This is a genomic window from Haloarcula sp. Atlit-47R (assembly GCF_003665985.1).
GTDB lineage: Archaea > Halobacteriota > Halobacteria > Halobacteriales > Haloarculaceae > Haloarcula > Haloarcula taiwanensis.
The window spans coordinates 497,499-552,685 of the sequence record NZ_QPLQ01000002.1 but is presented as its reverse complement, the minus strand read 5'-3'; the positions used below and the strand labels follow the sequence as shown (position 1 = coordinate 552,685).

Annotated in this window: 57 protein-coding genes (1 of these 57 only partly in view); 29 read left to right on the top strand and 28 right to left on the bottom strand. The window is 64.7% G+C overall.

Annotation, left to right across the window (positions count from 1 at the left end; translation table 11 throughout):
• The 3 genes in view from DVK00_RS10530 to btuC are tightly spaced (at most 40 nt apart) and all read right to left on the bottom strand, a layout consistent with a single transcriptional unit that may run on beyond the window.
• Positions 1–1,653, bottom strand: the 5' portion of a protein-coding gene (locus DVK00_RS10530; RefSeq protein WP_121577691.1) for a DEAD/DEAH box helicase. Its footprint begins 759 nt before the window's first position; only the first 1,653 of its 2,412 coding nucleotides appear in the window; the start codon lies at positions 1,651–1,653; its stop codon lies off the left edge, out of view.
• Between the two features lie 40 nt (positions 1,654–1,693).
• Positions 1,694–2,965: an ATP-binding cassette domain-containing protein gene (locus DVK00_RS10525; protein ID WP_121577690.1), complete on the bottom strand. Its 1,272-nt coding sequence runs from the start codon at positions 2,963–2,965 to the stop codon at positions 1,694–1,696.
• Positions 2,962–4,032: a vitamin B12 ABC transporter permease BtuC gene (gene btuC / locus DVK00_RS10520; protein WP_101349324.1), complete on the bottom strand. Its 1,071-nt coding sequence runs from the start codon at positions 4,030–4,032 to the stop codon at positions 2,962–2,964. Before btuC ends, DVK00_RS10525 begins: the two co-directional genes overlap by 4 nt.
• Before the next feature lie 58 nt (positions 4,033–4,090).
• Here btuC and DVK00_RS10515 point away from each other — a divergent pair, with 58 nt between their 5' ends.
• The 3 genes from DVK00_RS10515 to DVK00_RS10505 all read left to right on the top strand — a co-directional run bounded on the left by DVK00_RS10515 (position 4,091) and on the right by DVK00_RS10505 (position 7,929).
• Positions 4,091–5,185 (top strand): PGF-CTERM-anchored ABC transporter substrate-binding protein, encoded by a 1,095-nt coding sequence (locus DVK00_RS10515; RefSeq protein ID WP_101349325.1) that lies wholly within the window; start codon positions 4,091–4,093, stop codon positions 5,183–5,185.
• Between the two features lie 4 nt (positions 5,186–5,189).
• Positions 5,190–5,918 (top strand): 5-formyltetrahydrofolate cyclo-ligase, encoded by a 729-nt coding sequence (locus DVK00_RS10510; RefSeq protein WP_121577689.1) that lies wholly within the window; start codon positions 5,190–5,192, stop codon positions 5,916–5,918.
• 85 nt (positions 5,919–6,003) lie between these two features.
• Positions 6,004–7,929 (top strand): ATP-binding protein, encoded by a 1,926-nt coding sequence (locus DVK00_RS10505; protein WP_121577688.1) that lies wholly within the window; start codon positions 6,004–6,006, stop codon positions 7,927–7,929.
• Here DVK00_RS10505 and DVK00_RS10500 read toward each other — a convergent pair.
• The 3 genes from DVK00_RS10500 to DVK00_RS10490 all read right to left on the bottom strand — a co-directional run bounded on the left by DVK00_RS10500 (position 7,924) and on the right by DVK00_RS10490 (position 13,863).
• Positions 7,924–9,324, bottom strand: coding sequence for an NAD(P)/FAD-dependent oxidoreductase (locus DVK00_RS10500; RefSeq protein WP_101349328.1), 1,401 nt, complete (start codon positions 9,322–9,324; stop codon positions 7,924–7,926). The genes DVK00_RS10505 and DVK00_RS10500 overlap by 6 nt on opposite strands.
• Before the next feature lie 93 nt (positions 9,325–9,417).
• Positions 9,418–11,934: an RND family transporter gene (locus DVK00_RS10495; RefSeq protein ID WP_121577687.1), complete on the bottom strand. Its 2,517-nt coding sequence runs from the start codon at positions 11,932–11,934 to the stop codon at positions 9,418–9,420.
• Between the two features lie 3 nt (positions 11,935–11,937).
• On the bottom strand, positions 11,938–13,863 hold the full coding sequence (locus DVK00_RS10490) for a sialidase (protein WP_121577686.1): 1,926 nt from the start codon (positions 13,861–13,863) through the stop codon (positions 11,938–11,940).
• A gap of 204 nt (positions 13,864–14,067) precedes the next feature.
• On the opposite strand from DVK00_RS10490, the gene DVK00_RS10485 reads away from it, so the two are divergent.
• Entirely contained in the window at positions 14,068–14,688 is a 621-nt protein-coding gene (locus tag DVK00_RS10485; protein WP_101349331.1) for a TetR/AcrR family transcriptional regulator, read from the top strand.
• Here DVK00_RS10485 and DVK00_RS10480 read toward each other — a convergent pair.
• Positions 14,685–15,257, bottom strand: coding sequence for a response regulator (locus DVK00_RS10480; protein WP_101349332.1), 573 nt, complete (start codon positions 15,255–15,257; stop codon positions 14,685–14,687). The genes DVK00_RS10485 and DVK00_RS10480 overlap by 4 nt on opposite strands.
• Positions 15,258–15,351: 94 nt before the next feature.
• Here DVK00_RS10480 and DVK00_RS10475 point away from each other — a divergent pair, with 94 nt between their 5' ends.
• Positions 15,352–15,960: a hypothetical protein gene (locus DVK00_RS10475; protein WP_121577685.1), complete on the top strand. Its 609-nt coding sequence runs from the start codon at positions 15,352–15,354 to the stop codon at positions 15,958–15,960.
• Positions 15,961–16,036: 76 nt separating this feature from the next.
• Entirely contained in the window at positions 16,037–16,324 is a 288-nt protein-coding gene (locus DVK00_RS10470; RefSeq protein WP_053966276.1) for a hypothetical protein, read from the top strand.
• On the opposite strand, the gene DVK00_RS10465 is transcribed toward DVK00_RS10470, so the two are convergent.
• The gene (locus DVK00_RS10465) at positions 16,321–17,172 is read right to left on the bottom strand and encodes an NAD(+)/NADH kinase (protein WP_101349334.1); all 852 of its coding nucleotides are present in this window, start codon (positions 17,170–17,172) and stop codon (positions 16,321–16,323) included. The genes DVK00_RS10470 and DVK00_RS10465 overlap by 4 nt on opposite strands.
• 108 nt (positions 17,173–17,280) lie before the next feature.
• On the opposite strand from DVK00_RS10465, the gene DVK00_RS10460 reads away from it, so the two are divergent.
• Positions 17,281–18,390 (top strand): KaiC domain-containing protein, encoded by a 1,110-nt coding sequence (locus DVK00_RS10460; protein WP_101349335.1) that lies wholly within the window; start codon positions 17,281–17,283, stop codon positions 18,388–18,390.
• Here the strand turns inward: DVK00_RS10460 and DVK00_RS10455 are convergent.
• On the bottom strand, positions 18,387–19,100 hold the full coding sequence (locus tag DVK00_RS10455; RefSeq protein ID WP_101351400.1) for a DUF4013 domain-containing protein: 714 nt from the start codon (positions 19,098–19,100) through the stop codon (positions 18,387–18,389). The two genes, DVK00_RS10460 and DVK00_RS10455, sit on opposite strands and share 4 nt — an antisense overlap.
• Positions 19,101–19,257: 157 nt before the next feature.
• On the opposite strand from DVK00_RS10455, the gene DVK00_RS10450 reads away from it, so the two are divergent.
• Entirely contained in the window at positions 19,258–19,701 is a 444-nt protein-coding gene (locus DVK00_RS10450) for a universal stress protein (protein WP_101349336.1), read from the top strand.
• Positions 19,702–19,703: 2 nt separating this feature from the next.
• Here the strand turns inward: DVK00_RS10450 and DVK00_RS10445 are convergent, their stop codons facing one another.
• The gene (locus DVK00_RS10445) at positions 19,704–20,135 is read right to left on the bottom strand and encodes a universal stress protein (RefSeq protein ID WP_121536405.1); all 432 of its coding nucleotides are present in this window, start codon (positions 20,133–20,135) and stop codon (positions 19,704–19,706) included.
• A 69-nt stretch (positions 20,136–20,204) separates the two neighbouring features.
• Positions 20,205–22,100, bottom strand: a complete 1,896-nt coding sequence (locus DVK00_RS10440) for an ATP-binding protein (protein ID WP_121577684.1) — start codon at positions 22,098–22,100, stop codon at positions 20,205–20,207.
• Between the two features lie 87 nt (positions 22,101–22,187).
• Here DVK00_RS10440 and DVK00_RS10435 point away from each other — a divergent pair, with 87 nt between their 5' ends.
• From DVK00_RS10435 to DVK00_RS10420, 4 genes are all read left to right on the top strand, one after another.
• Positions 22,188–22,979 carry an endonuclease/exonuclease/phosphatase family protein gene (locus tag DVK00_RS10435; RefSeq protein WP_101349339.1) on the top strand — a complete coding sequence of 264 codons (792 nt, stop codon included), beginning with the start codon at positions 22,188–22,190 and terminating at the stop codon, positions 22,977–22,979.
• A gap of 43 nt (positions 22,980–23,022) precedes the next feature.
• Positions 23,023–23,358 (top strand): hypothetical protein, encoded by a 336-nt coding sequence (locus tag DVK00_RS10430; RefSeq protein ID WP_101349340.1) that lies wholly within the window; start codon positions 23,023–23,025, stop codon positions 23,356–23,358.
• 89 nt (positions 23,359–23,447) lie between these two features.
• Positions 23,448–23,798, top strand: a complete 351-nt coding sequence (locus tag DVK00_RS10425; RefSeq protein WP_101349341.1) for a winged helix-turn-helix domain-containing protein — start codon at positions 23,448–23,450, stop codon at positions 23,796–23,798.
• Positions 23,798–24,100: a hypothetical protein gene (locus DVK00_RS10420; protein WP_101349342.1), complete on the top strand. Its 303-nt coding sequence runs from the start codon at positions 23,798–23,800 to the stop codon at positions 24,098–24,100. The genes DVK00_RS10425 and DVK00_RS10420 overlap by 1 nt, the downstream gene beginning before the upstream one ends.
• A gap of 5 nt (positions 24,101–24,105) precedes the next feature.
• Here DVK00_RS10420 and DVK00_RS10415 read toward each other — a convergent pair whose 3' ends face one another.
• Complete coding sequence (locus DVK00_RS10415) at positions 24,106–25,356, bottom strand: DNA double-strand break repair nuclease NurA (protein ID WP_101349343.1); 1,251 nt, start codon at positions 25,354–25,356, stop codon at positions 24,106–24,108.
• 55 nt (positions 25,357–25,411) lie between these two features.
• Positions 25,412–25,804 (bottom strand): hypothetical protein, encoded by a 393-nt coding sequence (locus DVK00_RS10410; RefSeq protein ID WP_053966265.1) that lies wholly within the window; start codon positions 25,802–25,804, stop codon positions 25,412–25,414.
• 160 nt (positions 25,805–25,964) lie between these two features.
• On the opposite strand from DVK00_RS10410, the gene gpmI reads away from it, so the two are divergent.
• Positions 25,965–27,524, top strand: coding sequence for a 2,3-bisphosphoglycerate-independent phosphoglycerate mutase (gpmI, locus tag DVK00_RS10405; protein WP_101349344.1), 1,560 nt, complete (start codon positions 25,965–25,967; stop codon positions 27,522–27,524).
• Positions 27,525–27,541: 17 nt separating this feature from the next.
• Here the strand turns inward: gpmI and DVK00_RS10400 are convergent, their stop codons facing one another.
• Positions 27,542–28,210, bottom strand: coding sequence for an RNA 2'-phosphotransferase (locus tag DVK00_RS10400; RefSeq protein WP_121577683.1), 669 nt, complete (start codon positions 28,208–28,210; stop codon positions 27,542–27,544).
• A 117-nt stretch (positions 28,211–28,327) separates the two neighbouring features.
• Between DVK00_RS10400 and DVK00_RS10395 the strand changes: the two genes are divergently transcribed.
• Positions 28,328–28,819 carry a pyridoxamine 5'-phosphate oxidase family protein gene (locus tag DVK00_RS10395; RefSeq protein WP_101349346.1) on the top strand — a complete coding sequence of 164 codons (492 nt, stop codon included), beginning with the start codon at positions 28,328–28,330 and terminating at the stop codon, positions 28,817–28,819.
• Between the two features lie 5 nt (positions 28,820–28,824).
• Here the strand turns inward: DVK00_RS10395 and nadC are convergent, their stop codons facing one another.
• The 4 genes from nadC to DVK00_RS10375 form a co-directional block, all read right to left on the bottom strand.
• Positions 28,825–29,646: a carboxylating nicotinate-nucleotide diphosphorylase gene (gene nadC / locus DVK00_RS10390; RefSeq protein ID WP_121511143.1), complete on the bottom strand. Its 822-nt coding sequence runs from the start codon at positions 29,644–29,646 to the stop codon at positions 28,825–28,827.
• Positions 29,646–31,223 carry an L-aspartate oxidase gene (locus tag DVK00_RS10385; protein WP_121536415.1) on the bottom strand — a complete coding sequence of 526 codons (1,578 nt, stop codon included), beginning with the start codon at positions 31,221–31,223 and terminating at the stop codon, positions 29,646–29,648. The genes nadC and DVK00_RS10385 overlap by 1 nt, the downstream gene beginning before the upstream one ends.
• Positions 31,224–31,225: 2 nt before the next feature.
• Positions 31,226–32,353 carry a quinolinate synthase NadA gene (nadA, locus tag DVK00_RS10380; RefSeq protein ID WP_199722460.1) on the bottom strand — a complete coding sequence of 376 codons (1,128 nt, stop codon included), beginning with the start codon at positions 32,351–32,353 and terminating at the stop codon, positions 31,226–31,228.
• Positions 32,354–32,651: 298 nt separating this feature from the next.
• Positions 32,652–34,148 (bottom strand): amidohydrolase, encoded by a 1,497-nt coding sequence (locus DVK00_RS10375; protein ID WP_121577681.1) that lies wholly within the window; start codon positions 34,146–34,148, stop codon positions 32,652–32,654.
• Positions 34,149–34,229: 81 nt separating this feature from the next.
• Between DVK00_RS10375 and hmgA the strand changes: the two genes are divergently transcribed.
• Positions 34,230–35,447, top strand: coding sequence for a hydroxymethylglutaryl-CoA reductase (NADPH) (gene hmgA, locus DVK00_RS10370; RefSeq protein WP_101349351.1), 1,218 nt, complete (start codon positions 34,230–34,232; stop codon positions 35,445–35,447).
• Between the two features lie 24 nt (positions 35,448–35,471).
• On the opposite strand, the gene DVK00_RS10365 is transcribed toward hmgA, so the two are convergent.
• The gene (locus DVK00_RS10365) at positions 35,472–35,822 is read right to left on the bottom strand and encodes a hypothetical protein (protein WP_101349352.1); all 351 of its coding nucleotides are present in this window, start codon (positions 35,820–35,822) and stop codon (positions 35,472–35,474) included.
• Positions 35,819–36,343: a DUF5817 domain-containing protein gene (locus DVK00_RS10360; RefSeq protein WP_101349353.1), complete on the bottom strand. Its 525-nt coding sequence runs from the start codon at positions 36,341–36,343 to the stop codon at positions 35,819–35,821. The genes DVK00_RS10365 and DVK00_RS10360 overlap by 4 nt, the downstream gene beginning before the upstream one ends.
• Before the next feature lie 92 nt (positions 36,344–36,435).
• Between DVK00_RS10360 and DVK00_RS10355 the strand changes: the two genes are divergently transcribed.
• Positions 36,436–36,774, top strand: coding sequence for a cupin domain-containing protein (locus DVK00_RS10355; RefSeq protein ID WP_101349354.1), 339 nt, complete (start codon positions 36,436–36,438; stop codon positions 36,772–36,774).
• 37 nt (positions 36,775–36,811) lie between these two features.
• A complete protein-coding gene (locus DVK00_RS10350) occupies positions 36,812–37,609 on the top strand; it encodes a hypothetical protein (protein ID WP_121577680.1) in 798 nt (265 codons plus the stop codon).
• Positions 37,610–37,632: 23 nt separating this feature from the next.
• On the opposite strand, the gene DVK00_RS10345 is transcribed toward DVK00_RS10350, so the two are convergent.
• Positions 37,633–37,857, bottom strand: coding sequence for a hypothetical protein (locus DVK00_RS10345; RefSeq protein ID WP_101349356.1), 225 nt, complete (start codon positions 37,855–37,857; stop codon positions 37,633–37,635).
• A gap of 80 nt (positions 37,858–37,937) precedes the next feature.
• Here DVK00_RS10345 and DVK00_RS10340 point away from each other — a divergent pair, with 80 nt between their 5' ends.
• Positions 37,938–38,165 (top strand): hypothetical protein, encoded by a 228-nt coding sequence (locus tag DVK00_RS10340; protein ID WP_101349357.1) that lies wholly within the window; start codon positions 37,938–37,940, stop codon positions 38,163–38,165.
• Positions 38,166–38,359: 194 nt separating this feature from the next.
• Here DVK00_RS10340 and icd read toward each other — a convergent pair whose 3' ends face one another.
• On the bottom strand, positions 38,360–39,622 hold the full coding sequence (gene icd / locus DVK00_RS10335) for an isocitrate dehydrogenase (NADP(+)) (protein ID WP_121577679.1): 1,263 nt from the start codon (positions 39,620–39,622) through the stop codon (positions 38,360–38,362).
• A 152-nt stretch (positions 39,623–39,774) separates the two neighbouring features.
• On the opposite strand from icd, the gene DVK00_RS10330 reads away from it, so the two are divergent.
• Together DVK00_RS10330 and map are read left to right on the top strand one after the other, a co-directional pair.
• On the top strand, positions 39,775–40,617 hold the full coding sequence (locus DVK00_RS10330; protein ID WP_101349359.1) for an isoaspartyl peptidase/L-asparaginase: 843 nt from the start codon (positions 39,775–39,777) through the stop codon (positions 40,615–40,617).
• Between the two features lie 43 nt (positions 40,618–40,660).
• On the top strand, positions 40,661–41,557 hold the full coding sequence (map, locus tag DVK00_RS10325; RefSeq protein WP_101349360.1) for a type II methionyl aminopeptidase: 897 nt from the start codon (positions 40,661–40,663) through the stop codon (positions 41,555–41,557).
• 204 nt (positions 41,558–41,761) lie between these two features.
• Here map and DVK00_RS10320 read toward each other — a convergent pair whose 3' ends face one another.
• Positions 41,762–41,959: a hypothetical protein gene (locus DVK00_RS10320; protein ID WP_101349361.1), complete on the bottom strand. Its 198-nt coding sequence runs from the start codon at positions 41,957–41,959 to the stop codon at positions 41,762–41,764.
• Positions 41,960–42,202: 243 nt separating this feature from the next.
• On the opposite strand from DVK00_RS10320, the gene DVK00_RS10315 reads away from it, so the two are divergent.
• From DVK00_RS10315 to DVK00_RS10305, 3 genes are all read left to right on the top strand, one after another.
• The gene (locus DVK00_RS10315; RefSeq protein ID WP_121577678.1) at positions 42,203–42,739 is read left to right on the top strand and encodes an HIT domain-containing protein; all 537 of its coding nucleotides are present in this window, start codon (positions 42,203–42,205) and stop codon (positions 42,737–42,739) included.
• A 78-nt stretch (positions 42,740–42,817) separates the two neighbouring features.
• Positions 42,818–43,732, top strand: a complete 915-nt coding sequence (locus DVK00_RS10310) for a cation diffusion facilitator family transporter (protein ID WP_101349363.1) — start codon at positions 42,818–42,820, stop codon at positions 43,730–43,732.
• Positions 43,733–43,765: 33 nt separating this feature from the next.
• Positions 43,766–44,152 (top strand): DoxX family protein, encoded by a 387-nt coding sequence (locus DVK00_RS10305; protein WP_101349364.1) that lies wholly within the window; start codon positions 43,766–43,768, stop codon positions 44,150–44,152.
• Between the two features lie 42 nt (positions 44,153–44,194).
• Here the strand turns inward: DVK00_RS10305 and DVK00_RS10300 are convergent, their stop codons facing one another.
• Together DVK00_RS10300 and deoC are read right to left on the bottom strand one after the other, a co-directional pair.
• Entirely contained in the window at positions 44,195–45,478 is a 1,284-nt protein-coding gene (locus DVK00_RS10300; protein ID WP_121536425.1) for a tRNA (N(6)-L-threonylcarbamoyladenosine(37)-C(2))-methylthiotransferase, read from the bottom strand.
• Between the two features lie 50 nt (positions 45,479–45,528).
• A complete protein-coding gene (gene deoC, locus DVK00_RS10295; protein ID WP_101349366.1) occupies positions 45,529–46,224 on the bottom strand; it encodes a deoxyribose-phosphate aldolase in 696 nt (231 codons plus the stop codon).
• A gap of 159 nt (positions 46,225–46,383) precedes the next feature.
• Here deoC and DVK00_RS10290 point away from each other — a divergent pair, with 159 nt between their 5' ends.
• Positions 46,384–47,220, top strand: coding sequence for a DUF63 family protein (locus tag DVK00_RS10290; RefSeq protein ID WP_101349367.1), 837 nt, complete (start codon positions 46,384–46,386; stop codon positions 47,218–47,220).
• 6 nt (positions 47,221–47,226) lie between these two features.
• Here the strand turns inward: DVK00_RS10290 and DVK00_RS10285 are convergent, their stop codons facing one another.
• Positions 47,227–47,640, bottom strand: a complete 414-nt coding sequence (locus tag DVK00_RS10285; RefSeq protein WP_121536429.1) for a hypothetical protein — start codon at positions 47,638–47,640, stop codon at positions 47,227–47,229.
• Positions 47,641–47,792: 152 nt separating this feature from the next.
• On the opposite strand from DVK00_RS10285, the gene DVK00_RS10280 reads away from it, so the two are divergent.
• Positions 47,793–48,269, top strand: a complete 477-nt coding sequence (locus DVK00_RS10280) for a hypothetical protein (protein WP_101349369.1) — start codon at positions 47,793–47,795, stop codon at positions 48,267–48,269.
• 1 nt (position 48,270) lies between these two features.
• Here the strand turns inward: DVK00_RS10280 and DVK00_RS10275 are convergent, their stop codons facing one another.
• Complete coding sequence (locus DVK00_RS10275) at positions 48,271–48,492, bottom strand: hypothetical protein (RefSeq protein WP_101349370.1); 222 nt, start codon at positions 48,490–48,492, stop codon at positions 48,271–48,273.
• Between the two features lie 86 nt (positions 48,493–48,578).
• On the opposite strand from DVK00_RS10275, the gene DVK00_RS10270 reads away from it, so the two are divergent.
• On the top strand, positions 48,579–49,304 hold the full coding sequence (locus DVK00_RS10270; RefSeq protein WP_121511127.1) for a nucleoside phosphorylase: 726 nt from the start codon (positions 48,579–48,581) through the stop codon (positions 49,302–49,304).
• Positions 49,305–49,391: 87 nt separating this feature from the next.
• On the top strand, positions 49,392–50,906 hold the full coding sequence (locus DVK00_RS10265) for an HPP family protein (protein ID WP_101349372.1): 1,515 nt from the start codon (positions 49,392–49,394) through the stop codon (positions 50,904–50,906).
• On the opposite strand, the gene DVK00_RS10260 is transcribed toward DVK00_RS10265, so the two are convergent.
• Positions 50,903–52,111: an NAD-binding protein gene (locus DVK00_RS10260; protein WP_101349373.1), complete on the bottom strand. Its 1,209-nt coding sequence runs from the start codon at positions 52,109–52,111 to the stop codon at positions 50,903–50,905. The genes DVK00_RS10265 and DVK00_RS10260 overlap by 4 nt on opposite strands.
• 29 nt (positions 52,112–52,140) lie before the next feature.
• Here DVK00_RS10260 and DVK00_RS10255 point away from each other — a divergent pair, with 29 nt between their 5' ends.
• Both DVK00_RS10255 and DVK00_RS10250 read left to right on the top strand, forming a co-directional pair.
• Positions 52,141–53,421, top strand: coding sequence for a potassium channel family protein (locus tag DVK00_RS10255; protein ID WP_101349374.1), 1,281 nt, complete (start codon positions 52,141–52,143; stop codon positions 53,419–53,421).
• Positions 53,418–55,181 carry a TrkA C-terminal domain-containing protein gene (locus DVK00_RS10250; RefSeq protein WP_121577677.1) on the top strand — a complete coding sequence of 588 codons (1,764 nt, stop codon included), beginning with the start codon at positions 53,418–53,420 and terminating at the stop codon, positions 55,179–55,181. Before DVK00_RS10255 ends, DVK00_RS10250 begins: the two co-directional genes overlap by 4 nt.
• Positions 55,182–55,187: the final 6 nt, after the last annotated feature.

Below are 55,187 nucleotides of genomic sequence, written 5' to 3'. Positions count from 1 at the left end.
GTGATAAATCGCGCCGGGGTGGGCATCGCGTAGCGCGTCTTCCACGGAGAGTTTCGCTATCACGTCCCCGTTCGCCACGAGCTTCACCTCGCCGTCGTCGACGGTCCGCAGGCTCATCTCGTGGTGTGGGCTGCCGCTGCCGAGCCAGCGCATCCCCTGGTCGGTCTGGCGGCGGTCGAGCTTCCCGGCCGATTCGAGGCCGGAAACCACGTCGGGGAACGTCTCGCCGAAGTGGCGGTCGTCGTCGGGCGACAGCCAGTTCTCACAGGCGGCCGCGTGGACGTGAGACGGGAGCAGTTGCTCGTTTTCGGGATTGGTCACGGCCTGCTCGGCCCCCGTCTCGAACAGCGCGTCGGGGTTGCGAAGGACGTACTGGTCCAGCTGGTCCTCGCCGCCGACGAGCGCGACGAGCGCCGGGTCGGTCCCACGGCCGGCCCGTCCGGCCTGCTGGAAGGCTCGCATCCGCGTGCCGGGGTAGCCGTCGAGCAGGACGGCGTCGAGGCCGCCCACGTCGACGCCCAGTTCGAGCGCGCTGGTCGACCAGACGCCCCGGAGGTCGCCGGACTGGAGGCCCTGCTCCAGTTTGCGGCGGCGCTCGTCGGTCAGCGCGGCCTGGTACGCGCCGACGGCGTCCGCGAGGTCGTGTTCCCCGCGGTCGCGGAGTTCGTCGGCGCTGTCGCTGGCGTACCGTTCTGCGGTCTGGCGCGACCCGGCGAAGACGACCGTCTGGAGGCCACGCGCCACGAGGTCGACGAACAGCCGCTTGGTCTCGACGTGGTTCGACCGCCGCCGGCCGCTGCCCCAGCCCTCGCCCTCGTACTCGGGCGGGTTCCACAGCAGCCAGTGTCGCGGCCCGCTGGCGCTGGTGTCCTCGTCGACCAGCGCGAACGACGACTCGGGCTGGCCGGTGACCGCTGCCGCGTGCTCCACGGGATTCCCGATGGTCGCCGAGCAACAGACCCACTCCGGGCCGCCCGTGGTCCCGCCATCGCTTCCTGCGCCCCTGCTCCCGGCGTCGAAGCGCTCGGCGACCCGCTGGAGGCGGCGCATCACGAGCGAGACGTGGCTGCCGAACACGCCGCGGTAGCCGTGCACCTCGTCGATGACGACGGTTTCGAGCCGCTGGAAGAACCAGTCCCACAGCCGATGAGCGTGTGGGAGGATGCCGTAGTGGAGCATGTCCGGCGTCGTCAGCAAAACCGTCGGCTGGCGCTCCCTGATGGCCTCTTTCTCCGATTTCGACTGGCGGCCGGTGTACTGGGCGACAGCGACGCCAGAGGCGAAGCCGAGGCCCTGTGCCAAGTCCGACAGCGTCTCGGTCTGGTCGTTGATGAGCGCGACCTGTGGGGCGACGTATAGTGTCGTCGCCCGGCGGTCAAGCGCCCGCTCGAACGCCGGAACGGTGTAGGCGAGACTCTTGCCGCTGGCCGTCTCGGTCGCGAGCACGACGTTCTCGCCGCCGCGGACGGCCTCGATAGCGTCCACCTGATGGGTGTAGAGGTCCGTGATGCCCCGGTCTTCGAGAACGCCGGTGAGCCGGTCCGTCACGTCGCAGTCCGCGGTCCGCGCGTCCCGTCCGGGTACTGTCCGCTGGTCGACGATCTGTCCCTCGTAGTACGGACGGTTCCGGAGCCACGCAATCGTGTCGTCCACGGGCAGAATACGTGAACGAGCAGTATCGGTGTTGCTGTTCTCAGTCAGTGGTCGATTGCCTGAGCGTCGGTTTCGCATCGCGCTCCGGTGCGGCCGGCAAGGACGCGACCGCTGCGGGGAGCGCAGCCAGTGGGACGGTGTCGTGAGCGGCGCTTGTGCAGGTGCTCTCGTCCGGTTCGACAGCAAGACAGGTTCCGGCAGCCTCGACGACCGGGCTGTTGCCGTCACTGGTTTCGCCCGCCGTCACGACGGCGTCGGCGGCCCGGGCGAGTTCGACCGCACGCCCGCGGGTCGCGTCGTCAATGCCCGCGAAGGCCGGGACCGTGACCGTCTCACAGTCGAGGTCCTGCGCCCGCTCGGCGGCTATATCGCCGGCGGGCACAACGCCGACACTGACCTGACAGCCGGCACCAACGAGCGTCGAGACGGCGGACGCCGCCGGCTTACCGGTGCCGACGACGTGGACGCGGCGGTCGACCGCCTCTTGTTCGGGCAGCGGTGTCACGAGCGGCGCGTCGGTGCCGGGCTGGGTCGTCACCAGCGTCTCCGCGTCGAAGGCGTCACGGAGCGTGTCGCTCGTTAGCACGTCTGCGGGACGGCCCGCGGCGCGGATGCCGCCGCCGGCGAGCAACACCAGTTCGTCGCAGTACCGGGCGGCCAGATTGAGGTCGTGAATCGCGGCGACGGCCGTCTTTCCGTCCTCGACCAGCGTCCGGACGAGTTCGAGCGTGCGGACGGCGTGGTTGATGTCGAGGTTCGCCGTCGGTTCGTCCAGCAGGAGCACTGGGGTCTCCTGTGCAAGCGCCCGAGCGAGGAGGACCCGCTGGCGCTCGCCGCCCGAGAGCGAGGTGAACGGCCGGTCGGCGAACTGGGCGACGCTCGCGCGCTCCATCGCCCGCTCGACGGCTTGACGGTCGCCCTCGTCCATCCGGTCGAACCGGCCGAGATGCGGTGTCCGCCCCATTTCAACGGTCTGTCTGACGCTGAAATCGAATGACAGCGCGGTACCCTGTGGCGTGCTCGCGACGAGGCGGCTCACCGCCTTCGCCGAGCGGTCCGAAATCGGTTCGCCGTTGACGCGAACCGTGCCGCGGTCCGGGTCGAGCGTCCCCTTGACCGTTCGCAGGACGGTCGTCTTGCCCGCGCCGTTGGGGCCGACGAGACCGACAAGCGACCCGCGGTCGACGCTGAAATCGACGTCTGAGACGACCGATTGGTCGCCGAATGATACCGCGAGGCCAGACACGTCGAGTATCGGTCCGGAGCGACCCCGTTCCGGGTCGGCACTGTCGGACCCAGCTCCGCCGTTCATAGCTCGTGCACCTCCCGCTTCCGGAGCAAGTACAGGAAAAACGGCGCGCCGAGGACGGCGGTGACGATGCCGACCGGGACCTCGGCGCTGCCTGAGCGTGCCAGCGTGTCCGTCGCTACGAGGAACGACGCCCCGGCGAGGGCCGCCGTCGGGAGCAGTATCCGGTGGTCCGGCCCGACGAGCAACCGCATCACGTGGGGGACGATGAGGCCGACGAAGCCGACGATGCCGGCGACGGCGACGCCCGCCGCTGTGATGACCGCCGACAGCGCGAGCAGGACTCGCTTGGTTCGTTCGACCTCGATACCGAGGCTCTGTGCGTCCTCCTCGCCGAGCAGCATGACGTTCAGGTCGCGTGCGTACGCCAGTAACACGGCGAATGGGATAGCAACGAGCACGACGCTGGTGGTCACTTCCGGCCAGGACGCACCCTTGAGATGTCCCATCAGCCAGTACAGCGCCCGGCGGATACTCTCGCCGCTGTGGAGCAACAGGAAGGAAACGACCGCGCCGAGAAACGTCTGTATCGCCACGCCGGCCAGCAACAGCGTCGCGACCGGCGTACGCCCGTTCCGCGTCGCGATGAGATAGACGCCGAAGGCCGCGACCAGCGCCCCCGCGAAGGCTGCGCCGCGGAGCCCGAGCCCGAACGGGATGACGACCGGTGCGACGATGAAGCCCACCGCGCCGACGGCCGCGCCGGAGGACACACCGATGATAGAGGGGTCAGCCATCGGATTCCGGAAAATCCCTTGCATAATCGTCCCTGCGGCGGCAAGCGAGAAGCCGACGACCGCACCGAGCAGTATTCGGGGGAGCCGGACCTGCATCACAATCTGTGTCCGAAGGTCGCTTACGGCGTAGGAAAACATGTGGGCCGTGGTCACGTCGACCGTAGGGCCTGAGATAGAGATGCCCGTCGGGACGACAACGGCGTTGAGCAGCACCTTCCCGACGACGGCGGGCGGAATCCACACTGGACCGATGCCGGCGCTCGTCGTCACCACGGCACAGAGGACGGCGACGAGCCCAGCCGACCACCCGACGGTCCGACCCGCGAAACGCATGTATGAAAGCCCACTTGCAGTAGATAAGTATTTATTGCTCCTGACACCCGCATAGGGTATGCGACGACGTGCTCTCGTCTATGTCTTTGTCGTGCTCATCGGCTCCTTCGCGGGTATCACTCCGGCGTCAGCAGCAGCTGACACGCAGGCGGACGGCTGCTCGTTCCCGGTCACGGTGACCGACGCGACCGGGACTGAGGTCACGATCGAGGAGCGTCCGGAGCGGGTGACGACGACCAATCCCTCGGCCGCCCAGACGATGTGGGAGATCGGCGGCCGCTCCCAGGTGGTCGGGCTCACTCAGTATGCGAGCTATCTGGACGGCGCTGAGAGCCGAACGAACGTCTCCGCAAGCTTCGGTGTCAACGTCGAGCGTGTCGTCAGTACGAACCCGGACCTGGTGATTGCACCGAACGCCAGCGCCGGTGACGTGGCCCCGCTCCGGCAGGCTGGCCTCACCGTGTATCACCTCCCCGCCGCGACGACTATCGAGGACATACGGGCAAAGACAACGACCATCGGTCGACTGACCGGCAACTGCGAGGGCGCGACCGAAGCGAACGCCTGGATGGACGCGAACGTCGACGCCGTTCGGCAGGTCACCACGGGCGTTGCTGACCGACCGACGGCGCTGTACCCGCTAGGCGGAGGGTACGTGGCGGCGGGTAACACCTTCGTCACGTCGCTCATCGAACTCGCCGGCGCGGAGAACGTCGCCGCGCGCAACCACACGCAATACCCACAGCTCAACGACGAGGTCATCCTCAAGCTTGACCCGGATGTTCTATTCGTCACCGAGAACACGGCGACCATCGCGCAGACGGAACCATACGCCAGCACGACCGCGGGCGAGACCAACACGACGGTCTCCGTCCGGGTACGGAATATCAACCAGCCTGCGCCACGGAGTGTGGTCTCGTTCGCCCACAACGCTACCGCACAGCTCTATCCGGACCGCTACGACGCCGACAGCTACGTTCCCCGGTCGGCTGTGACGCCGGCCGCGACCCAGACGAGCGAGCCCACGCCCGCGGACCACACGCCGAACACTGACCAGCCCACGACCGACGCCAGCGGTCCCGGATTCACCGCCGTCGGGGCGCTTCTCGCAGTACTTGCCCTCGTCAGCACGCTCTCACGGCGGAGGCCATAGCGGCATGGACAAACAAACCATCCGTGAGACGGTCTGGGACGCGCTGGAAGAACGGGGCGTCGCCCGGTTCCCGTTCCCGCCCCACGACCGGATTCCGAACTTTGAGGGCGCGAGTGAGGCCGCACTGCGCCTGACAGAGACCGCAGTCTGGGACGCCGCCGAGACGGTCAAGGCGAACCCGGACTCGCCACAGCTTCCGGCCCGACGGGCGGCGTTGCGGGCCGGAAAGACGGTGTATATGGCTGTACCCCGGCTTCGGGACGAGCGGTGTTTCTACGAACTCGACCCCGACGACCTCGATGATATCGAGGCTGCGCCGGCCATCTCGAATGTTGCGGACCACGCGCGACAGGTCGGTCCCGAGGCGGTCGGAGGCGTCGACCTCGTCGTGTCGGGGTCGGTCGCGGTCACCGAAGACGGCGCACGAATCGGCAAGGGCGAGGGGTACAGTGACCTCGAATACGCTGTCCTCCGGGAACTGGGACTGGTCGACGAGACGACGCCGGTCGTGACGACGGTCCACGAACTCCAGATTGTGGGCGGTCCGGAGGGCGTCGTCGACACTACCGTTCCTGTCGACGACCACGACGTGCCGATGAACTGGGTCGTGACGCCGGACCGGACTGTCGAGACAGCCACTACGCACACGACGCCGACGGGCGTCGATTGGGACGCGCTTTCCGCGGACCGAATCGACGAGATTCCGGTACTTTCCTCGCGCCGTTCTGACTGACTTCACAGCCGCTGTCCCGGGTACGACCCTGGTAATGAAAGCTTACCGGCGGTACAACTTTATCCCCACATTCCCTGAAAGACGTATGGATACACCCGTGGCCACGCCGAACCGTCACGGGGCCGATGGAACTGCTGGACAGGTCCGTGTCCTCTATGTCGACGAGGACTGTGACGATATCACAGCGGTCAAAGAGACGCTGACTGATAGCGCCGACGAATTCACTGTGACGGTTTGTGAAACGGCAACAGACGCCCTCAGTGCCCTCGAAGACGCGTCCTACGACTGTGTTGTCAGCGAGTATCGATTGCCGGCCCGGAACGGGATCGAACTGCTGGGCGCTGTTCGGGACCGGTCGTTTGACCTCCCGTTTCTGCTGTTTACTGATGACGGAGACGAGAGCGTGGCCAGCGAGGCCATTTCGGCCGGTGTCACGGACTACGTGACGAAGACGCCCCTCTCGGAACAGACGGAACTGCTTCGACAGCGGATCACCGCTGCCGTTGCTCGCTCCCGGGAGGAGTCGGACATCCTCGACCGGATGACCGACGCGTTCTTCGCTGTTGACGAGAACTGGGAGTTCACGTACGCCAACGAGCGTGGTCGGCGCATCATCGAGCGTGCGATGAAGGGGGACGGAGCGACGACGGACCTGCTGGGGCGCAACATCTGGGAGGTGATTCCGTCCCTAGAGGGGACGGAGTTCAGCAAGCGGTATCGGGAGGCGATGTCGAACCAGGAGCCGACATCCTTCGAGGCGTACTTCGAGCCGCTACAGACGTGGTTTGAGGTGTCCGTGTACCCGTCGTCGACAGGCATCTCGGTGTATTTCCGTGACATCACGGAGCGCCAGAAACACGAGGAGAAGCTCAGAGGGAGAGAGCGAACGCTCAGAGAAATCTATGCCGTCATCTCGCGCAAAGACATGGATTTCGAGGCGAAGGTCAAGCGCTTGCTCGAAATCGGCCAACACGTCCTCGGAACGGAGACGGCCGCACTCTCGCGTATCGACGGTGACAGATACGTCTTCGAAATCGTAACCGACCGGACGGGCACTACCGAAGCGGGCGATACGGTCCCGCTGGAGGCAACGAACTGCGAGCGGGCCGTCATCGAGGAGCAGACGCTGGTGCTGGCCGATATCGCTGAAGACCGGCCAGATCTGGCCGAAAGGGCTGGCTACACGGAGATGGGCATCTCTTGTTACCTTGGAACTCCTGTTATCGTCGACGGGTCAGTGTTCGGGACGTTCTGCTTCTACGGTACGGACCCCCGTGACTCATTCTCTGAGTGGGAAGTCACACTCGTCGAGTTGATGGGGAACTGGGTCAGCTACGAGCAAGAGCGCGAACGCCGCGAGCAGGAACTCACCCGCGAGCGGAACCGTCTGGAGGACTTCGCCAGCGTCGTCAGCCACGACCTCCGGAACCCGCTTAGCGTGGCGTTCGGCCGGCTCACGCTTGTTGAGGAAGAATACGACGGGAATCCGGAGCACATCGAGTCGCTCCACCGGTCACTCGAACGGATGGACGAACTCATCGACGACGTGCTCGCGCTCGCTCGCGGCGGCCACAAGGTCATCGACGCGAACGAAACGTCGTTAGACGATATCATCACCGCCGCTTGGGACACTGTCGAAAGCTCGGACGCGACGCTCGAACGAATTGAGACGGACGCGGAAATCACGGGCGACCAGACGCGCCTCCAGCAGCTGTTCGAGAACCTCTTCCGAAACAGTGTGGAGCACAGCGACGACCCCGTGACTGTTCGCGTCGGGACGCTCTCGGGTGGGCGGGGGTTCTACGTGGCGGACGACGGCCCCGGGATTCCCGAGGACGAGCGTGAGCAGGTGTTCGAGCGCGGCTACACAACGAGCGACGACGGGACCGGCTTCGGGCTGGCTATTGTCTCCGAAATCGTCGACGCACACGGTGGGCGAATAACTGTCGCAGAAAGCGATGGCGGCGGGGTGCGATTCGACGTGACCGGGGTTCAGGTCGACCGCCTATAACTGGTCGACGCAGTCCCGAATGAGTCCGTCGACGTTCTCCGGGAGCGTCGGATGGTAGGCCCGGTCCGGCAGGTCACGCACGTCAAGGCCGAGCTCGACAATGGTCTGGAACGTCTTGGCGAAGCTGTCCGCGTGGTAGTGCATCCCTTGCCAGCCGAGTACTGTTCCGTCCTCCGCGTCGACGACGAGTTTCGCAAGGCCCTCGGGCACGTCTTTCGATTTGAACACGCCGTCGTCGCTGGCCTGTCGCGTCGCCGTGACGATGTCGTAGCCCGCTTCTTTCGCAGTCTCCTCGTTGTGGCCGACGCGAGCGAACGGATAGACGCCGAGCCCGGAGAAGATAACGTGGTGGTGGACATTCCGGTAGTCTTCGAGCGAGCCACCGGACTCTTGCCGGACGATGTTCTCGGCGGCGGTGAAGCCCTGCTCCTTGGCGACGTGGAGAATCGGCTCCTTGCCGTTGACGTCGCCGACGGCGTAGATGTGGTCGGCGTCGCGGGTCTGCATCGTGTCTTTCGCCCAGTCGCCCTCCACTGAGATGGACGTGTTCTCTAACCCCAAGCCCTCGACGGTCGGGCGACGGCCGGTGAACAGGAACAGCTGGTCGGCCTCGAACGTTTCCTCGCCGCCGTCGTCGTACTCGACGGTGAGGCGGACGCCGCCGTCTTCTGTCTCCTCCAGTTCCTTCTCGTAGCAGTTCGTCGGAACGGTCACGTCCCAGTTGTCCTCGTAGATGTCGAGCGCCTCGTCGCCGAACTCCGGGTCGCCCTCGTCGATGGGCCGGTCGTCGTGCTCGATAACTGTGAGTTCCATCCCACCGGCCTCGGCGAGGTACGGCACCATCTCCATCCCGATGTACCCAAAGCCCATCACGATGCCAGAGTCGGGGAACTCAGTGGCATCGAGCACCTGGTCGCTCGTCATGAAGTCGACCTCGTTGATTCCGGGTGTGTCTGGGATGTTCACGCTGGAGCCGGTCGCGATGACGACGTAGTCGGCTTCGTGTTCCTCGCCTCCGGCCCGGACCGTATGCTCGTCGACGAACGTGGCAGTGTCGTGGATGAACGTCACGTCGTCGCGCTCGGCCATTTCGTGGATAGAATCCCGGCGGTGTCCCGCCCAGCCGAGGACGTGGTCGTCCTTCCGTTCGACGACGGCTTCCAGATCGACTTCGGGCACGTCGCCGACGAGACGGTCGTCGTGGCGCGCCTGGAAGCGGTGTGCACCTGCGGAGAGCACTTCCTTGGACGGCATACAGCCACGAAGGATACAGAGGCCACCGCCGGGCTCGCCGTTGTCGACGAGCGTGAGTTCGATGTCCTCCTCCTCGACAAGGTCGCCGGCGACTGCGGCCCCGGCACTCCCATACGCGCCGATGATAACGACGTGAGTCATACGAGTGCTAGAGCGACGGCATCAAATAAAGGCTTCAGTGGCGTGTTTCGCCCAGACACGACCGACGTGTGGTCGTCTGTCCTACTGACCCGGTCAGTCGTCGCCTTCGACGGGTGCGGGTGGCCGCGACCGCCCGAACCCGAGTATGCCACCGACCGACCAGTCAGCGTTGAACACCCGGTCCCAGACGACGAGCGCGGAGGGGATCACCAGTAGGGAAGCAAGGAACGCGTACCCGATCGACAACGCCGTCAGGATGCCGAACTGGCCGATTGCGGGGAACACAGCCAGCCCGAGCACACCGATGCCGAACGTCGTGGTGAGCATACTCCCGAACAGCGCCCCGCCGGTCCCGCGAACAGTCCGGTCTAGCGCCGTTTCGAGGTCGTTTTCCTCGAACTCGTCGGCGAACCGGTGGGTGACGTGGACAGAGTAGTCGACCCCCAGCCCGATGGTTATCGCCAGCATTGTCGCTGTGAGCGCGTTGAACGGGATGCTAAGCACCCGCATCGTGCCGCCGAGCCACGCCACCGTGACGACGACAGGAATGATGTTCACGAGACCAAGCGACGGCCGCCCTTCCAGCATATTGTAGATGAGAATGAGGAACACCGACGACCCGGCAAGCGCAATCGCCAGTGACTGTATGGCTGACTCCAGAATAAGGTCCGAGACGGCCTGGAACACGATGATTGAGCCGGTCGCCGTCGCCTCGTACCGGAAGTCCTCGGCAACGGTTCGCGTATCGGCGGTCACCTCGGCGTCGGTCGCGTCCGATTCAACCGTGTAGACGACGCGCGCGCTCCGGTAGTCCTCGGTGATGTACTCTAACGCCGTACTCCGGTCCGACGAGTCGAGCAGATACTCGTATATCTCCTCGAGGTTATCGTCTGGGACTCCGTTGTCGTTCTGGTCGTTACGCTCGACCATCCGGCGGAATTCGGGGTCCTCTGCTGCTCGGTCTTGAATGACCGTGACGATAGACGTCGACTCAGCGCGCCCGTCCTCTCGGACGAACGAATCCGGCGGGTTGTCACCCGCCCGATACATCTGCTCAAGCGCCGCATCGTTCCGCATTGGCCCCTCTACGTACACCGTCGCCTGACTGGACTGGGTCGTATCGAACCGGTCATCGAGGAAGTTCGTCACCTCCGTTACGGTGTATTCGCTCGGAGCGAACGGTTCCGGCAGGGATTCGACGAAGTCTGGATTCTCCTCGGGCGGCAGGAAGTCCTCCTGACTGAACGAGGTCGAGACGCCGGTGGCGTAGTAGCTCGCACCGACCGTGGATATAAGAATAAGTACGAGGAAGATGATCGGGGCGCGATTCGCGATGACGACACCGCCGCGCAACACGTCGCTGAGTGCTGAGTCTTCCGCGCCCAGCGGCGTCTCACTGAACGTCGGAATGGGGAAGCGCTGACGGAGCCGATCCAATTCTACCTTTGCGGCGGGTAGGAACACCCCGAAGATGAGGAAGGTAAACGTGATACCGACAGAGGCCACGTAGCCGAAGTCCTGAATCGGCGGCAGTGCACTGGTGAGATTCGCGGCGAACCCGATGACTGTCGTCCCCGTCACAATGAAGAAGGCGACGAGCAACTGGTCAGTCGTGATTCGCATCGACTTCTGGATAGACGCTCCGGTTTCGCGCTCCTCCCGATACCGGTTGACGGCGTGAATTCCGAAGTCGATACCGACCGCCAGCAACAGCGGCGGCACGGCGATGAGCATCTGCGAGAAGGGGATACCGGCAAGTCCCATGAAGCCGAACGTCCAGACGACGGCCATAAACAGCGCGATAAGGCCAAGCGCCATGTCTGCGAGGTCGCGGTAGGCAATCGTCAGGAAAAAGAGGATGAACAGCACCGCTGCGGGCACGGTCAGGATGAGCGAATCACTGACGACGTTCGAGAACTCGTCAGCGATGATGCCGCTCCCGAACAGGGTGATGCCACCGTTGTCAGCGCTGGAGACAGTGAATCCGGCCTGTTTCTGGATGCTCGTCAGCGGACTCGATCCGCCCTGGCCTGACCCGGACGAGATTCCGGCCGGAACCTCGTGCGTGACGACGCCGATCGTCGCCGACGCTGAGGCGGATTTGCGGTTGAAATCCTTGCTCAGTAGCGATTTGAACCGGGAGTTCCGCTCGGCCGCGCGCCCGACGGCAGCGTCGATTTCTCCCGGCGTCGCGGCTTCGACAGCATAGATCTGCTGTTCGGTCGTCTTCGCCTCCGGATCTAGCTGCTGGGCGACGATGGTAGCGGCGCTTGAGGTCGACGTGACACGGAGCGCTCCGTGCTCTTCCAACCGATGCTGTGACCTGAGCATCCGTAGCAGCGCCGGCTTCGCGAGCACGTTGTTCTCCCGCTGGATCAACTGCGTGCTCCCTGTATCCGGAGAGAAGGCCGGCGAGAACTTGTCGTTGACCTCCTGCAGTGCCTCTTCGGCCGGAAGCCCGGTCGTAAACTGTGACGTCCCGGAGTTGGTCGAGACGCTTCCGAGGCCGGCGCTGAAGACCACCGTCACGACCAGGAAGAGGAGCACCACCTTCCGTGAATCGTGGACGATGCGGTCGTCCGCCCAGTCGATGTAGCGCTGGTAATCCATGCGTTAGCGGAATCTGAAGTAGCCGCCGATGGCCAGGGCGGCCACGAGCGCGACGCCGATAATCGCGGTCAGTGGCGAACTGCCACCGCCGGAGTTGGTCACAGAGACGGGCAGTCGGTACGTGTCGGACACCGGCGTATCTCCGTCCGGCTCCTCGTACTGGAAGTCGAGCGAGACGGGATAGTTCTTCGTCATCGCGGCACCGCTCGCGCTGATACCGAACTCGATGGTCGCTGACTCGCCCTGGTCGAGGCTCTCGACGTACGCCTGGTCATCCGACACTGAGATGGGGTCTTCAGTGAACAGCTTCGCTTCGATGTCGGTTAGCCGCTCGCCCGCGTCGTTGGTGATCGTCACTTCGAGCGTGTTCGACCCGCCGACGTTGACAGACGCGTTCGTCGTCTCGACGATGAACTCGTCGGCGCTGCCGCCGACGCTCTGCCGGACTTCGAGCGTATCGCTCTCGCGGCTGTCGCCCTCGCTGTTACGGTAGTTGGCGACGAAGTCGAACTGCCGCGGGCCGGCGTTCGCGTTGTCCGACACTTCGGCGTCGAACGAGACGGTCGCCGACTCGCCCGGTCCGAGATCGCCGACCGCGTACTGGGTCTCCTTTGGCGAGATGTTGTCGTTGTCGCTGGCCCAGTTTAGGACGACGTTCCGAACCGTTCGGTCGCCAGTATTGGTGAGTGACGCCTCGATGGTCCCGTCGTCGCCCGCCTGAAGTGTCGATTCAACGTTCCCTAACTCGAAGGACTGTTCGGGCTCTGGCCGGATTCCGAGTGCGATATCGTCGTCAGCGCCGCTGTCGCCCTCCGGATCCTTGTAGCCGACCGTGGCTGAGATCGCATAGCCTCTGACGGACGCATCCTCGCTGGCGGACGCGTCAACGCTGACGGTGCGAGTCTCTCCGGGTTCCCACGTCCCGATGTACTGCTCGGCGGAGTCGGACTCGCCGAAGGCGATTTCGCTGCTCTGTGAGCGCAGGGAGACCGTGGCATCTCTGACAGCCACTGGCCCGTCGTTGTGGAGCGTGACGTTGTAGGTCCCCGAATCCCCGACGGCGACGTCACTGTCGACGCCCCGGACGCTGAACGTCTGCTCGCGGGCAGGCGTAATACCGAGCGAGGAGGCGGACGTACTCTTTCGTACCCCGTCCGTGTCGTCGAAGTCGACCTGAAGGTCGAACTGGTACGGTTCGGCTCTGGCGTCACCGCTCGCACCGACGCGGTACCGGAGCGTCCGCTGTTCACCAGCCTCCCAGGTGTCGATGAACCGGGAGCTACTGGTGTCGCTACCGACTGTGAGTTCAGGGTTCGTCGATTCCAGCGTTACCGAGGCTTCCCGGGCCGGTTCGTCACCAGTGTTCTCGACGGTGACCGCGACCGTCCCGACCGAGTCGACGCGCGCGCCGGAGTCGACGTCCACCACGTCGAAAGCCGCGTCGTCGTCGATTTCGAGTTCGAGTTCGATCCGTTTCGTCGTTGTCTCTTCGTCTCGTGCCCCGTCGTTTTCGGAGATATAGCTCGTGTACTCGTATTCGACGATGACAGGGACGGTGTAGTCGCCGGGACTTGCGTCGTCATCGACGCTGATGTCGAATGAAATGGGCTGTGTCTTCCCTTCCGGGACGGACCCGACGGCTTGCTTGCTCGTTGTCACCGTAATCGGGGCGTCTCCGTCGTTGACTTTGACTGTGGTCCCGCGAGCGGTCGTTACTTCGCTGCTCCGAACGGCCTGTGATGTCGGACCGGAGTCGACCGTCCCGCTGTTGACGAGCACAACGTCGAGTGTTGTTTCTTCACCGGGCGTAACGGTGTTATCGACGAACGTTGCGTCGAAGTCGGGACTCCCGGTCACGGCGCCGATCGCCGTTCCGGACGCCATGAGCAATGCGACAACAGCCAGCGTCAGTAATGTTCGTGGTTTCATGCGTAGGGACACTTCGGACATTTCTTGTCGTTGTTTCTGTCCGGAGCGGACGTCATGTCTGGGTAGTCGGGATATGTACCCACATACGTCTGTGCAGACTCCCGCCCGAACCGTGTACATCGAACGAACGTTCGGTCGCCTATCAACGTTGTGGTTCAGTAACAGTGGGAAGATATTTACAGCCCGAACGAATATTCGGTCGGGATGAGTGATGGAATTCCGTTTGCCGGGGAGCCGGCGGACTCGCACGAGGCGATAATGCGAGCCACGTTCCGCGCCCTCCGGGAATACGGGTATGCCGGACTTTCGATACAGCGAATCGCGGACGAGGCCGACCTCAGTAAATCGACGTTCTATCACCACTTCGATGGCAAGGAGGACCTCCTGTTGTCGTTTCAGGAGTTCATCCTCACGGAATTTAACCGCATCTTTCAGATCGAATCGACCGGCGACCCCGAGCAGGACATCAAGACGTTTGTCAGTCTCGTTCTCGACGATTTTCCCGACTGCGTCGAAACGCCGGAAAAGAACGCCGTGCTCGGTTCGTACGTCGAGATGCGCGCCCAGGCCGTCCAGAACCCGGACTTCCGCGAAAAGTTCACTGAGACAGACGAACTGTTCACCCGGCAACTCGTACAGATCATCGAGGACGGCATCGAACAGGGGGTCTTCGCCGATGTCGATCCCGAGACAGTTTCGCGGTTTATGATCACGATACTCGACGGTGTGATTCTTCAGAGCGCAACACGCAACGACAACCCTGTCGCCGAGATTCGGGACACTATCGACGAGTACATCGAAGAGACGCTGCTTCTCGGCGTTTAGCTTCGGCAGATAGACTGGTACGTCTCTTTCAACTCCTCGAAATCATCGTTCTCGGCTTGCAGCACCCACTCCAGCTCTCTGGCACGCTCTTTCAGCTCCGTATACTCGGTGCTCGATTCCAGTTGTGACGCGGACTTCTCCCGTTCCAGCACGGAGAGCTTCGACGAAATCCGGAAGTACTCGTCGAGTCTGTCGTCTTCCTGAGGCCTGTCGAGATGTTGATCGAGCGTCGACAGGAGCGTCGACTGGTCGACCGGCTTCTGAAGGTAGTCGTCGAAGGGCATCTCCAGAATGTTCAGGTCGGCATCGACCGCGGTCAGCATAATGATGACGCCGTCGTAGCCCCGCTCACGCAACTGTGACAGTACGTCGTCACCGTGTACGTCGGGCATTCGTCGGTCGAGCAACACAGCGTCGAACTTCGGGCCGGCAGCGTCGAGTGCTGCTTGGCCACTGTACACGGCAGTCGCCTCGTATCGCTCGCCGAGTTTCAGGGCCTGCGTGTCGGCGACATCGTGTTCGTCGTCTACGACGAGTACTCGCGGCGGCCCACCTGTAGTTCTGGACACAATATTAAACCATTCTAGGGCTGGCAACTGTATATGTTTTATCGGCAGCCGCCTCTCGAAAAGCGTTAATTGCTGGCCCATTGAAGCTGAACCGATGAGCAAGTCGTCGGCGGACACAGGCGGTCGACACCGTCTTGGCAGCCTCGCGGCCGTGGTCGGCTGGATAGGGGCAGGCGCGGTCGTGCTCGCCACCGTCGCGCTGGTGGTGCAGTCAGTGTTCTCACTCGGGCTCTCGAAACAGGTCACTGTCGGCCTCGGTCTGGCGCTTGGCGGCGGACTGGGCGGCGTCTCCTACCTTCTGGTGACTGACTCGCCCGGCGAGACGACCGACGAAACGATGACAGTGTCGGCAGATGCCAAGCAAACACCGGAGCCACAGCCGGTCGACCTCTTCGACGGGCATCCGGACCCGGTGTTGTACTTCGCCGATGAAGGTCACGGCCCGGTCGTGCGTGCGGCAAACGACGCGTTCGGGACCGCGTTCGACGTGCCGTCCGACCGGCTCAACGGGACAGCCCTTTCGGAAGCACTGCTCGTGGCTGGTATCGATGAAGTGGACGCCGAGACGGTCAGCACAGCTGACCTTGATCTCGTCGCCCTCTCGACGGCACCCGACGAACCGAGGCAGTTTCGACTGCGGACGGCTGGTGCCCCATCCAGCGGCTACCTCCTGCTTACACCGCTGGGGACAGCGGGGGATTGAACGGCCGAACGCCGCCCGCACGTCGGCGGCGTAACGGAACTTTAAAGATTCCATCCCGGCGAGATTCTGGATAGGAATGCTCGCGTCACCGCTGCAACTCATCGATAGTTTCCTGCTGAACTACACCATCGGTGATGTCCTGCTACTCGGCTTTGTCGGTGGGCTCGTCGCAATTCTCCCGCAACGGTCGCTCCGGATGCTGGGGCTACACACGATTGCGCTGGGCGCACTGCTCGTGATTACGCCGGCGTCGGCGATGGAACCAAACAGCGGGAGCGTCCTTGCGTCGGCGTTCCAGTACAAACTGTTCGGGCTGGTGTTGCTCGTCCTCGCGCCGGTGCTGTACGCCGTCGGTCGGCGTTAGGCCAACTTGTCCAGTGCGGTGAAAAAGTCAAGCGGGGGTCCGGCAAGCCGGACCGGTTCGCCCGCACGCGAGATTGTAATTCGCTCCGGCGGCACTACGTCTTTTCTCACTCGCCCGTCACTGACGACGACGCCGCTGTCGGCGTCCGTGAGTTCGATGGCGATTTCGCTGTCAACGTCGACGACCAGCGGCGGCGTCCCCATCTCGTCTGCCATCCCCGTGATGATGAGACCGGCCACGTCGGGGTGGACGAGCGGGCCGCGTTCGCTGAGGTTATACGCCGTTGAGCCGGTGGGTGTCGCCACGAGCACGCCGTCGGCGTGGCCGGACGTGTACAGCGAGTCGTCGACGTACACGTCGAGCGTGGCCCCGCCGCCGTGGCCGCGGCGCTCGCCCTGGACGACGACTTCGTTCAGCGCCGGCGAGAGCTCCCACTCGTCGCCGCTGGCCTGGAGCCGCGGCTTGGCCCGTGTCCGGGCGCTGCCGGTCTTCTGGATGTGTTCGACCTCCGCGACAACCGTCTCGACGGCTTCTTCGGGTGCGATAGCGTTCAGAAAGCCGACTTCACCGAGATTGACGCCCAGTATCGGTGTCGACCCCGCGCCACGGGCCGCGTACAGGAAGGTCCCGTCGCCGCCGATGCTCACGACGAGGTCACAGGCGGACATCTCCTCGACTGGGGCCGAATCAGGCACAGCAGCCTCCCACGCGTCGTGGTCGCCTAACGCGCCGGCCGTCGTTTCGTCCACGACGACGGCCGCCGACGTGGCGCGCAGTCGGTCACACAGTGTACTCGCAAGCGACATGGCCCGGTCGTTGTCCCGCTGCGCGACGATCCCGACAGTCATTGCCGGACGTTCCCGCCGACCGTATATAAACCCTCTACGACGGCACTTATATCCGTCCCGACGCGTATCCCCTTCCATGAGCCGTTCGTGTGGCTGGTGGTCGTGCGTATGAGTGAGGACGACAAGTCCGACGACGACTGGTTCGAAAGCGCACTGGACGACGAGGACGGCGACAGCGGACCGGTGGAGGCCGACGACGCTTCGGCGACACCATCCGAGAGCGACGCCGCGGAATCGGCATCTACCGACACCGGGCCGTTTGAGGGCGATAGCGACGACGGCGAGCGCAGTGGTGATAGCAGTCCGTTTGCTGACGACGGTGGCACCGCGTCTGGCGGGGAGAGCAGCCCGTTCGACGACAGCAGTGGAGACCCTTTCAACAGTGAGGGTGGGTCCGCCGATGTCGAGTCCTCCGGCGACGACAGCGGCGGACTCTTTGACGACGACTTCGCCACCGCGTTCGAGTCTGCCGGCAGCGGTGACGGTGACAGCGGCAGCGACTTCGAGGCGGAGTTCGAGTCCGACATCCCGCGGGTCGACATCGGTATCGAGGGTCTCGACCAGATGATTCAGGGTGGGGTCCCACAGCGTCACCTCATCGTCACCATCGGTTCGGCCGGAACCGGGAAGACGACGTTCGGGCTCCAGTTCCTTCACCACGGCCTCCAGAACGGGGAGAACGCGGTGTTTCTGACGCTTGAACAGTCTCACGACGCGATACTGGACACCGCCGGCGACCGCGGCTGGGGGTTCGAAGAGTACGAAGAACAGGACCAGCTAGCAATCGTCGATCTTGACCCGGTCGAGATGGCAAATAGCCTTGACAACATTCGTGGTGAGCTACCGGCGCTCATCGAGAAGTTCGGCGCTGACCGGCTGGTACTCGACTCCGTCTCGCTGCTCGAGATGATGTACGACGACCAGTCCCGGAGACGCACCGAAGTGTTCGATTTCACCCGGTCGCTGAAACAGGCCGGCGTGACGACGATGCTCGTCTCTGAGGCCAGCGAGAGCAACCCCTTCGCGTCCAGACACGGTATCATCGAATACCTGACCGACGCCGTGTTCATCCTGCAGTACGTCCGGTCCGACACCGGCGAGACGCGACTCGCCGTCGAGATACAGAAGATACGGAACGCGAACCACTCGCGGGAGACGAAACCCTACGAGATAACGAACGACGGGATCTCGGTCTACCAGCAGGCAAACATCTTCTAAGCCGTCGCCGTTCCGACCGACTCCGGTTCGTCACGGTCGTCGAGAGCCGCGTTGTAGCCACCAGCCCAGAGGTCCGTCGCCACGACCAGCACGTAGAAGGTGGCGAACGGACTGAGAATTACAGCGACGAGCGAACCGAGGAACGGAATCACGTTGAGTAAGTTCACCACGACGTTGACGGCGATGAACAGCGCAATCGAGACCAGCCACGGTGTTGCGTACTCCGGGGACAGGACCAGCGTCCGCAACGTCCCGAAATCGAACCCGGCTCCGAACTCGCCGGTACAGGCGAAGTGGATGATGCCTGCCGTCGCCACGTAGCCAAACACCAGCGACAGGACGAACGATATCGCCAGCCCGCCGAAGAGGCCGGCCAGGCCCGCGCCCGCCCCGGCACGGGTCCCGGTTGCTATCGCGAACAGGCTGCCGCCGACGGTCACCCCGAACACGACGAGCGGGACGAGCATGTACACGATGCTGATGGCCCAGGCCTTGAGCCCGTCAACGAGCAGTTCGCCCCAGTCTTCGAACGCCGGTGGCTGTGTCGCTCCGTCGGCCCGTTCGCGGACCGCCTGCACGAGATAACCGTACACGAGTATGACTGGAACGACGAGGAACGAGAGCAGGCTGAGGACGCCGCCGATGAGGATGGTTACGGTCCAGTCGTCGTCTTCCATTGGATATCTGAGTGTATCTTCGAGCGACTCCATGGCCATTGGTCACACTCAACACAGTTAGTTACAGACACCTTGCCGGGGTATTCGCTCGGCTTACCGCGGGACTGCGATGTGTCGACTTCAGCACTAATCCTCAGCAATCACACCAGCTTGCGGAACCAATAAATCACAACCGGGCGACAGGTGGGATATGGTACTACTCGTGCCCTTTGACGGCTCGGCCCTGTCGAAAGCCGCGCTAACGCGGGCGATGGAGTTCGCGGGCTACCGCGACGAGGATATCACTGCACTGTCTGTTATTCCGAACGATGCGGCATACGCGCGTGAACAGGGCTGGGTCGACGACACCGAGGAGTTCGACGTCGAAGCTATCGCCGACCGGATGCGAGAGCAAGCTGAGTCGGTCGCCCCGACGGCGTCGTTCCGCTACGAGGTCCCGGAAGACGTGAGTTCGATGGCGTCAACGACGACGGATATCACTCGGACGATCAGAGAAGTCGCTCACGAGGAGGGGGCCTCCATCGTGTTCATCGGCAGTGAGAACGCTGGACGGGTGTCGACGCCGGTCTGTAGTGTCGGCTCACCGGTGTCCGAAGACCCGCAGTACGACGTCCATATCGTCCGACACTCGTAGCGCTATCTGACGACGGTTACAGGCACAGATGCCCGTCTGACGACGATTTCGGCAACGCTGCCCAGCAGGATGCGGGACATCCCCGAGCGGCCGTGACTCCCCATGATAATCTGGTTGATGTCGTGGTCGTCCGCGTACTCCACGATGACCTTCGTCGGTCGTCCGACCTCGATGACGTGTTCGACAGAGTCGACACCGGCCTCGGTCACTTCCGATTCAAGCTCGTCGAGCAGGCTCTCTGCTGTGGCTTTCTGTTTTTCGTACCACTCCTCGGAGAAGGAGGGGATCGATGCCTCCGCGCTGTAGCCGGCCTCTGCGGGGTTGATGACGTGTAGGAGAACGACCGTCGCGTCCGGATGTTCTTCGGCTGCGAACTCACAGGCTACCGATGCTTGATCTGAGCTATCGACCGGAACGAGGATTCGCTTCGCCATACGACCACTTCCGCTGGGGCCGATTTGAATCTTCGGCCCCCTGCAATCGGCGCGTTGGTCTGCGGTCTCTCAGTCCCGCCCGTGGCGAGTCACACAGGTCGACAGGCCGATGAGTTCCACCGGCTCGGAGTTGTCGGGCGAGTAGACGACCCGCTGGCCTTTCTCCATGTAGGGGACCTTCGATTCCAGATTGCTGGGGATGTTCACCGCGGAAATGGCGTCTTCGTCGCCGAGATTGAGCACCATCGTCGTGTTTATCTGCTTGAACACCGGATCGGCGATGTCCTGTGGGTCCTGCGTGATGAGGTACAGGCCGAGGCGCTCCTTGCGGCCCTGTTTGGCGGCCTCGGTGAACTTCCCGATGACCTTGCGGCCCTGCACGCTGTCGGCGTCGGTGAGGAAGTTGTGGGCCTCGTCCATCCCCAGCACGAGCGGCGTCTCCTTGATGCGGTCGTAGTCCGGGTCGTTCGAGAGCTTCTGGTCGATGAGCAGGCTGGAGACGGCCAGCACGATAGTTGAGGCGGTCCGGGAGTCCGTGATGTGGTACGTCGGGATGACCGTCAGGCCGCCGTCGCGGACGAACTGGGAAATCTGGTCGGTGATGGGGCGGGCGTCCTGGTCGAAGACCGCGCCGAAGCCCTGCACGCGGCGCTTGACAGCGTCGAACGTGGCCTCGTGGACGTCGCCCGCCTCGTCCAGTTCCTCCTTGAGCGCGGGGTCCCCGAGGAAGGTCCGGAAGTCGCTGTAGGTCCCGCCTTCGCCATACTCCCGCTTGAACCGCGGGAGCAGCGTGTTTACCAGTGCGCCGTACTGGTTGTCGTTCAGGCTGGAGCCGGCGATGAGCCAGGGGTTGTCGTGGACGAGCGAGAACGGGATGGTGAACTCCACCTGTTCGGCGCGGTGGTGGCTGGCGTTGTAGTCGGCCCCCGCGACCTTCGGGACGAACGCGATGGTGTCGTCGTGGCCGCCGTAGGCGACGCCCTCCCGTTCACAGCGGCGCTCGAATTCGTCGGTCATCGCGGGGTTGTCGTCGTGCATCTGGGCGTACTCGTCCTGGGGGTCGAACTGGACGACGGCGAGTTCGGGCGTCCGGCCGTCGCCCATCTCGTAAGTCCGCCCGAGGTACTGCCGGAGGACGTTCTTGGAACTGTGAGTCTTCCCGGACCCCGTCCCGCCGGCAACGAGGGTGTGCCGGAACACGAGCGGGTCACCGGCGTCGTAGTCGTCTTTCAGCCGGTAGTCGATGGTCGGCGGCTCCGCGGCGGTGCGGACCTTTTCGCCGCCGACGGCGAGATGGCCCAGAAAGACACCGTCCTCGGGAATCTTCAGACCGGTTTTGATCTCGGATTTGTCGGTGGCCTCCCGGACGACGGTTTCGGGTTTTGGCACCCGGTCTGTCATCCGCCGCTTGAGGTCGCCGCTGTCGCCGGCACCGCCGGCTGCTTGCGACGTCTCCGACGTCGCGCCGTCGCTGTACAGCACCGCGACCGGCTCCAGTTCCGCGATGAACTTGAAGTCCCGCTCGTCGATGCCCCGCTCGCGCATCGCCCGCCGGGCGTGGATTTCGGTCGCGTCGTCGGCGTGAAACTCCTGTGCGTACTCCAGGGCCTTGATGCGACAGAACAGCCGCTCGCCGTCGGGGTACGGGACCAGCAGATACGTTCCGATGCGCAGGCGCGAGCGGTTCCGCGCGGTGACATACGCCCGCAGGACCGTTTCCTCTGCTTCCTCGCTGATTCGGAGGCCGCTCGCTGCCGAGAGGACACCGAGGCCGGTGTCTGTTCCCGCCGGCGTCACGTCCATCTCTTCAAAGTCGGCATCCGCAGCTGGTGCTGTCGGATTGGTGCCCTCTGTCGCGTCGACAGCCCGGTCACCGTCGTCGGTCGTCTCTGACGACTGTGCGGCCTCGTCGTCGGCCGCCGCGTCGTCGCCGTCGAAATCAGTGAAATCCCCGAGGTCGGACATACTCCAGTTCAGGGTAGCCGGGGATTAACACCTTTCCCCAGCGGTATGAATGTGAAACCTTACCCCGGTGGCTGTCAACGAACGCATATGAATCCGACGCGGGTGATGTCTTTCAATGTGCGGTACGACACCGCCGGAGATGGGGTAGACGGGTGGCCCCACAGGCGGCGGCTGGTCGCGGGGATAATTCAGTATCACAACCCCGCTATTATCGGGCTGCAGGAGGCGATGGCCCACCAGCTTCGGGAGCTAGAGGTGTTGCTGGACGGCTACGAGTGGGTCGGTGATCCGCGTGACCCCGTCGACGCCGGCGGGGAGCACACGGCTATCGGCTACCGGACCGACCGCTTCGACTGCGCGGCCACGAACACGTTCTGGCTCTCCGAACAGCCGGCCAAGCCGAGTAGCGTCGGTTGGGACGCCGCCTATCCCCGCGTAGCAACCTGGGCGCGTCTCCGCGACCGCGACACCGGTGAGGACTTGCTGTGCCTGAATACGCATCTGGACCATCAGGGGACCGCCGCGCGGACCGAGGGAATCGAACTGGCGCTCGACCATCTCGACTCCGTCGCTCGGGACGCGCCCGCGGTGTTGATGGGTGACTTCAACTGCGTGGTCGGCGAGCCGGCCTACGAGCGCGCTACGGGCCACGAACTCCCCGACGGCCGAAATCTCGTTGACGCCCGCGACACAGCGACCGTCACCCACGGGCCGACGACCAGCCGGACCGATTTCCACGACCTGCTCCCCGAGATGGGCATCGACCACGTGTTCGTTACCGAGGACGTGGCCGTCGACACCAGGGCGGTCATCGCCGACCGCGACGACGACCACTACGGCTCCGACCACTTGCCCGTCGTGGTCGACTGCCGACCCTGAGCCGGGGGAGAATCTTTTGCCGCTGGGGTCCCTACATGTGAGTATGTTGCTTATTCGGGGGACGGCAGGCGGGACGGCGCTGACCGGGACGCTGTACGAACCGGGCGAGGAGCCGCCCGAGTTCAACGGCGCGCCGGACGAGGGGACCCCCTACGTCTGGGTCTGTGACGCCTTCTACGAGGTCGAAAGCGGCGGCCAGGTCCAGTCCATCGGCGACCGCGAGATCCGAATCGCCTTCGAGTCCCCGATGCCCCGCGGCTTCGAGACGCGCGATGCGGCCATCGACGCGGCCAAGGAACACGTCCGAACCCAGTTCGCCCGACTCGGCGTCGCCGGTGAGACAGTGGATGTCACTGTCCAGCAGGCCGAGACGGCATAGCTGCACGGGCCTGTCGGAAGCCCCGTCCGTTTTCTGAGTCAGCGAACGACCGGTGAGTTATACCACGGTGCCGGGTGAACCCACTGCGCGTGGCCGAGGACCCGTCCCCGACTGAGGTGTTTGCCCTCCTCGATGACGAATACGCTCGCGCACTCCTTGCAGCCACGAGTCACAGACCGATGACTGCAACTGAACTCAGCAACGATTGCGACATGTCACTCTCGACCGTGTATCGCCGTCTCGGCGCGCTTGAGGACTGCGGCCTCGTCACTGCTCGAACGCAAATTGCGGATGACGGGCACCACGTCGACGTGTACGATGCACAGATGGACGAACTCACCGTACGCCTCACCGAAGGGACCTTCGACGTGAGTCTCTCCGTCGAGTCAAAGACACACGAGTTCGCTGATGCGCTGGTAGACCTCTGGGAGGGGCTCTAATGGAGGTTGCCGGCCTCTCCGCCGACACGTGGGTTACCGTGAACACCGCGTTCCACCTCGCACAGACCGGGGTCGGACTGCTCATCGCTGCATTGGCGCTCGTTGGCTACCGCCGACGGCGGACCCGCTCCATGCTCGCACTGGCTATCGGAATCAGCCTCCTCACCTTCGTCTCGTACCTCGTTACCCTGAGTGCCGTGCAGGTCCTCCCGCGAATGGTGTTTCCCCTTCCGGGCACTCTCACAGAACTCGTCGGTCTCCTTGTCTTGCTTTACGCTATCGTCTTGGCCCGCCGCGACTAGCCACTTCAGAACGATTCTTCGACGGCGCCCCACCGGATATCGTTGTACTCTCGTTCGCGGTCAGTCTCGAACGTCCGCTCGATGCGGCGGGTGAGTTCCTCGCTGCCCTGCCGGTCGATTTTGGCGAGCTCGTCGGCCTTCCCGATAGCCAGTGGCGGCCCCTGCTCTCGGGCCACGTCGTGGAGTATCTGCCGCGTGAGCTTGGCCCGGCACTCCGGGTCCTTGGTGAAGGCATAGGGGGCCTCGACGCGGAACACGAGGTCGGACCGGGGGTCGTAGAGAACGAAAAACGTCACCTCGTAGGCCTCGGGGTCGAGCGACCGCTCGATGCCCAGCGCGTCGCCGTCGGCGGCCATGATGCCGTCGGTGCCGCCCCGCGAGCGGAACCAGTTTGTCGCAGTGAGACAGCCGGTCTGCCGGTCGCCCCCATCGTCACGGCGCTCCAGTATCCGGCGGAAGAAAGCGGTGTCGTTCACCCACGGGGCGTTCGTTTTTCGGCGGAGGGCCCGCGTAAGGGCCTTCGTCGAGGAGTTTTTGATGAACCCGACCATTGGAACGTCCCGCTCGACGAACCGCTCGACGAGGTCGACGTAGTTGTTTACCACCGTCTTCGGCCGGTCGTCCTCCGCGAGCAGGTCGGCTAGTTCAGTGTCGCGGTCGGCCCATCGGAGCACGCCGGTCGGGTAGATGGGGCCATCGAGGATGAACAGGTCCTCGACCACATCGGCGTTTGTCAGCGCGTGCTGGCTCTCTGCGAGGTACAGCGCCAGGGCGTGGACGACCCGCTGTTCGTAGCGGTCGACCTGTGGCACGTCGAGGACACGCCGCTTCGCGTAGCCGCGGTCCCCGCCCTGCCACTCGCCGCCGAACCCCAGTGTCGCGTCGTTCGAGTGCACGGCCATGATGATGGTCCGGCCCCGGTGGAGTTCGATGTCCGAGGGCACACTGCCCATCGCCGCCTGTGCCACGTCCAGTACCAGTCCGTTCTTGAACGTCGTCGGATTGATCGTCCCCGAGTCCAGGCCGTGCTGGGTCGGGAACGGCGGGTCCACCAGCGCGATGTCTTCAATCGGAACCTTCCGGCGGCGCTGCTCGTCCAGCGGCTCCAGAATCTTCGTTCCGTCCTGCCACAGCGGGTCGAGGAAACTGTCCCACACCTCCTCTGCGGCCGCCTCTTGGTCGCTCGTCTCGACGGTCTCGCGCACTTGCCCGGCGAGCTTGGCGATGCCGTCGACGTGCACCGGGTCCAGCGTCATGCCCGTGGGTTCGCCGGGACGGATATAACCCTTTGGTCACTCGCCAATTCGGTGGTTACTCCTTGCCCGACTCCTCGCGAAGCAGGCGCTCGATGGCCTCGGCGATCTCCTCGTAGGACTGCATCGTCAGGCCGTCCGTGGTGATGAGCACGCCCTGTCGCTCGGTCGTCGCCCGCAGGAGGTAGCCGTTCGAGAACGCACGGACGGTGAAACGGTAGTCGCCCAGTTCGGACTCCTGGTAGGCGTTTTTCGTCTGCTTGTACCCCTGCCACTCGTGGCCGACGAAGTCGTTGAGGTCGGCGTCCTGTTCGAGGTCGTCCCGAAGATAGAGCTGCTCGAAGTTCGCACGTGTGAAATACGTCACTGAGCGAAGCGAGTCGCCTGTCGCTGTCCGGGCCGTCGTAACGATTGCGTCGGCCAGATCGTCCGAGAGGATGTTCCGAGTCATGCCCGACCGAAGGCGGGCCACCCTCTTAATTTCAGGGTTCCCGATACCAGCAACGATAGCAGGGGAATAGCACCACCAGTACTGCCGAATTTCGCATCATCGACCGTCACGTTCGGCGCTGACCGACAGTGTATTACGCCGGTCGCGTGACCCACCGGGTATGGACGTCGGACTCATCATTCTGGACGGCTGGGGGCTGAACCCGGACGACGATGTGCGGGACGCCGTCGCCGCCGCCGACACACCGAACTTCGACCGCTACCGAGACGCAGGCGCAGCGTCGACGCTTGCAACCCACGGCCGCCGGGTCGGTCTCCCGGAGGGCCAGATGGGCAACTCCGAGGTCGGCCACCTCAACATCGGGGCCGGCCGCGTCGTCAAGCAGGACTCCGCCCGTGTCAGCGACAGTATCGCGCGCTCCCGGGGCGAATCGCCGCCCGACGACGCCGCACAGGACCCGCCCTTCTTCGAGAACCAGACGCTGCTGTCGGCCTTCGAGTACGCCGAGGACCACGGCGGCCGGGTCCACTTCATGGGCCTCGTGTCGGACGGCGGCGTCCACTCGTATCAGGACCACCTCCACGCGCTCATCGAACTCGCCGGCGAGCGCGGGACCGACGCCGTCTCGCACGCCTTCACCGACGGTCGTGACACCTCGCCGACCGGCGGTGAGGGCTACCTTGCCGACCTCGAAGCCCACGCCGAGGCACACGGGACGGGCCACGTGGCCACTGTCTGCGGTCGGTACTACGCGATGGACCGCGACCAGAACTGGGAGCGGACCCGCCGGGCCTACGACGCCATCGTCCATCGAGAGGGCGACCACCACGCCGACGACGCCGTCACGGCGGCCACCGAGTCGTACGCCCGCGACACCACTGACGAGTTCATCGAGCCGACGACCGTCGGCGACCACGCTGGCCTCGAAGACGGCGACGCGGTCGTCTTCTTCAATTTCCGGTCGGACCGCGCCCGGCAGCTCACCCGAATGCTCGGCGATATCCGCCCGGACGCCTGGGGGGCCGACACCGAGCCGCCGGACACCCGGGTGGTGACGATGACGCAGTACGACGAGACGTTCGACCTGCCGGTCGCCTTCCCGCCGAACCAGCCCGAGGACGTGCTCGGCGAGGTGCTTTCTGCAGCCGGAAAGACGCAGATTCGGCTGGCCGAGACGGAGAAGTACCCCCATGTCACGTACTTCCTCAACGGCGGCCGCGAGGTCGCGTTCGACGGCGAGAGCCGCGAAATTGTCGACAGTCCCGACGTGGCGACCTACGACCTCCAGCCCGAGATGAGCGCGCCGGAACTGGCCGACACCGCCATTGAATTCATCGAGACCGAGGACCCCGACGCGATGGTCCTGAACTTCGCCAACCCCGATATGGTCGGCCACACCGGCGACTTTGACGCGGCGGTGACCGCCGTCGAGGCCGTCGACGAGCAACTGGGCCGCCTCGTTGAGGCGATTCAGACCGCCGGCGGGCACGTGCTGGTCTGTGCCGACCACGGGAACGCCGACGACATGGGGACCGAAGACGACCCGCACACGGCCCACACGACCAACCCCGTCCCCTTCATTTATCTGTCTCCCGACGGGACCGCTGGCGGACGGACTGCACGCGACGGCGGGACGTTGGCCGACCTCGCGCCGACGATGCTCATGCTCATGGGTATCGACCAGCCGGACGCGATGACCGGGACGCCGCTGGTCGAGTAGCGGGCGGCGCAATCACGCTAGTTTTCGACCAGTGAGAGATACTGCGGTGGCACGCGGGCAGTCGTGTACGTCTCGGTCCCGCGCTTGACAATCCGCCGGTCGTCGGCCTGCATCGCCGCGGCGTCGACGACGAACACGACAGGGTCGGCGGCGTGGCGACGCCCCACCTCGCGGGCTGTTGCGGCGGATTCGGAGAGGTGGACTCGCTGGCGGCCCATCGGCTTGAGCCCGGCTTCGCGTATCGAATCGGCGTTCTGCGGGGCGGTTCCGTGGTACAGCGTCGCCGGTACGGGGTCGTCGGTCGCGTCGAGAGTTACGTCGACGGAGTGCCCGTACGTCGCCCGGACCCGGCCGCCAGCGGCTGCCGCGCTCGACTCGTCACTGGCTCCCACCCGCTCGAATCGCCCTTTCGGGTCCGTGGCGAGAACGCCGGCCAGTGCCTCACCATCGGCCCAGTCGTACTTCTGCTCGACTGCGACGCGGAGGGAATCGAACGTCGTCCACCCCGCTTCGTCTACTTCGATGCCTGCATCCTCGGGGAAATGCCTGAGCGCGCCCGAGACGAACTTCGAGAGCTGTCGTCGCCGTCCACCGTCGAGAACATGGCTGCCTCCTCTGTCACAGACCGGGCACGTGTCGCCCTCGAAGAAGCCGTCCTCGGGACACCGACGGACTGCGTCTGGCATGGGTAGGGATGCGTCGTGACCACACAAAAGCACCGGGTGGCCGGACTCGACGCCCCGGTATCGACAGTTTGCGCCACTGCCCTGTGGATTTATCATCACCTGCCGACAATCGGAGACATGACAGTTGCCGAACTGGAAGATTTCGGGATGCTCCAGATGGACAGCGAGGACATCGAAACGACCCTCGAACGGAAAAGCGTCGGCGTGCTCGGTGTCCCGACCGACTCCGCGCCGCTACTGCGCCCGCTCAGCTTCTGGTACGACGGCGACGCCGCGCTCTACTTCGTCTACGTCCTCGGTACCGACAGCCGGAAAGTGACGGCGAGCGACGACGCTGCTATTGCCCGGTTTCTCGTCTACGACATCGAGACGACGTTCAACTGGCGCAGCGTCCTGCTGACGGGTTCCATCGAGCGCATCCCCGACGACGAACGCAGAGCAATCGAAGAACAGATTGACACCTCCTGGAAGCCAGACGTGTTCGAACGCGCGGCCGAGACGGAGGCGACGGCGCTGTACCGGTTCCGAATCGACGACCGAGCCGGTATCAAGCAACTCGAACTCCCGCACGAACTCAGAACCGAATCCTCGTCGAGTCGGCCGGACTGATCGCTTCAGCCCGTTCGGAACGAGAAATCGAGCGTTGGCGCGGAGTGGGTCAGCGACCCCATCGAGATGATGTCCACACCCGTTTCGGCGTACGCCGGCACGTCCTCGACTGTGATACCGCCGCTGGCCTCCGTGAGTGCATCGGCGTCGGCTGCCGTCACGAGGGTGACCGCGCGCTCGGTCTCGGCGGGGGCCATATTGTCCAGCAAGACGATGTCTGCGCCGGCTTCCGCGGCTCGCGGTGCATCTGCCGGAGCTTCGACCTCTACGTCGAGTTTCGTGGCGAAGGAGACCCGCTCGCGGAAGTGTTCGACGGCCTCGACAAGTCCCAGCTCGGCAATGTGGTTGTCCTTGACCATCACCATGTGTGAGAGGTCAAGCCGGTGGGTGTCGCCGCCGCCGGCCGCTACCGCTCGCTTCTCGACGCCGCGCAGTCCGGGGGTCGTTTTTCGCGTGCCGGCGATGCGGGGCGTGGAATTCGTCGCAGCCGATGCCGCCGCATCGACGGCGGCCCGGGTCTTCGTTGCCACGCCCGAGGCGTGGCCGGTGACGTTCACCGCGACGCGTTCGCCGCGCAGCACCGACTGCGCGGGGCCGTCGACGCGAAGCACCACGTCTCCGGCGTCGACGGCAGCCCCGGAGTCGACCGCTGTCTCAACCGCACAGTCTAGATACTCGAACACTGCAGTGGCAGCGTCGAGACCCGCAACCACGCCGGACTCCTTGGCTACCAGTCGTCCCTCAGTCGTGCCGGGCACGTCGTTGGTCACGTCGTGGTGGCCCACGTCTTCCCGGAGCCATCGCTCGATGTCGCTGTCTGCGAGCATCAGTCGGCTGTGGACTCCGGCGGGTCCTCGCTCGCGTCCACGAGATTGTGCGTGCCGACGCTCTCTTCGTTTTCGGCGGCGTGGCGCGCGATCAACAGGGCGGTGACGCTGGCGTGGCGGAGTTCGTACAGCGAGCGGCTGGTACGCGTGCGGACGTACGCATCCACTTCGCCCTTGAGCCGGCGGAGGACGGCCATCGCGCGCTGGAGGTCCGCGGGGTCGCGCACGACGCCGACATAGTCGTCCATCACCCGGGTCAGCCGCTGGAACTTGTCGCTGGCGAACCGCTTGGGCAGGTCCGGGTCGCGTTCCAGTAGTTCCGGCGCTTCGATGGGCTCCGGTTCGGCCCCGGCCGCGTCTTCGCCGGCGCGCAGACCCCAGACGAGTCCCTCAAGGAGGGACGTACTGGCGAGTCGGTTCGCGCCGTGGACGCCGGTCCGGGAGCACTCGCCGACGGCGTAGAGTCGGTCAAGCGTCGTCCGGCCGCGGTCGTCGACGGAGATGCCGCCACAGAGGAAGTGCTCGGCAGGGGCGACCGGGATTCCCTCGGTCCAGTCGACGCCGTGGTCCTCACAGCGCTGTGCGAGGTCGGGGAACTCCTCTGCGAAATCGAGTGGCGAGACGTCCAGCGTGACCTCGCCGGTGGCCTCTCGCTCTGTTTTGACTGCCCGGGCCACCACGTCGCGGGGCGCGAGTTCGGCGTCGGCGTGGTAGTCTGGCATGAACCGCTCCCCGTCGCCGTTGCGGAGCAGGCCGCCCTCACCGCGGACGGCCTCGCTGACGAGGAAGGCCACGTCGCCGTCACGCTCGCCGCCTTCCTGTACGCATGCGGTCGGATGGAACTGCACGTATTCCATGTCCTCGACCTCGGCCCCGGCGAGTGCGGCCATGCCGATGCCGTCCCCGGTGGTGTTATCGGGATTCGTCGTCCGCGGGTAGAGGTCGCCGATACCGCCGGTCGCCAGGACGACGCTGCCGGCGAAGTAGGGGTCGACCTCGCCGTCGGATTCGAGCATCGCGCCGTGAACGCGGCCCTCGTGGCGGATGAGTTCCAGCGCGGCGGTGTCGTCCAGAATCTCCACGCGGTCGTGGTCGTCGACGTAGTTCAGAAACGGGACGTGAATGTGCTTGCCCGTTGAGGCGTCCACGTGGAGGATGCGGTCCTCGCTGTGGGCGGCCTCGCGGGTGAAGTCGAACCCATCCTGACTCACGGGCGTCTCCGACGCCCGCTCGTCCGCTCCCGTCGAGCGTGGCTCGACGCTGTCAAATTCAACGTCCAGCGTCTCCAGCAGCACGTCCTCGACAGCTTCGTTGGCGTTCTCGACTAGCACGTCGACGGCGTCGGGGTCGGCAGTGCCGTCCGAAGCGGCCATGATGTCTTCTTTGAACTCCTCGGGTGTATCCCGGGAAATGGCAATGCCGCCCTGTGCCCACCAGGATGAGGACCCTTCGGGGCGGGTGGCCTTCGTGGCGAGCGTCACGTCGTCGCCTTCGCGGGCCGCGGCGAGCGCCGCCGCCAGCCCGGCGATACCGGAACCGATGACCAGCACGTCCGTCGTAATCGGGTCGTCCGTCATGGTTAGATTTCCAGCATGCGGTCCATCGCGACCTGTGCCAGTTCCTTCTCCTCGGGCGCGACTTCGATGACGTTTCGCTCGCGGCCGTCGACCAGTTCCTCCAGCACCCACGCGAGGTAGTTCGGGTCGATCTGCCGCATCGCGTTGCAGTCCATACAGGCATCGCCACACAGCGGCACGACGTTCACCTCAGGGTGCCACCGCTGGAGGTGGTGCGTGAGGTGTATCTCGGTGCCGATGGCCCACGTCTCGCCGGCGTCGGCCTCGGCGACAGACTCACAGATGGTCGACGTGGAGCCGGCCACGTCGGCGGCCTCAACGACCTCGCGGCGGCACTCGGGGTGGACGATGACGTTCGCGTCGGGGTAGTCCTCGCGGATGGACTCGATGTGGTGCTCGCGGAAGCGTTCGTGTACCTGGCAGTACCCCTCCCAGAGAATGATGTCGTTTTCGACGGCGTCGGCGGCGTCGGTCCCCTCGGCGTCCCACGGGTCCCACTCGACGGTCTCGTCGGCCATGCCGAGGCGGTGGGCCGTGTTCTCGCCGAGGTGCTTGTCGGGCAGGAACAGGACCTTGTCGCCCTTCTCGAAGGCGTACTCGAAGGCCTTGTGCGCGTTCGATGAGGTACAGACCAGCCCGCCCTGCTCGGCACAGAAGGCCTTCAGGTCGGCGTAGCTGTTCATGTACGTGATAGGGATTATCTCTTCGTCGTCGTCCAGGGCCGCGGTCAGCTCCGCCCACGCGGCATCGACCTGCAGCGCCTCGGCCATGCCGGCCATCGGGCAGGAGGCCTCCATCGACGGGAGAATCACGGTCTGGTCGTCGTCCGTAATGATGTCCGCGGATTCGGCCATGAACGTCACGCCGCCGAAAATCACGTAGTCGGCGTCGGACTCGGCGGCCTCCTTCGAGAGCTGGTAGGAGTCGCCGATGAAGTCGGCGTGTTCGACTATCTCCCGGCGCTGGTAGTTATGGCCGAGGATGACCACGTCGTCGCCGAGGGTATCGAGCGCGCTCTCGATGCGCTCGGTCCGCTCGTCTGCCTCGAGATCCCGATACGTTGACGGGAGTTGCTCGAGGTTGTCGTACTTGAAGAGGCTGAGATCTGTCTCGAACGCGGCGGTTTCCATTTCGGGCACGATGTATCCACCTGTGGGTACTCACACTTCGGAACTACTTCGTGAAAACATTTTATCTTCAAAGAAGCAAGTTGGTGGTGGAAAGAATTGTATTTACAGTATTGGTGGCCAACTAAGTTCTGTTAGCAAAATTGGTGGCAACTATAATTCCGTTTCCGGTATTGGTAGTCCATCAATTTTTTATATCCGGATTTGGCGACCAATCCGGTTCTATATTCCGCATTGCCGAATCATGTTGTATGTTATTGAGTGACGAAAAAGGTTGATTCGACATCGCTGTCTGTTCGAGTCAGTCGCTGGCGTCAAACACTACGTCACCGTCGCTGACAGTCAACGTAACTGCGATATCCGAAATTTCGCCGCCAGGCACCGCCCACGGGGGGGCCGTCAGCACGGCGAAGTCCGCGACCGAGCCCGGCGTAATCGTGCCCATCCGGTCCTCGTCGAAGCCCGCGTACGCGGCACCGCTGGTGTACGCCCGCAGTGCCTCGTCGACCGTCAGCCGCTGGTTCGGTTCCGGCGCGGTCACGGCCTGCTGGACGCCATACAGCGGTGAGAGCGGCATACAGTCGCTCCCGAAGGCCAGTTGTGCGCCGGCATCAACGAGGTCGCGGAACTGGTTCGTCTGCGCGCGGCGCTCGCCGAGTCGCTCGTCGTACAGGCCACCGGGCGCTGCCCACCGATGGAAGTTCGGCTGGGATGACACGACCAGCGGCGATGCAGCCAGCCGCTCCACCAGGTCACCGGTCAGGACCTCGGCGTGTTCGACGCGGTGGCGCTCGCTATCGGCGTCGACCGACTCGACGGCCGAAAGCAGTGCCTCGATGGCCGCGTCGCCGATGGCGTGGGCGGCGAACTGGAGGCCCGCGTCGTCGACTTCTGACACGAGTCTCCGGAGAGCATCCGGAGCCGTCCGCCACTCGCCGACGCTATCGCTGTCGGCGTAGGGGTCCCGGAGCCGCGCGGTTCCGGCCCCGAGCGACCCGTCGATGTACGTCTTGATCGCGCCCGTCCGGACCCGGTCGCTCCCGTGGTTCGTCACCAGACCGAGTTCCCTGACCGAATCAAGGTGATCGACCCAGTAGTTGAGCCGCACCCGCAGCGAGAGTGCGTCCTCGATGTCTAGATCGCGGTACACTCGCGGGGCGTGTGACTGCCGCACCATGTCGTGGACGGCGGTGATTCCCTCCGAGAGCGCCACCTCCTGTGCGGCCAGCAGGTACTCCCGGGTCTGTGTGTAGTCGGGCGCGATAGCGTCGAAGACGGCCTCGGCAGCTTCCTCGACGAGTACGCCTGTCGGGGCTCCGTCCTCGGTCCGGACGCCGTCGTCGGGTAGGTCCAGTACGTCCAGCGCGGCGTGGTTCACCGATACCGTGTGGATGTCTTCTCGTGCGGCCGCAACGGGGCGCTTGGTACTTACTTGGTCAAGCGTCGCCGCTTGCAACAGGTCGCCATTCCAGTCGCTCTCGTCGTAGCCAAAGCCCAGAATCCAACCCTCGCCGCCGTCAGCCGCCAGCAGCCGGTCGATGCAGTCGGCCGGGCCGTCTGCCCCGGCGAGGTCCGCCTCGACTGCACGCCGGCCGACGATGTCCAGATGCGTGTGGGCGTCGACGAAACCGGGCAGCAAGACGCCGCCGCGGCAGTCGACGGTCTCGGCACCCGCCGTCGAGAGTTCGTTCGGGTCGCCGACGGCGGTAACCGTGCCGTCCGCTACTGCAACCGCGGACGCCGGCTCGTCGCCGGACAGCGGTCGCACCTCACAGTTCGTGAATACGCGGTCGACCATACAGACTCCGGGCGCGGCGACTGCAAAACGCTTGGCCCGCCAAGAGCAACTGTTAGGAGCCCCGAAGCCACACCGGTCAGTATGACCGACTCCGAGGCTACGGCGCTCGCAGAGCGCGTTCGTGACGGTGAGTTGCGGCTCTACGAACTGGAAGACCACGCCGATCCCGACACCGCGGCAGCGGCCCGTAGACACCTGCTGGCCGAGGAGACCGGCGCGGACCTCTCGGCGGTCGGCGACTACACCTTCGACGCTGCCGACGCCGAGAGCAACATCGAGAACATGGTCGGCGCGGCGCAGGTCCCGATGGGCGTGGTCGGCCCCCTCCCGGTCGACGGCGGGGCCGCCAAGGGCGACCACCACCTCCCGCTGGCGACCAGCGAGGGCGCGCTGCTGGCCTCCGTCAACCGCGGCGTCTCCACGATTCGAAACGCTGGCGGCGCGACCGCTCGCGTCCTCAAGTCCGGGATGACCCGCGCGCCGGTGTTCCGCGTCGAAGACGTGGCCGAGGCCGGCGAAGTGTCAGCTTGGGTCCGCGAACACGTCGACGCTCTGGCTGACGCCGCCGAGTCGACCACGAGCCACGGCGAGCTACAGGACGTGACACCGTACGTCGTCGGCGACAGCGTCTTCCTGCGGTTCTCCTACGACACGAAAGACGCGATGGGGATGAACATGGCAACCATCGCGACGGAGGCGGCCTGCGAGGTCGTCGAGTCCGAAACGCCGGCTGACCTCGTCGCGCTGTCGGGCAACCTCTGTTCGGATAAGAAGCCCGCCGCTATCAACGCTGTCGAGGGGCGCGGTCGGACCGTCGCTGCGGACGTGCTCATTCCCCACGAGCAGGTCGAGGACCGGCTCGATACGACCTCCGACGCTATCGTCGAGGCCAACACCCGCAAGAACCTCGTTGGCTCGGCGAAGGCCGGCGCGCTGGGGTTCAACGCCCACGCCGCCAACGTCGTCGCCGCCGCGTTCCTCGCGCTCGGGCAGGATATCGCACAGGTCGTCGAGGGGAGCAACGCCATCACCACTGTCGACGCCCGCGAGGACGGGCTGTACGCCTCGGTCACTATCGCGTCGCTGGAGGTCGGCACCGTTGGCGGCGGGACGGGCCTGCCGACCCAGTCCGAGGCGCTGGACGTGCTTGGCTACGCCGGCGGCGGCGACCCCGCCGGGAGCAACGCAGACGCGCTCGCGGAAGTCATCGCTGCCGGCGCGCTGGCCGGCGAACTCTCCTTACTTGCTGCGCTGTCCTCGCGCCACCTCTCCTCGGCGCACGCCGACCTCGGGCGGTAGTGCCGCTTTCGGGTCAGTGCGCTCTTACTGCCGGCTTTGACTCACCAGAAAGCCGGCACCCGCAACGAGGACGACGACGCCGGCGAGCAGGAGCGCTTCCTGTCCGAGTAGGGGACCCAGTACAAGCAACGCCCACGCCACGGCAAAGATACCGTGGGCGATTGCGAACAGTCGCTGGCCTCGGTGGGCGAACACGACCGTCCCCAGCGCGAACCCGAGCGTCAAGACGACCGCCGAGAGCGCGACCGTGCTCACCTGTAGTGAACCCACGGCAACTGGCTCAACGACCGGGGTGAGCAGAAACAGCAGTCCCGAGAGACCGACAAGAATCCCGACTGCGACCGGGCCGGGCTCCAGATCTAACGTCGCGGTCATAGCAGCCGGTACTTCCCCCGGCTCTCCGATACCTCGCCCGCCCGAACCAGTTTCTGCAGCGCTTTCCGGGTGTACGACGCCGGGACGCCACGCTCCTCGGCGTAAGCCACCACATCGCCTTCGGTGGGCTGGTCAAGGTTCCGCAACGCGCTCAGGACAGTCTCCTTGCGGCTCGACCCGCTGGCCGCCCCCTGTTCGACGCGCTCGGCGGCCGCCGACACGGCGTCAGTGTCGACTCCCGAATCTTCGAGATACGTCTCGTCGTCCACGCCCGCGTCGCCGACCTGTCGCTCCATCTCGGCGTAGGAGTCCAGTTCCGCGAAGGCGTCGCCCTCTCCCTGCCGGTTCGCCAGCATCGACGCCCGGATCTCGCGAGCGTGGGCCTCGTCGTCCGTTTCGACGAACTTCCGCCGCTTCTGGTGTTTCCGGCGCGTGCCACACCGCGGGCACTGCGTCGTCTCCGGCCGCCCCTCGGTGACCCACAGCGCGCTACAATTGCTACACCCGACGACCGCGTACATACCCCCCGTTCGGGGCCGGACGGTACTGAATCCACCGACGTCCGATGCCGGGGGACGAAGGCTTAGGTGCGGTGGACCTGACATAGCCGAGCATGGAAGAAGTGCCACAGGCGGCCTGTGAGACAGTCGAAGCAGTCGACGGCGTGCATCTGACACAGCTGGCCGTCGGAGAGCAGATGAGTGTCCAGCAGTTCCATATCGAACCCGGCGCGGCCGTCCCGGAACACAGCCACCGCCACGAGCAGGTCGGCTACGTCGTGAAAGGGACCTTCACTTTCCACGTCAACGGCGAAGAGTACGTCATCGGCCCCGGAGACTCCTACGTGGTCCCGAGCGAGGAACCACACGAGGCGCGCAACGACGGCGAGGAGCCCGTCCGCGGCATCGACGTGTTCAGCCCGCCCAGACCGAACCCGGACTGGCAGGACTAACCACAACTGTTTGAGTCCTGCGCCCGTATAGTTGCTAATGACGCGGGCAGTGGCTACCATCGTGACGCTCGCGCTCGTACTCGCCGGGTGTTCGGGGTTCGTCCAGTCGGACAGCCCCGAGACGGTCACGCCGGTAGCGGTGCCGACCGACGGGGTCGGCTATCCGCCGGGCGTGAGTGACAACGCAGTAGTTCCGTCAACGCTGGCAAGCGCCCACGCGCGGACACTTGCGACGACGAACTACACGCTGATCACTCGCCAGCGAGTCACCGACAGCAACGGAACGGTGCTCCGGCGAACGAACCACACACGCTACGTCGCGGTGAACAAGACGACGTACGCAGGGCGGTTCCGGCAGAACGGGACGGAACTGAACACGTTCACCACCCGCATCGACTACTGGACCAACGGCTCCATCGTCGCGGCCCGGTACGACAATCGAGCGAACCGGCGGAATCAGGTCGCGTGGCCAGTCCGCGACGACGGCCCGGTCTCGGACCTCTCGGAGCGCCGGACGATACGCGGCGTCGCGGAAGCCGTTGCGCTTTCCGTTGCCGACCGGAGTGACGGCGGCGTCGCCCTCGTCGGGACCCGTTTCACCAACCCCGACAGACTCCGCACGCCGCTGTTCGTGAGTGACCCTCACAACGTCTCCGTCCGGCTTCGCGTCAATCACGACGGCACCGTTTCGGCGTTCCGGCTGGTTTTCGACGCTGAACGTAGCGACCAGCAGGTCCGTGTCACGCAAGAGATGCGGCTACAGCATGTGGGGTCGACGACAGTAGCACAGCCGGAGTGGGTCGCAAATACGACCAAGCGGTCGCTTCGGGAATAACCGATCGCCCGCACAGACCAGACTCAGGCGCTACCGAATGCCGGCAGGACTCGGCGTGAGGTGAGCAGATAGCCGGCGTACAGAAGGACCAGCCCCATGTACACCTCCCAAGCAGCGAACGCGGAGATGCCGCCGGACAGGTCGGCGAGGGCGGCCTGTTCGGTGAGTGCCCCGCCGACGGTTAGCCCGACTGCGAGAACCGTCGAAAGTAGGAGTTCCAGTAGTTCCGGAATCGATTCTGTGGCCATGTGTGCCCAGATATCACTGCAAACCGCTTGTAGCTCTTTCGATCCGAGAGAGCTTAGTAGGTCCACAAGAACGGACCTGTATGAGCCAAAACTGGAACGCGGACTACGCGACCCTCGCAAAGCGCGGGTTCATGCTCGGGGCAGGGCTGTTCCTCCTCGGCATTGCGGGGGAGATCGCCGGAAGCGCCGTGTTCGGGACCCTTCCAGCTTGGGGCGACACGCTGTTGGTCGACATGGAACTGCTCGGTATCCTCGTCGGGCTCCTCTCGCCGCTCGTGTTCGGTGTGGTCCTGCCGCTGACCGAGTAACGCTTCTCGGACCGACTGTGCTCCACAAGAAACGCAACCCCCGAGCGATAGCTCTGTTCTCCCGATAGGACTCGCCTGTGCCGTCACTCTCAGGCTGTACCGGAATAAAAATGAAGCGTGTTGTAGCCAGCGCGACTCGCTTACGCGAGTTTCTCGATGTTCTGGCGGCGAAGCCGCCAGAGTCCAGAAGCTCTCTACGAGAGCTTCTCTATATTTTCGACGACCTTCTCGGCGAACTCGCTGGTGGCGAGCTTCGTGCCGCCCTCGATCTGGCGTTCGAGGTCGTAGGTGACGTTCCCGGAGGAGATAGTCTCCTCGACGGCGTCACGAACGAGCTGGCCGGCGTCCTTCCAGCCCATGTATTCGAGCATGAGGCGGCCGGAGAGAATCATCGCGGTCGGGTTGACCTTGTCCTCGCCGGCGTACTTCGGCGCGGAGCCGTGGACCGGCTCTGCGAGACAGCGCGCCGTGCCGAAGTTCGCACCGGGGGCGATGCCGAGCCCGCCGATCTGTGCGCCGGCGGCGTCGGACATGTAGTCCCCGTTGAGGTTCATCGTCGCGATGACGTCGTACTCGTCGGTACGGGTGAGGAGCTGCTGGAGCATGTTGTCGGCGATGCGGTCGTTGACGACCAGCGCGTCCTCGGGCGCTTCGCCGTCGTACTCGTCCCAGAGTTCGTCCTCGGTGATGACGTTCTCGCCGTACTCCTCGTCGGCGACCTCGTAGCCCCAGTCGCGGAAGGCACCCTCAGTGAACTTCATGATGTTGCCCTTGTGGACCAGCGTGACGCTGTCCCGGTCCTCTTCGAGGGCGTAGTCGATTGCCTCGCGGACGAGGCGCTTGGTCCCGAACTCGGTAATCGGCTTGACGCCGATGCCGACCGGGCCGTCGTGGATGGTCTCGTCGAAGTCCATCTCCTCTTCGACGAACTCCTTGACCTCCTCGACTTCGTCGGTGCCGGCCTCCCACTCGATGCCAGCATAGACGTCTTCGGTGTTCTCCCGGAAGGTGACCATGTCCATCTCCTCGGGGTCTTTGACCGGTGATGGGACGCCGTCGATGTGGTAGGTCGGGCGGACGTTCGCGTAGAGGTCGAGCGTCTTGCGGAGCGCGACGTTCAGCGAGCGGAAGCCAGCGCCGACTGGTGTTGTCAGCGGGCCCTTGATAGCGACGTTGAACTCTTTGATGGCCTCGACGGTGTCATCAGGGAGGTTCTCGTCGTACTTGTCCCGGGCGGACTGGCCGGCGTAGACGCGCATCCAGGAGATGTCACGACCGGTGGCGTTCGCGGCGGCTTCGAGCACCTTCTGTGCGGCCGGACCGACGTCCGTCCCGATACCGTCCCCGTGGATGATTGGGATGATCGGGTTCTCCGGAACGTCGAGTTCGTCGTCCTCCGTGACCTGAATCTGCTGTCCCTCGTCGGGAACCTCCACTTTGTCGTAATCGTAGCCCATATTCCGCCAATTGACAGTCGCCCCTAAAGGCGTGCCGCTTTGCCTCAGACGTGGTAACACAGTGCGTAAAGAAAGGACAACGACCGTTCGCGGGCACGTCACTAACCGCAACTGCCGGAGGTGATATGCCTTTCGTGTGTCAACGGGGCTGTATGCACGTCATCGTTCACGGCGGCGCGGGCAGTCCACCGGCGTCACCGGCTACTCGGCAGGCAACTCTCACAGACGCCGCTGAACAGGCAGCGAAGGCGGAACGCCCGATGGAGGCGGTTCTGGCCGCGCTTCGGCCCCTCGAATCCGACCCGGCGTTCAACGCCGGCGTCGGTGGAGCCGTCCAGAGTGACGGTGAAGTCCGGACTGACGCCGGAATGATGACCCACGACGGCCAGACCGGGGCAGCGTGTGCAATGTCTGGCGTTGTACACGCTGCGGACGTGGCCCGTACTGTGGCAGCTGAGACGCCACACGTCCTTCTTGCTGGCGACGAGGCCGTGGCGTTCGCGGCGGGCTCCGGCGTCGAAACCGATCGCGACCTCACGACTGCAGAGACGCGACAGCGATACGAGCGCGCGAACCCGCCTGATGGTGGCCCTGCCGACCATCTCGACTGGGTCCGTGCGCATTTCAGCGGCACTGACACCGTCGGCGCGGTTGCGACCGACGGGGACCGGCTTGCGGCGGCGACATCGACCGCCGGGCGCTGGTTCGCGCTGGCAGGTCGGGTCGGCGACGTGCCGCAGATCGGCGCTGGCTTTTACGCTGATGACCGCGGTGGTGCGAGCGCGACCGGCGAAGGGGAGCCTATCGCCCGGTTCGGGTTAGCCCGCCATGCAGTCGAACAATTAGACACGTACGGCCCGCGACAGGCCGCCGAGGAGGCGATTGCGGACTTCGAGGACGCGACCGGCGGGCGTGCTGGCGTGATCGTTCTCGACCGGGCCGGCCATACCGGGGCCGAACGGAACACCGCCGCAATGCAGACCGCGCGGAGATAGCCAGAGGGAAACCCCTTTGCCCGCCACCGACTAACCGGCGTGCATGACTGACGTGGATTTCGATTCTGAGCAGTACGAGAAATGCCGCGAAGCGGGCGAGATTCTGGCACAGGTGCGCGACGAGGCGGCCGAACGCGTCGAGGTGGGCGTCTCCCATCTCGAAGTCGCACAGTGGGCCGAGGAGAAGATACGAGAGCTGGGCGGCAAGCCGGCGTTTCCGGTGAACATCTCCATCGACGAGGAGGCGGCCCACGCCACCCCCGAGCGCGACGACGACGCCACCTTCGGCGAAGAGATGGTCAACCTCGACATCGGCGTCCACGTTGACGGGTGGCTCGCCGACACCGCTGTGACAGTCGACCTGTCCGGGCAGGCCGAACTCGCCGAAGCGCCTGCCGAGGCCTTGGACGCCGCGCTGGACGTTGCCGGCCCTGGCGTCGACGTGGGCCAGATCGGCGCGGCCGTCGAGGAGGTCATCGAGGGGTACGGCTACAACCCCGTTGTGAACCTTACCGGCCACGGACTCGGTCACTGGGAGCAGCACACGTCGCCGAATATCCCGAACCGCGAAGTGGCACAGGGCGCGACGCTCGACGTGGGCGACGTGGTCGCTATCGAACCGTTCGCTACCGACGGCCGCGGCAAGGTACAGGAAGGGGCTGACGAGGAGATTTTCGCCCTCGAACGCGAGGGGTCGGTCCGGAACCGGCAGGCCCGACAGGTCCTCGAACAGATCACCGAGGAGTACCGCACACTGCCGTTTGCCGCCCGTTGGCTCGACTCGCCGCGAGCGGAGATGGCGCTTCGCCGCCTGAAACAGCAGGACATCGTCCACGGCTACCCAGTACTCAAAGAGCAAGACAATGCATACGTCAGCCAGAAGGAACACACCGTCATCATCACCGAGGACGGCTGTGAAGTAACGACGCGCTCGCGGTAGCGGACGCCGACTTCGAACTCGTGGGAGATACCGAACTACTGTTTTTCAGCAGCGCTATCGCTCCGAGCATCGTGTGAAAGGGTGGGGGGTGTGTGGCCACGTAGTCAGAAACCACGTGGCGTATGGAAACGGTGGGGTGGGGGGTGTGTGGCCACGTAGTCAGAAACCACGTGGCGTACGGAAAGGGTGGGGTGTGTGGGATGGTCAGGCGTTGTTCATCCGGGTCGACGTGGTCATGCCACAGATTTGACATTCACTGACCCGGTACGGCTCTCGGGAAAACGCCGCGTTTTCGCGTTTATCTGACTCCGTCTGTATCTGGACACGCACGGCGTGTGGTGTCTCACGGTCACACGTCGAACAGTGTTCCGCCATGTCGACGCCGTCGTTTATCGCTGCCATCCCGTCTGGGACAAGCAGGGTAGAGAGTATAAAAACCACCTTCAGTTCTGGTCCGTTCAGCACTGTTTATCGCCAGACAGCGGCCGATTTCAGTCGATTACGGCCCCAGATTGAGCGAGAATGTTTAAACACTGCCCTGAAGCCACAGAAACCGGTCTATCCGCGTGAACGGCCAATACCTTTATATACTACTTCTGGAGTGTCAGTCCTGTCGTTTTTGCTGGTGGGTCGACAACTGGCGGTATGGACAAGGTGTTTGCGCCGTGGCGCATCGAGTGGGTCGAACGCGAGGAGCCAGACTCCGATGTCGACTGCGTGTTCTGTGCGTTTCAGGCACAGGACGACGACCGGGCGAACAACCTCGTGGTGCGAAGCGACCACGCCTTTGTCCTCCTGAACAACTACCCGTACAACCCCGGGCACGTGATGGTCATTCCGCACACCCACACCGGCGAGTACGGCGACCTCGACGACGAAACCCTGCTCGACCATGCCCGACTGAAACAGCGGACCTTCGATGCTCTCGAAACCGCGCTGTCCCCGGATGGGTTTAACGCCGGGCTGAACCTCGGCGGCTCCGCGGCCGGTGGGTCCATCGACGACCACCTCCATACACACGTTGTCCCGCGGTGGAACGGCGACACCAACTTCATGCCGGTCATCAGCGACACGAAAGTCATCGTCGAGGCTGTCGAAGAGACGTACGACCGGCTCTACGCCGCGTTCGCGTCACAGGACGGGACGACCACCCCCGACGAGGGGGCTGTCCGCATCAACTGAGGCGGTCGTGGGGAAGTTGACACGGAGACTGCGCTGGTGTCGAAGCGGCTTTGACGGCGGCCCGACAACGGGGGAGCAATGTCACGCCGCGCGACGCTCAGACGGGTTGGGCTGCTCGTTCTCGGCGTCAACCTTCTCCTCGTGCTGCTGAAAGCCGGCGTCTGGTTCACCACCGGAAGCTTCGCTGTCCAGTCTGAGGCGATCAACAGCGCCGCTGACACCGCCTACTCGCTGGTCATCGTTGCTGGGCTGTACCTGACGACACGCCCGCCGGACTTCGAGCACCCCCACGGTCACGAACGTATCGAGCCGTTCGTCTCCCTGTTCGTCGCCGCGGGTATCTTCGCCGCTGGTGGGTTCGTCCTCTGGAACGCCGGCACCGCCCTGTTGACCGGCAATATCTCGGTGTCACAGGGACCGGCTGCCGTGCTCGTGCTCGCGTTCTCGGCCGTCGCGAAGTACGCCCTCTACCGGTACTGTCTCCGCGCGGGCACGAACCGTAACTCCCCGGCGCTCATTGCGACGGCAAAGGACAACCGCAACGACATCCTCACCGCGGGCGCGGCGCTGGTCGGCGTCGCTGGTGCGATGGTCGGCTACCCCATCGCCGACCCGCTGGCCGCACTCGTCGTCGCCATCGGCATCATCTACACCGGCATCGAGGTCGTACAGGAAAACGTCACGTATCTCGTCGGCGGCGCACCACCGGAGGACCTTCGGCGCGAAATCCTCCGCCGCGCGCTCGACCACCCGAAGGTCCGCGGCGCACACGATGTCATCGCCCACTACGTCGGCCCTGAAATCGACGTGAGCCTTCACATCGAGGTGGAAGGCGACCTAACGCTGTTCGAGGCCCACGACATCGAGACGGCAGTCATCAAGTCCATCGAGGAGCTTCCGGAGGTCGACGACGCGTTCATTCACGTCGACCCGAAGGAACTCGGCGAGTGGAAAGACGACGAAGAAGTAGAGCGGCTTGCCGATCTGGAGTGACGTTTTAGTGGCTGCCGTGCTATCAGATAGCATATGGGTGACGACTCATCACGTAGCTGGCTCGCGCTCGGACGACTGTTGTTTGGCCTCGGCGTGGCCCTTCAGGCCGCTGAAGACTTCCGCGATATGGAGGACGCAATCGAGTACGCCGAGTCGGCGGGTGTCCCCGCGCCGGACCTGTTGGCCCCACTGGCCTCGGGGATGATGCTGGTCGGCGGGCTGGGGACGGCATTCTGGCGGCTCCCACGGGTTTCGACCGGTGCCGTTGCCACGTTCCTTGCCGTCGTCACGCCGACGATGCACGACTTCTGGAACGCCGAGCCGGATGACCGTGGCGGCGAGCGCCTGGCCTTCTTCGGGAACCTCGCGATGTTCGGTGCAGCGGTAACGTTCCTTCGCGAAGCCTACAGCGGCGACTGAGCACTCGGTCGCTCTGACTGAAAATTTGGGCTGCTGACCCGCTCAGTCCGCGACCTGCGCCCGCTCGATCGGGTCGCCGAAGGCGTACACGGTGTTGTGGCTCGTGACCTCTACCTCGACCATGTCGCCGATTTCGAGGCCGCGCTCCTGTGCGTCGGCGATGACGACCTGCCGGTAGGCCTCGTCGTAGCCCACCAGCGACTCGTCGGTGCCGTCCTCGACGAGCAGGACTGAGACCGTGCGCCCGACCATCTCCTCGTAGGCCTCGGCCATCAGTTCCATCTTCGCCTCGCTCATCTCCTTCGAGCGGTCCTTCTTGACCTGGCCGCCCAGACCCTTCATGTCGGCGGCGTCGGTGCCGGGCCGCTTGGAGAAGCGCGTGACGTTGATTTTCTCGGGACGGGTCTCACGAAGCAGCGCCATCGACTGCTCGTGGTCGGCCGGTTCCTCGGTCGGGAAGCCGACGATGAAGTCCGTCGATAGCGTCCAGTAGTCCAGCTTGTCGTCCAGCGTCTCGACGACCTCCAGATACTCCGAAACGGCGTGCTGGCGGCGCATATCTGCCAGCACGTCGTCACTGCCGGACTGGACCGGTGCGTGGATGAAGTTGTACAGTTCCTCGTGTTCGGCAAACACCGCCGCGAGTTCCTCGCGGACGCCGTGCAGGCCCTTCGGGTTCGCCATCCCGACGCGAACGCGGAAGTCGCCGTCGATGTCGGTGCAGATGCGGTCGAGTAGCTCCGGCAGCAGGCTCGTCCCCTGGTTCGTGTCCCAGCCGTAGACGCCGGTGTCTTGGCCCGTGATACGGATTTCCTTCGCGCCCGCGTGGACCAGCGCACGGGCCTTCTCGACGTTCTCCTCGACCGAGGGGGACTCGATCCGCCCGGTCGCTTGCTTTGTGATGCAGTACGAGCAGTCCGACATACACCCCCGGGCGATGGGAAGGATACCGACGACGCCGTTGAGGACCGTTTCGGTGTCCGGCGTAATCGTCGGGCACTCGCCGTTGAGGACGTACTGGGGCACGTCGTCCCAGTGAAGCACCTCGGCGTCGATGTCGGCGTTCTGGAACTCCTCGCCCTGTGCGAGCGCCATACAGCCCGTGATGACGAGGTCCGCCGGGGTTTCGTTATCGAGTTCTCTGGCCCGTGCGAGCATGTTGCGTTCGGTCTTCTCAAGCACCGTGCAGGTGTTGAGGATCGCCACGTCGGCGGACTCCGGCCCGTCAGCGGGGTGGTGCCCGCCCTCCCGGAGCGCCTGCTCGATTTGCTGGGTCTCACCTCTGTTCGAGGTGCACCCGTACGTCTCGATGTGATACCGGGCCATTCATCCAGATACTATCGCCAGGACGGCAAAAGGGCGACGGATTGGACCGGTCAGTAGCCGTCGGTTGCGTCTGTGTCGTCCGGGTCTGCCTCTGGTTCGGTCACGGTTTCACCCGCCGTTTCGGCCTGCCACTCCCGAACAATGGTATCACCGCTGGAGGCCCCGATTCGCTCGGCTCCGGCCTCGAACATCGCCCTGGCGTCGGCCCACGACCCGACGCCGCCGCTGGCTTTCACCGGGAGGTACTTGCTGAGAATCTCCACGTCGTGGACCGTCGCGCCGCCCTCGCTGAACCCCGTTGCGGTCTTGAGGTAGGCAGCGTCGGCGTCTGCAACGAGTTGCCCGACCCGCTCGAGTTCCTCGTCGGAGAGCAGCGGCGCTTCGACGATGACCTTCACCGGAACTGGGACGCTGGCGACGACCTCAGTGATGTGGTCCCGGACGGCGTCGTCCTCGCCGGCCTTGAGCAAGCCCACGTTGCACACCATATCCAGTTCGTCGGCTCCGGCGTCCCAGGCCAGTTTGGCCGCCTGACAGACGCTGTCGGTCTGACCCTGGCCGTGCGGGAAGTCGATGACGGCCGTAAGCGGGACGTTCGCGTACTCGGTCGCAAGCGGGAGCGCCCACGGCGGGATGCACGCCCGCATTCCGTACTGGAGCGCCTCGTCGAGGCAGGTTCGTACGTCGTTCGGTGTCGTCGTCGGACCGAGAACTGTATGCTCGATGCGGTCTGGTATCTCGTCCATACCGCGGGGTGACACGTGGTGCCCACGTAAAGACGGCGGGCGGCGGACGGTGGAGCTACTGTCGTGCCGTACTCGTGTTCGATGATTGCCGCTCAGGCTGCGACGGTATCGTCGGCCTCGTTCGGAAGGTTTTCCCTCATCGGAGTCGGCGTGGGGGACATGGTACTGCCCTCGGGGTTAGCGCTCCCGCCGCTTGAGTACACTGTGGCGCTGCTTGCGGGCACGCTCGTGGTGACAGCGCTGTTGTACGCCCTCGAACCACCGATCGACCAACGAACCGTAGTCGCCTTGACGCCGTGGATGGCCCTCGGCGGCGCGCTCCACGCGTTCCATCAGCCACCGATTGACGCCTACAGGCCCGTGGTCGCACCGCTGTTCGGCGCGCCGGCGGTGTATCTCACGACGTTCGTCACGCTGGCTCTCGTCTGGATCACGCTGACGCTGTTCAGCGTCCGACGCGGCCACAGCGAGACGATATCACGGAATCTGGGGTACATCGGTGTCGGATTTCTGACGGTATTGCTTGTCATCGCTGTCGTGATGGCACTGGAGTCCGGCCTGCTTGGACTCATCTGGCCAACTGTTGCTGTCGTCGTCGCAACCGTCGTTACTGCCGTGACGGTGCTTGCGGTCGCGCTGTGGCGGACACCGGTGGTCGTTCGGATGCGGTATGCGGCCCCGACGGTCGTGTTCGCGCATATGCTCGACGGCGTCTCGACGGCGGTCGGCGCTGATGTTATCGGCATCACGGAACGAACGCCGATCCCGGCCCGCATCATGGAGTTCGCTGGCACGCTCCCAACAGCGCCGTATCTCGGCAAAGGCTGGCTGTTCGTGTTCGTCAAACTGCTCGTGGCGGTTGCGGTCGTCTTTCTGCTGGACGACTATCTCGAAGAGGAACCCATCGAAGCGAGTCTCCTGCTCGCGCTCGTAACCGCCGTTGGCATCGGCCCGGCCACGAACAACATTGTCCTGTTCCTGTTCAGCCCGGTCTGAGTGGGGCTACTCCGGCACCGAATCGCCGAATCCTTCCTGCCGTTCCCGTTCGAGCCGCTGACACCCAAACACGAGTGCGTCCGGCAGGTCCGTCGCATTCGATTGCAGCGATTCGAACACGGTGGCCACCTCACTGAACCGCGGTCCACGACCGGCAACCAGTGGCTCCTTTTGCCACGTTATGAACTCATAGTCGGACAGCAGCGGCAGGTGGCAGTGGTGCAGCTCCTGCCGAAGGATTTCCGCATCCTGCGGGACATTAGGGTTTACCGCACTCTCGGGGAGGGGGACTGTCGCGTCAGGGGGGGCATCTAACAATGCGACGATTAGCTGCCGGCGCGGCTCAGCGCTAACGGATTTGAAAACTTCGTTCCAGCGTCTTATCACCCGCTTTCCGTTCTGGTACCGTTGCTGTGTCATGGTGTAACTTATACTATTTTTTCATACGACGACATATATATTGTCGTGGTGTACTATATTAGGTGAACTAAACCCAGAGGGTGCCTCTCTCCGGTCGAGTCGCCATGACCGGATGACACAATCCTCATGAGCATCGCGAGCAAGAGAGACATGTGCTTGATTACCCCATCACGCAGTGGGCGTCTGTCTGTGTCGTCGCCGGCGCGGTCGTCGGCCTGCTGTTGAACATCCCGATGGTGACACAGGACGAGGGGTATCTGCCGGCGTACGTCGCTGGGGCTGGACTTACTCGCGCCGACCCAGCCGCGGTGAGCCGGCCCCTCGCTGTTGCTGTGCATCACGGTACTGCCTTCGCTGCGGCGCTGTTGTACGGCGCGGTCGTCGCGGGCCTCTCGTCCGTGCTTCCGATGGCAGTCTCGCTCAACGGCGTCCCGCTGCTACCGCACATCGCTGGCGTTGCGGGCGTTTCCGCGTTCATCTACTACTTTTTCGCTCGCATCGCCATGCCTCGCTTCGGCGGCAGCGTTCGAGACACCGCTGACGAGATTATCCGACAGTGGGCACTCACGGCGTTCATCTTTGGGACAGCGCTTGCGCTGTTCGTCCCGGTGCTCGTCACCTGGCTGTAAGCTACGTGTCCCCGGCCCGCTTCGAGAGGTTTCTGTAGGCCCCGAGATACAGGAAGACGGTGGCAAGCAGCGCGAACGGAACGACGAGGGTCCACGAGGGGCCGTCCGGCGTTCCCGCGCCGACGGTGTAGCCAGTCAGCAGCCCGAGGACGACTCCGGCGACAATAGCGATACCCGCCGGTCCTCGCATCCGTCTGTCGAACAGCGAGATATCGTCTGCCATACGTCCCCTCTATCGGGCGTCCTACCTCACTGTTGCGACCGACGTGAATTCACTGACTACTAAATAGTTCCGTGCGACTGGCCTGTATGGCGAAACAGCCGCATCTACTCGTCGAACCGGGTGACCTGACAGACATCGCGCTCGTGCCGGGTGACCCCGGGCGTGTCGACCGCATTGCGGGCCTCTGTGACGACCACGAAGTCGTCGCACAGAACCGCGAGTACAAACTCGTCAATGCGACCTACGACGGCCGCGAACTGACGATCTGTTCGACCGGCATCGGGTCGCCGTCGACGGCCATTGCCGTCGAGGAACTGGAAGCGGTCGGCGTCGAGACGCTCATCCGCGTCGGAACGACCGGCGCGCTGCAGGAAGGCATCGAAATCGGCGATATGGTCGTCGCCAACGGCGCTGCCAAGGACGAGGGCACGTCCCAGCGCTACGAATCCAAGTCCGTCCCGGCCGTCCCCGACTACGAGGTGCTCTCGTCGCTGGTCGACGCCGCCGAGGCGAACGACGAGGACGTTCACGTCGGTCCAATTGCGACGGACGACGCCTTCTACGCCGAGACGGACGAGTATATCAACGACTGGGAGGACGCCGGTCTGCTGGCCGTCGAGATGGAGGCCGCCGCGCTGTTCTCGCTGTGTCGTCGCAAGGGCCTGCGCTCGGGCGCTATCTGTACCGTCGACGGCAACCTCGTCGAGGGGACACAGAAGGGCGAAACCGAGGACGAGGAACTCCCCGAGAAAGCCAAGAACAACGTCGAGCGCGCTATCGAAATTAGTCTGACGGCGGCCGCGTCGCTGTAGGCACCGCCGCTGTTGACTCCGCACGAGCAGCTAACCCCGCAACTTCCCGGCGGAGGGCTTAACAGATGTTCTCCCGTGGGAACCTGTATGCTCGACCAGTTCCGGAAGTGGTTCCACGCGGCGGTCAGGCGACTCCGGCGGGTCGAGCGCCGCGAACTGCAGGACTTCAGGCGGTGGGCCGAGGTGACGGAAAACCTCGTTCACCTCTCTATGCTGGTGTTCGTCCCGCTCGCTATCGTGCTGGTGACGACGCTGGCAAACGCCGTTCCACGACTGAGTTTCCTGCTGTTCCCGCCGCTCGCGGCGGGGTCGTACACGCTCTTTGTTGACCCGACGAGCAAGTACTCCGACCCGAAGCGGTTCGTCGCGGGCCTCACCATCGGCGCGGTCTGTGGGCTGGGTGCACTCGCAGTCTCGAACAGCTATCTCACAGCGCCGGGCGGCCAGTTCGGCGTCAACGCGCTCGGTGCCGGCCTCGCCGTCTTCGCCACTGGCGTAGTCACCTGGCCGCTGGACATCGAGGAGCCGTCGTCGTACTCGACCGCGCTGCTGGCACTGCTGGTCGAACCGAGCCAGCAGGCGACGTTCGTCGCCAGTGTCTTCCTCGCCAGTTCGCTCGTGGCAGTCCTCTTTGTCATCTGGCGCGAGCAGTTCTACGAACAGCGAGCAACGTACCTGTACGAGTCGATGTCCGGTGACGACCACGTTCTGGTCCCGATGCGCGGCGACGCAGCGGGACAGACAGCGATGCTGGGCGCACGACTCGCGGCTGCTCACGAGGCCGGCAAAGTCGTCCTGCTGGACGTGGTTTCGGACAGCGACGCCGCCACGGCCCAGCAAACCCTCACACGGGACACGATACAGCTTGACATCCGGTCCGAGAACGGGGGCGAGCCGGCGTCGGCAGAAACCCGCCCGGTTGGCGACGGCGGTGACCCGGCAACCGCCCCGGCGTCGCCCGAGCAGACGGACCTCGAAGCGGAGATCGATTGGCTGGAGACCCACGCCGACCGGATCGAGACGCGGACGGGCGTCTCCTGTCAGGTCGTCGTCGCGAGCGACCACGGGTCGCCGGCGAAGACAACGCTGCAGACTGCGGCCGAAACCAACTGCGATCTCATTGTCGCACCCTACGAAAGCCAACACGGGGCGCTGACGCCGTATTTACAGCGGCTCTTCCGCAGTGAAAGCGATGTCGTCGTCCACCGCTCCCGGAGCGACCGGACCCGCTGGAAACAGGTCATCGTCCCCGTCCGTAGTGTCAGCGATGTGGCTCACAATATGGTCGACTTCGCCACACGACTGGCCGGCCGGAGCGGGCGGGTCGCCGTCGCGACCTGTATCGGCTCCCGTGGAGACCGCCGCCGGGCCGAAGAGATGCTTGCGGACCTCATCGAACCGTACGAGGGCGCGTTCGAGACGCGGGTTCCGCGGACGGATATCCAGACGTTTCTGTCCGATACGGCGTCGCAGTACGACCTCGTCATGATCGGGGCAAGCCGCGACCGGAGCAAGGCGTCGCGGTTCATCTCCCCACCGACGTTCGAACGGCTGGAGGACGTGGAAACGGATGTCGCTATCGTCGACCGCGGTCGAGCCTAAATCTCCGCGTCGTCCTCGTCGTTCACGTCGAGCAGGTGGTCGGCGATGTTCTCCATCCCCTCGCGGCCCAGCGCGGACTGGACGATGAGGTGGCCGCCCAGTACTGCGGGGCTGATGACCGTGTCCGCGCCCGCTCGCCGAAGCTTTTCAATGTTTTCGCGGTCCGTCGCCGCGGCGACGATGTTGACCGTCGGATTGAGCGTCTGGGCCGTCAGTATCGCCAGCGCGTCCTGCGCGTCGTCGTTCGTCGCCGCGACGACCGCTGCGGCGTCCTCGATACCGGCCCGTTGCATGGGTACTTCGTCGCTCGGGTCCGCAGTCAGGACGGCGATGTCCTGTTGCTGGAGCCGGGTGGCCGTCTCCGTGTCCGGCGTGATGACAACGAACTCGATTTCGCCGGTCAGCTCTTCGATAATCGGTTCCGTCAGGTCGCCGTGGCCGAGTACCAGTACGTGGTTCTCAAGCAGGTCCAGTTGTGCGTCAGTCATGTTTCCGAGTGCCTCCGAAAGCCGTTTTTCGATTGCCGGTCCCAGCAGCGACCCCAGCGCGATGGCGAAACTGGCCGTTCCGAGGACGACCACGGACATGCCGAACAGTTTCGCTTGCTGGCTCTGTGGGGTCATATCGCCGTACCCGACAGTGCTGGCCGTGACCAGCGTGTAATAGAACGCATCAGTCGCCGTCGAAAGGTTGGTGAATTCATCGCGGAGCGCGTACGACCCCGCCGTTCCGTACATGAGCGAGCCGAGGAGCGCCGCGCCCGCGGCCAGTTGCGCCGTCGAGAGGTCGATCGGTCGGTCGAACCGCCGTCGATTCAGGAGCATCGTCGGGAGCGAGAGCAGCGAGAGGGCGACAAGCGGAATCGAAACCGCCGAACTCGGCACGGACCCGACGAACGGAATCGACACCGCGGAGTTCTGTACCAGCCCCTGAACCGCTGCCACGGGGAGCAAGACGACGGTCGCGTACCACGCGATTCGCAGGCGACGGCGGAGTCCAACGACGCTGACGAGGAGCGTGAACCCCGTGAGTGCGCCGGTGAACCCGGCGGTGCGCTGGATGCTGCGCGGAATGAGGTCCCCGAGCGGCCCGCTGATCGACACGGCACTGATATTGACCACACCAGTGACGAACGACAGCACCGCTACCAACACCGGCAAGAGGATTGTCGCGCGCGCTCCCAGCCAGTCCCGCGGTCTGTCCATACCCATCCAGATTACATCGGTCGGTGTAAATGTACTGTCCGCGGGCCGGAAGCGATTTACTACCGGCCACGCAGGGTGTGGACATGGCTTCGCTCCCGGTCGAGGTGTTGATGGGGATCTATCTGGGGCTGTTGGTGGGAGTGATACCGGCGCTCGTCTCGTGGGCGCTGGGGTTCAGTTTCAAGTATTTCACCGGTATTACCGTGCCAGGGTTCGGTGTCGTCGTGCTCGCAATCGCACTTGCCGGCGTCAGCGGCGGCCTCATGGCACTGGCTGATAAGTCGATTACGCAGGCCCCCAACGCCGAACGAGTGATCACTGCAATCATCCTCGTCGGGATGGTGTCGCTGTACGCACACAGCAAGGGCGACCAGCTCGGGGCGACGTTCCCGAAGCGACTCTCTTTACAGGGGCTACGCGAAAAGAAACTCTCCGCGGACGTAGTTGAATTCGTCGGTGGCCGTGACGAGGTCCGTATTCGTATTGTCGGCGACGTGGCCGACATGGAGGGGTATCCGCCGCTTTCGGAGCCGCTTCGTGCCGACATCCGAAACGAGGAGTGGCGGTTTCCGGCCGACCTCCGCATCGGCGAACTCGAACGCCGGATGGAAGAGCGACTGAAATCCGAGTTCGACCTCGGTGATGCCGCCGTCTCAATCGACGAGCAGGGGCGGGCGACGGTCGTCGCCGCGCCGCCGTTTTCGGGGCTGTCGAAGCGCGTGGGCGATAATCGCCACGCCGTTTCGGTTGAGGCGCTGTTGCCGACCGGTCTGGCCCGCAACGACGAGGTGACAGTGCTGACTGAGGACGCGCAGGTACGGGGGACTGTCGTCAGTGCCCGGTCGGACCCGGTGGCCGACGAGACGCCCGCCGAGACGCCAACGGAACCGGAAATCGCCGACACCGAGCCACCTCCGACGCCGGTCCGGGCCCCGACGACCGACGGTGGCGAGGGGCGGCTCACCGTCGCCGTGACCCGGACGGATGTCCAACCGCTCCTGCGCTCAGCCCGGCCAAAGGTCGTGGTCGAACCCCGTGGCACACATCGGGAGTACGAACTCGTTTCCCTTCTCCGGCGAGCCGGCAACCGCTTTCGCCGACTCACGGTTCGCACCGACGGCCCGCTTGACGGGACGACGCTCCGGGACGCCCGTGTTCGGGAGGCCTACGACGTTGCTGTCGTCGCCATCCGGACGCCGGACGGCTGGCAAGTCGCACCGCGCGGCGAGGCAGCCGTTGAGGCGGGCGACGAACTGTACGCGATTGGTCGCCGAACCGACCTCGATGCCTTCGCGGAGGCGGTCGCATGATGCTGGTCGGCCCGACACTGCTCGCACAGGTCGGTGCGAACCTGCAACTGGGGACGGTGTCACGGGCGCTGGTCGAGGGTGTCGTCTGGCTCCTCGCTATTACGATTCTCGCCGCGACGCCAGCTGGTGCTATCGCCGTCTTCTACCGCTGGTACGTCCGTGAGCGCATTCAGACCGGGCTAGCGGTCCTGTTCGGACTGACTGCGGTCGTCCTCGTCATCGGCGCAACGACCGCGCTCAGTGAGGTCATCGCCCAGCGTGAGGACGTGCTGGCGGCCGGGGCGGTCCTGTTGAACCTCGCCGCGTTCCTCGCCGGCGGCGTCGGGGCCTACGGCGGGATGCGCATCGGGGACCGGCTGGGTGTCGACCTCTTTGCCGCGACCGGCGGCCGAAACATCGACGCCGACGTGAGCGAAATCGTCCAGACCGTCGGCCGCGTCACGTCGGTTCGTCTCCCCGAGGATATCGACGATATCATCGGTTACGACCCGATGCCCGACGAGACAAAAGAGACGCTCGCTGACCGCCGCTTTCTCTTCCCGCGGCGGCTGACGAAAGACGAACTCCGGGAGCGGCTGGTTGGCCGGCTCAAAACCGACTACGGCGTTGGCCACGTGGACGTCGAACTGGCCGACGACGGGAACGTCGACTACCTCGCCGTCGGCTCGCGGGCGGCCGGTATCGGGCCGACGTTGCCACCATCGACGAACGCCGTCGCACTCCGGGCTGACCCGGCCCACGCTGCGAGCGCCGGCGACCTCGTTCAGGTCTGGGAGCAAGCGCCATCGAAACGCGTACTCACCGGGGAACTCCGTGGCGTCGCAGACGACGTGGTGACGGTCGCTATCGACGCCGCCGACACGCCGAAACTCGACCCCCAGACCGAGTACAAACTGGTCACGCTCCCGGTGCAGGACCGCTCTGACCGTGAGTTCGCCTCGCTGCTCCGTGCGGCCGACGAGACAATGGGCACCACCGCCGTCGAACCGGGGAGCATGCTCGACGGCGCGCCGGTCGGCAGTCTAGCAGTGTCAGTGGTCGCGATCACCCGCGACGACACAGCGCCGGAGACAATCCCGTCCCGCGAACGCGTCCTCGCGGCCGGTGACACAATCTACGCAATCGCTACCCCGGACGCGTTGCGGCGGCTGGAACAGGCCACGACAGCGGCGGTGGCGGACGAGCCGGACGACGGCGCGGCTGACGGGGACGGACAGTCAAGCGCGTCTGACTCTGCCCCCCGGAACGAGCGAGCGGACCGACCGGAAACAACGGCGGACGACGCGACTGCTGTCTCGGCTGCCGACAGCGCGCAGAATGTCGACGCGGTCGAGACTGCTGCCGATGCCGCGACCGACGCCGGCACGGACACGACTACGGTCGACACTGCCGACGAGTCAGCAGACTCCGCTGTTGAAGATGCGGCGGCTGAGTCTGCGCTGGCTGATGCCGGCGCTGGCGAGAGGACAACCGAGACTGGCGACGAGGCTCCCGACGACCCGCTGGAGGCACTCCGGAACATCGACACGGAGGAGCCAGGCGACGACCTGACGGCCGAGGAAGCGTTCGACGACGTGCCGGCAGACGACGCCGACGACACCGTCGAGGTGTGGGACCCGGAAGAGCGGATCGGCGAGGCTGACGACGAGTCCGCCGAGGCCGGCGACAGCGACTCGACGGACTCTGAAGCGCTAACCGGGGACGGAGACGGCGCAGACGACGAACCGACCGCTGGTGACGGTTCGGAGGACCGAGACTGAATTTCG

Coding starts and splice junctions, on each gene's coding strand:
- DVK00_RS10285 (WP_121536429.1), bottom strand. CDS start 47,640: ATGACACAGCAACGGTACCAGAACGGAAAGCGGGTGATAAGACGCTGG.
- DVK00_RS10355 (WP_101349354.1), top strand. CDS start 36,436: ATGGAAGAAGTGCCACAGGCGGCCTGTGAGACAGTCGAAGCAGTCGAC.
- DVK00_RS10500 (WP_101349328.1), bottom strand. CDS start 9,324: ATGACTCACGTCGTTATCATCGGCGCGTATGGGAGTGCCGGGGCCGCA.
- DVK00_RS10495 (WP_121577687.1), bottom strand. CDS start 11,934: ATGGATTACCAGCGCTACATCGACTGGGCGGACGACCGCATCGTCCAC.
- DVK00_RS10415 (WP_101349343.1), bottom strand. CDS start 25,356: ATGACGCTGGACCCGGTGCACGTCGACGGCATCGCCAAGCTCGCCGGG.
- DVK00_RS10435 (WP_101349339.1), top strand. CDS start 22,188: ATGAATCCGACGCGGGTGATGTCTTTCAATGTGCGGTACGACACCGCC.
- DVK00_RS10485 (WP_101349331.1), top strand. CDS start 14,068: ATGAGTGATGGAATTCCGTTTGCCGGGGAGCCGGCGGACTCGCACGAG.
- DVK00_RS10525 (WP_121577690.1), bottom strand. CDS start 2,965: ATGAACGGCGGAGCTGGGTCCGACAGTGCCGACCCGGAACGGGGTCGC.
- hmgA (WP_101349351.1), top strand. CDS start 34,230: ATGACCGACTCCGAGGCTACGGCGCTCGCAGAGCGCGTTCGTGACGGT.
- DVK00_RS10395 (WP_101349346.1), top strand. CDS start 28,328: ATGACAGTTGCCGAACTGGAAGATTTCGGGATGCTCCAGATGGACAGC.
- DVK00_RS10265 (WP_101349372.1), top strand. CDS start 49,392: ATGCTCGACCAGTTCCGGAAGTGGTTCCACGCGGCGGTCAGGCGACTC.
- DVK00_RS10260 (WP_101349373.1), bottom strand. CDS start 52,111: ATGGACAGACCGCGGGACTGGCTGGGAGCGCGCGCGACAATCCTCTTG.
- DVK00_RS10400 (WP_121577683.1), bottom strand. CDS start 28,210: ATGCCAGACGCAGTCCGTCGGTGTCCCGAGGACGGCTTCTTCGAGGGC.
- DVK00_RS10470 (WP_053966276.1), top strand. CDS start 16,037: ATGCTCGCGTCACCGCTGCAACTCATCGATAGTTTCCTGCTGAACTAC.
- DVK00_RS10375 (WP_121577681.1), bottom strand. CDS start 34,148: ATGGTCGACCGCGTATTCACGAACTGTGAGGTGCGACCGCTGTCCGGC.
- DVK00_RS10445 (WP_121536405.1), bottom strand. CDS start 20,135: ATGGCGAAGCGAATCCTCGTTCCGGTCGATAGCTCAGATCAAGCATCG.
- DVK00_RS10310 (WP_101349363.1), top strand. CDS start 42,818: ATGTCACGCCGCGCGACGCTCAGACGGGTTGGGCTGCTCGTTCTCGGC.
- DVK00_RS10360 (WP_101349353.1), bottom strand. CDS start 36,343: ATGTACGCGGTCGTCGGGTGTAGCAATTGTAGCGCGCTGTGGGTCACC.
- DVK00_RS10420 (WP_101349342.1), top strand. CDS start 23,798: ATGGAGGTTGCCGGCCTCTCCGCCGACACGTGGGTTACCGTGAACACC.
- DVK00_RS10460 (WP_101349335.1), top strand. CDS start 17,281: ATGAGTGAGGACGACAAGTCCGACGACGACTGGTTCGAAAGCGCACTG.
- DVK00_RS10410 (WP_053966265.1), bottom strand. CDS start 25,804: ATGACTCGGAACATCCTCTCGGACGATCTGGCCGACGCAATCGTTACG.
- DVK00_RS10385 (WP_121536415.1), bottom strand. CDS start 31,223: ATGACGGACGACCCGATTACGACGGACGTGCTGGTCATCGGTTCCGGT.
- DVK00_RS10455 (WP_101351400.1), bottom strand. CDS start 19,100: ATGGAGTCGCTCGAAGATACACTCAGATATCCAATGGAAGACGACGAC.
- DVK00_RS10465 (WP_101349334.1), bottom strand. CDS start 17,172: ATGACTGTCGGGATCGTCGCGCAGCGGGACAACGACCGGGCCATGTCG.
- DVK00_RS10275 (WP_101349370.1), bottom strand. CDS start 48,492: ATGGCAGACGATATCTCGCTGTTCGACAGACGGATGCGAGGACCGGCG.
- DVK00_RS10490 (WP_121577686.1), bottom strand. CDS start 13,863: ATGAAACCACGAACATTACTGACGCTGGCTGTTGTCGCATTGCTCATG.
- DVK00_RS10305 (WP_101349364.1), top strand. CDS start 43,766: ATGGGTGACGACTCATCACGTAGCTGGCTCGCGCTCGGACGACTGTTG.
- DVK00_RS10350 (WP_121577680.1), top strand. CDS start 36,812: ATGACGCGGGCAGTGGCTACCATCGTGACGCTCGCGCTCGTACTCGCC.
- DVK00_RS10510 (WP_121577689.1), top strand. CDS start 5,190: ATGGACAAACAAACCATCCGTGAGACGGTCTGGGACGCGCTGGAAGAA.
- DVK00_RS10290 (WP_101349367.1), top strand. CDS start 46,384: ATGGTACTGCCCTCGGGGTTAGCGCTCCCGCCGCTTGAGTACACTGTG.
- DVK00_RS10340 (WP_101349357.1), top strand. CDS start 37,938: ATGAGCCAAAACTGGAACGCGGACTACGCGACCCTCGCAAAGCGCGGG.
- DVK00_RS10330 (WP_101349359.1), top strand. CDS start 39,775: ATGCACGTCATCGTTCACGGCGGCGCGGGCAGTCCACCGGCGTCACCG.
- nadA (WP_199722460.1), bottom strand. CDS start 32,353: ATGGAAACCGCCGCGTTCGAGACAGATCTCAGCCTCTTCAAGTACGAC.
- DVK00_RS10315 (WP_121577678.1), top strand. CDS start 42,203: ATGGACAAGGTGTTTGCGCCGTGGCGCATCGAGTGGGTCGAACGCGAG.
- DVK00_RS10475 (WP_121577685.1), top strand. CDS start 15,352: ATGAGCAAGTCGTCGGCGGACACAGGCGGTCGACACCGTCTTGGCAGC.
- gpmI (WP_101349344.1), top strand. CDS start 25,965: ATGGACGTCGGACTCATCATTCTGGACGGCTGGGGGCTGAACCCGGAC.
- DVK00_RS10365 (WP_101349352.1), bottom strand. CDS start 35,822: ATGACCGCGACGTTAGATCTGGAGCCCGGCCCGGTCGCAGTCGGGATT.
- DVK00_RS10430 (WP_101349340.1), top strand. CDS start 23,023: ATGTTGCTTATTCGGGGGACGGCAGGCGGGACGGCGCTGACCGGGACG.
- btuC (WP_101349324.1), bottom strand. CDS start 4,032: ATGCGTTTCGCGGGTCGGACCGTCGGGTGGTCGGCTGGGCTCGTCGCC.
- nadC (WP_121511143.1), bottom strand. CDS start 29,646: ATGCTCGCAGACAGCGACATCGAGCGATGGCTCCGGGAAGACGTGGGC.
- DVK00_RS10300 (WP_121536425.1), bottom strand. CDS start 45,478: ATGGCCCGGTATCACATCGAGACGTACGGGTGCACCTCGAACAGAGGT.
- DVK00_RS10345 (WP_101349356.1), bottom strand. CDS start 37,857: ATGGCCACAGAATCGATTCCGGAACTACTGGAACTCCTACTTTCGACG.
- DVK00_RS10515 (WP_101349325.1), top strand. CDS start 4,091: ATGCGACGACGTGCTCTCGTCTATGTCTTTGTCGTGCTCATCGGCTCC.
- DVK00_RS10250 (WP_121577677.1), top strand. CDS start 53,418: ATGATGCTGGTCGGCCCGACACTGCTCGCACAGGTCGGTGCGAACCTG.
- icd (WP_121577679.1), bottom strand. CDS start 39,622: ATGGGCTACGATTACGACAAAGTGGAGGTTCCCGACGAGGGACAGCAG.
- DVK00_RS10320 (WP_101349361.1), bottom strand. CDS start 41,959: ATGGCAGCGATAAACGACGGCGTCGACATGGCGGAACACTGTTCGACG.
- DVK00_RS10255 (WP_101349374.1), top strand. CDS start 52,141: ATGTACTGTCCGCGGGCCGGAAGCGATTTACTACCGGCCACGCAGGGT.
- DVK00_RS10450 (WP_101349336.1), top strand. CDS start 19,258: ATGGTACTACTCGTGCCCTTTGACGGCTCGGCCCTGTCGAAAGCCGCG.
- deoC (WP_101349366.1), bottom strand. CDS start 46,224: ATGGACGAGATACCAGACCGCATCGAGCATACAGTTCTCGGTCCGACG.
- DVK00_RS10440 (WP_121577684.1), bottom strand. CDS start 22,100: ATGTCCGACCTCGGGGATTTCACTGATTTCGACGGCGACGACGCGGCG.
- DVK00_RS10505 (WP_121577688.1), top strand. CDS start 6,004: ATGGATACACCCGTGGCCACGCCGAACCGTCACGGGGCCGATGGAACT.
- map (WP_101349360.1), top strand. CDS start 40,661: ATGACTGACGTGGATTTCGATTCTGAGCAGTACGAGAAATGCCGCGAA.
- DVK00_RS10270 (WP_121511127.1), top strand. CDS start 48,579: ATGGCGAAACAGCCGCATCTACTCGTCGAACCGGGTGACCTGACAGAC.